This window comes from Rhizobium bangladeshense, from assembly GCF_017357245.1.
GTDB lineage: Bacteria > Pseudomonadota > Alphaproteobacteria > Rhizobiales > Rhizobiaceae > Rhizobium > Rhizobium bangladeshense.
Genome location: NZ_CP071612.1, coordinates 3,905,431 through 3,952,500, shown reverse-complemented (window position 1 = coordinate 3,952,500; position 47,070 = coordinate 3,905,431). Strand labels below are relative to the sequence as shown.

Here is a 47,070-nt window from a genome sequence, read left to right as displayed (position 1 = left end):
GGTGGTCAGGTAGAGTATACCAAGGCGCTTGAGAGAACTATGTTGAAGGAACTCGGCAAATTGCACGCGTAACTTCGGAAGAAGCGTGACCCCAATTTACGCAAGTATTTTGGGGTGGCACAGACCAGGGGGTAGCGACTGTTTATCAAAAACACAGGGCTCTGCGAAGTCGCAAGACGACGTATAGGGTCTGACGCCTGCCCGGTGCTGGAAGGTTAAGAGGAGAGGTGCAAGCTTTGAATCGAAGCCCCAGTAAACGGCGGCCGTAACTATAACGGTCCTAAGGTAGCGAAATTCCTTGTCGGGTAAGTTCCGACCTGCACGAATGGCGTAACGACTTCCCCGCTGTCTCCAACATAGACTCAGTGAAATTGAATTCCCCGTGAAGATGCGGGGTTCCTGCGGTCAGACGGAAAGACCCCGTGCACCTTTACTATAGCTTTACACTGGCATTCGTGTCGGCATGTGTAGGATAGGTGGTAGGCTTTGAAGCGGGGACGCCAGTTTCCGTGGAGCCATCCTTGAAATACCACCCTTATCGTCATGGATGTCTAACCGCGGCCCGTCATCCGGGTCCGGGACAGTGTATGGTGGGTAGTTTGACTGGGGCGGTCGCCTCCGAAAGAGTAACGGAGGCGCGCGATGGTGGGCTCAGACCGGTCGGAAATCGGTCGTCGAGTGCAATGGCATAAGCCCGCCTGACTGCGAGACTGACAAGTCGAGCAGAGACGAAAGTCGGTCATAGTGATCCGGTGGTCCCGCGTGGAAGGGCCATCGCTCAACGGATAAAAGGTACGCCGGGGATAACAGGCTGATGACCCCCAAGAGTCCATATCGACGGGGTTGTTTGGCACCTCGATGTCGGCTCATCGCATCCTGGGGCTGGAGCAGGTCCCAAGGGTTTGGCTGTTCGCCAATTAAAGCGGTACGTGAGCTGGGTTCAGAACGTCGTGAGACAGTTCGGTCCCTATCTGCCGTGGGTGTAGGAATATTGACAGGATCTGTCCCTAGTACGAGAGGACCGGGATGGACATATCTCTGGTGGACCTGTTGTCCTGCCAAGGGCATAGCAGGGTAGCTATATATGGACGGGATAACCGCTGAAGGCATCTAAGCGGGAAACCCACCTGAAAACGAGTGTTCCCTATCAGAGCCGTGGAAGACGACCACGTTGATAGGCCGGGTGTGGAAGTGCGGCAACGCATGAAGCTTACCGGTACTAATAGCTCGATCGGCTTGATCGTTCTCATTGACCATGCTCATCTCCCGGCGACCGCAAAGCGGTCGTCCGGTTCGATGTGCCTGACCTTTGTCCTGACGCGCCATTGGCGCTGCGGATGGCCACGCCAAACGATTGGCGACGGCCTCTGGCCTGTATGGGTGCCACAAGCACCCGCAGCCGGAAAGATTAAAGACGTGTTCAAAAGAAACAGGCTAACGCCTGCCAGCTTCTCATCAAAAGTTGCGCTTTGCCGACCTGGTGGTTATGGCGGGGTGGCTGCACCCGTTCCCTTTCCGAACACGGCCGTGAAACGCCCCTGCGCCCATGGTACTTCGTCTCAAGACGCGGGAGAGTAGGTCGCTGCCAGGTCTGCAAATCGCAACTAAATCTTCTCATCACATTCAAACGGCCAACGCCGTCGCAAAGGGCCGCTCACAAAGCGGCCTTTCGTGTTATAATACTTCTCGCGGGGTGGAGCAGCCCGTTCGGCCTAAGATCGATCCACCGGATCGATCTCTTAACGGCCTCACATCGTCAGGCTACGCCTGACATCGCTCCCGGGCCCAAAGTCCGGAATGGTATATCGCGGGGTGGAGCAGCCCGGTAGCTCGTCAGGCTCATAACCTGAAGGCCGCAGGTTCAAATCCTGCCCCCGCAACCAAACAAAATGCCCGCCTCGAGCGGGCTTTTTGCGTTTCCGGGGAAACATCAAGACATCCGTTCAGCGAGCGGCGTGATGCATCTCACAGCATCCGGGAAAGCAGAGCATGGACGAGCCCGAATTCCTCTCACAGGTGGCGCGGATTCGGACGTCGGCCGCGAAGGTGAAACAGTGCGGCGTGGAGGACTTCCGTGGTCTCGCGCCGTTCTCGATCTGCTGCGGCATGTCGAGCGCCAGTATTTAATTGATCCCGGCGTGCGCTGAGAACATGCAACAAACTTGCTTCAGCGGCCCTAAATGTGCGCATCGGCGTTTCGAGGCGTAAGCCGCCGGGACTTTTCTCGCTCGGCAGTCGGCACGCGGGCATGTGGCGGCAGTCGACACGCAGGGCATTTAATGTCCGCTCTCGCGCAGGCCATCATTGCTGGAAAATCAGCAGGACGTAGGCCAGAAAAAGTACCAGATGAACCGCCCCCTGCATCAGATGCGTGCGGCCGCTGGCAAATGTTATAATGCTGACCGCAAGAGTGAGCACCAGCATCACAAGATCTCCGTGCTCCAGGCCGAGGGTTACCGGATGTCCGTAAAGACGGCTGATGACGAGCATTGCCGGTACGGTCAGCCCGATGGTCGATAAAACCGACCCGAGAAAAATATTGACGGACCGCTGAAGATTGTTGGCGATAGATGCGCGCACGGCGCTGATGGCCTCGGGGGTGGCGACAAGAACGGCCATGACGACACCGCCAAATGCGGTTGGAGCATGCAGGGTTTCGATGATGTAATCGATCGGCCGCGCGAGCTGTTCGACCAGGAATACCACAGGACCCATGTAGGCGAACAGCAATAGGGCATGAGGCCACACCGCCGCGGCGTGAGGCGCTGCTTCATCACGAGGTTCGTGGCGATTGCTGCCGTCGGTGAAATAGTCCTGATGGCGACCGGCTTGAAGAAACAGAAATGTGGCGTAAAGGCCTACCGAGATTATGCCGAGTATCAATTGCCGTGGCGCCGACGGATGTTGTCCGTCCGGGCCGGGAAGAAAAGTCGGCATCACAAGGCTGAGCGTCGCCAAAGGCACGATGACGCCGAGATAGGCGTTAGCGCCCTGCATGTTATGCTGTTGCTCGGGCCGCCGCCAGGCACCCAGCAACAAGGATAGACCGACCATGCCGTTCAGGATGATCATGACGACCGCGAACAAGGTGTCGCGCGCCAACGTCGGGTTGTTCTCGCCATGAATCATCACGGCGGATATAGCCATCACTTCGATCGACGTGATGGCGAGCGTGAGAATGAGAGTCCCGAAAGGCTCCTTAATGCGCTCCGCCAGATGATCCGCATGCCGCACGACGGAGAGGGCGGAACCGAGCACGACGGCAAATAGCCACCCGAAAAGGACCGTGAACCAGAACGGATCGGAAAGTCGGCTGAAGAGCTGCTCCTGAAACGCGAGGAATATCCAGCTCGTCGCGAGGCTGACGCCGAGAAACCGTTCCTCGCGCATCAGGGCGGCTGCGCCGGTGCGCGATACCGGCCGGTCACTCATCGCAAGCACCGCCATCGGCCAAATGCAGTCGCGATCCGATCATCAACTCCATCGCATGCTTGACCCCGAGATAAAGGCGATCGTCTGTCATTGGTTCAGAATATCAAAAGGACCGTGCTGCCGGCCAGATCCCGGGGACCTGCAAACCTCGCCTATTCGCGGCCGGTGGCTGGAATCGCTGCCCCGGTAACGACGCCTGATGCGGGTGAAATGAGGAAAGCGATGAGCCTCGCGATCGACTGCGGCGATACCCAGGCATCCGTTTTTGCATTGCGCATGGCCGCGCGATTCTCGGGGGTATTGATCGTGCCGGGCAGAATACAGTTGGCAGTAATGCGGTCGTCGCGGCATTCAGCAGCAAGCGCTTCCGTCAGCCGGATGACAGCGGCTTTCGAGGCTGCATAGGCGGCCTGGTTGGCACCGGCCTTCAGACCAGGCGCCGCAGCGACATGTACAATGCGTCCGTAGCCGGCGGCCTTCATCGTCGGGAGAACCGCCGCGCTGATCGTTAGCGCGGTGCGTGCGTTTGCCGTCATCATGGTATCCCATTGCGCGGGGGCTTCCGGCCCGACCGGCCCCATCTGAAACCCGCCAACGGTGTTGACCAGTGCGCCTACGCCGCCGAAGCGCTTGACGGATCGGGCGACGGCGGCAACGCAGGAGGCGTAATCGGTGAGATCTGTTCCGGCGATCGATAGAAACTCGGTGGACGCAGGAAGCTCGCCGGCCAACGTTTCCAGCTCCTGACTCGAACGATTCATGCAGACGAGTTTTACGCCGGCGCCGGCAAGCTCCCGGACAACGGCGCTGCCGAGGTTGCCGCCGGCTCCAGTGACGATCACGGCTTTCTGGTCGTACATGGCAAGTGATCTCCTGACGGCGCCGGTGCTCGATGATGCCGCGCATTGTTGGTCCAGGCTGCGCCGCAACGCAACCCCTTCCGCCGCCGCGTCGGTCAGGTATCTTGAGAATGCGGACGGAGCAGAGAGCTCCGCCCATCGGCATCCGGGTTTCGTCCGACTGTCAGTGATATTTTTCCCGTTCGCGGCCGAGGATGATCGGCGCATCCAACTCAGCGATCGGGCGGGTGACATCTGCCGGGATGTCACCGGTGACCTGCAGGTCGAGGTAGCGAGCGCAGCAGACGCGCAGGAATGATGTGAAGTTCCCGAGATCATGGCCGGCATCGATCGATTCATGGTGCAGCCTGGTAATCAGTTGCACGACGTTCATGCCGTCGCGCCGGGAAATTTCCTCAAGCTTCGACCAGAAGAAGTTCTCCAGCCTGACGCTGGTGACCATTCCATCGATGCGCAGCGACCGGGTGGTGCTCTCCCATAGCCGCGCATCCGCCTTGATGAAGAGTTCACACATGTCGTCCTCCTGGCCCCGCCTTCTCAGGCCGCGTTGGTTTCAGGTATTGACGAGGCATCGAGCACTGCCATGAACTGCCGCAGCCAGGAGGGATGCGCCGGCCATGCCGGCGCCGTGACGAGGTTGCCGTCCGAGACCGCATCGGAGATGGAAATGTCGGCGTAAATGCCCCCGGCAAGTTCGACTTCCGGCCGGCAGGCCGGATAGGCCGAGCAGGTGCGGCCCTTCAGCACGCCGGCGGCGGCAAGCAGCTGCGCGCCGTGGCAGATGGCGGCAACGGGTTTTCCGGCATCGAAGAAATGCAGGACCGTTTTGATGACGTCGGCATTGAGGCGAAGATATTCCGGCGCGCGGCCCCCGGGGATCACCAGGGCATCGTAATCCTCCGCCCGCACGCTGTCGAAAGTGGCGTTCAGCGCGAAATTATGGCCTCGTTTCTCCGAGTAGGTCTGATCGCCCTCGAAATCGTGAATGGCGGTGGCGACGGTCTCACCCGCCTTCTTGCCTGGGCAGACGGCGTCGACCGTATAGCCGCAGGCGAGCAGCGTCTGAAACGGCACCATCGTTTCATAATCTTCTGTGAAGTCACCGGTGATCATCAGGATCTTAGAAGCTGGCATCGCATCCTCCTTTGAAACCAACAGACCAAGATTAACAAAGAGCGCCCGGCAGCAGGTACTATGGGAATACTACAGGCTAAATTCTCGGCCGGCCGCAGGGAGCATCACGACAAGAGCGCTTTCAAATCCTTTTTGGGACGCAACATCAGGCGGCAGCTTCAGGCCGTCTTAATCGTCGCATCCGCTACGGCACAGGCCTCGCCGCCGCCGAAGAGACGGGAACGGGTAAGGAAACGTTTCTCGCGGCCGTTGTCGAGCGAGAACATGCCACCGCGGCCCGGCACGACATCAATGATCAGCTGCGTGTGTTTCCATGCCTCGAACTGGCTGGCGCTGATATAGACCGGCACGCCGCCGATCTCGCCGAGTTTGACGTCGCTGTCTCCGACCATGAATTCATTGGCGGGATAACACATCGGTGAAGAGCCGTCGCAGCAGCCGCCGGACTGGTGGAAGAGGATATCGGGATGATCGCGCTTGATTTCCGAGATGAGATCGAGGGCCGCGTCGGTTGCGAGAACACGCGGTTCGCCGTTGACGGTCGTTTCCATCGTTCTTCCTTCAGAGTTCGGGACGAGGGTACCCCTGTCAACCCCTCCCCACAAGGGGAGGGGTCCCATATGAGAGCATCTCAGAAGAAGCCGAGCGCTTTCGGGCTGTAGCTGACCAGCATGTTCTTGGTCTGCTGGTAGTGATCGAGCATCATCTTATGGGTTTCACGGCCGATGCCCGACTGCTTGTAGCCTCCGAAGGCCGCATGGGCCGGGTAGGCGTGATAGCAATTGGTCCAGACGCGGCCGGCCTGGATCTCGCGGCCGAAACGATAGCAGCGATTGGCATCGCGACTCCAGACCCCGGCACCAAGACCGTAAAGCGTGTCATTGGCGATTTCGAGCGCTTCCTTCTCATCCTTGAAGGTCGCCACTGAAACCACAGGGCCGAAGATCTCTTCCTGGAACACCCGCATCTTGTTATGTCCCTTGAAGATCGTCGGCTTGACGTAATAGCCGTTCGCCAGCTCGCCGCCGAGATCGTTGCGCGAGCCGCCGGCCAGAACCTGGGCGCCTTCCTGCTTGCCGATGTCGAGATAGGCGAGGATCTTCTCAAGCTGCTCCGTCGATGCCTGGGCGCCGATCATCGTTTCCGGATCAAGCGGGTTGCCTTGTTTGATCGCCTCGACGCGTTTGACGGCCTTTTCCATGAAGCGATCGTAGATGGACTCCTGGACGAGGGCGCGGCTCGGGCAGGTGCAGACTTCGCCCTGGTTGAGGGCGAACATCGCGAAGCCCTCGAGCGCCTTGTCAAGAAAGTCGTCATCCTCGGCCATCACATCGGCGAAAAAGATATTCGGGGATTTGCCGCCGAGCTCCAGCGTCACAGGAATAAGGTTCTGGCTGGCATATTGCATGATGAGGCGGCCGGTCGTCGTCTCACCGGTGAAGGCGATCTTGGCGATGCGCTGGCTCGTCGCCAGCGGCTTGCCGGCCTCGATGCCGAAGCCGTTGACGATATTGAGCACGCCGGGCGGCAGCAGATCGCCGACAAGCTCGGCCCAGATCAGGATCGAAGCGGGGGTCTGCTCGGCCGGCTTCAGCACCACGCAGTTACCGGCGGCAAGCGCGGGTGCGAGCTTCCAGGCGGCCATCAGGATGGGGAAGTTCCAGGGAATGATCTGGCCGACGACGCCGAGCGGCTCATGGAAATGATAGGCGACGGTGTCATGATCGATCTCGCCGATCGAGCCTTCCTGAGCACGGATGCAGGCTGCAAAGTAGCGAAAGTGATCGATCGCCAGCGGAATGTCGGCCGCCATGGTTTCGCGGATGGGCTTGCCGTTGTCCCAGGTCTCGGCCTGGGCGAGCAATTCCAGCTTGTCTTCCATGCGCTGGGCGATTTTCATCAGGATGTTGGAGCGCTCGGCAGCGGAGGTGCGGCCCCATTTTTCCTTGGCCGCGTGGGCCGCATCTAGCGCGAGATTGATGTCCTTTTCATCGGAGCGCGGAATGTCGCAGAGCTTGCCGCCCGTGACTGGCGTCACGTTTTCGAAGTATTTGCCTTCGACCGGCTCGCGCCATTCGCCACCGATATAGTTGCCGTACTTCAGCTTGAACGGCGACTCGACGATTTTCTGATGAAGCATGTCATCCTCCCTTGATGGTCCAGGTTCAAATCGAACCAGTGGGAGGAAAATGTGCGCGTTTTGCCGAAGGGAACAGGGAGCAGGATCAATACCGCAGCGCACACTGTCGCAGGTATGCGACAGGGTTGGATCAGGATTACTGTGTCTGGTGGAATCATAGGGCGCCCGCCTAATGCAGGCCGAACCTCTTCATCTTCCGGTGGAGCGTGGCTCGGCTGATCCCGAGGGCGATGGCCGCCTGCGAGACGTTGCCACTGGTGCGCGTCAGCGCGCGCAGCAAGGCGGCCTTTTCCGCTTCGATTATCTCTTCCTGTTGCGAGACGCGGGCCTCATGGAGGGCGTCGGCGGCCGGGATGCCGGCCGCAATCCGCTTGTCGTCCAGTTGCAGCGCGATGCGGGCGGCTCGGGTAGCGCCAAGCACGAGGTCGTGCCTGTCGACGGCAAGCAGGGCGGCCGCGGGATTGGTGCCGCTCGGGACCATCAGGAACCTGGCGCCGGCAAAAGCCGAACGGAAGAGGTTGAGCTCGATGCGCATTGCCGCGTCGCGTACGCTCTGCGTCAGGATCGCAAGCGTCATTTCGCTGACGTCTTCGCGACAGGTGGAAATGTCGAGGGCGGCTGCCAGTTCGCCGCGATGATCGCGGATTGGCGCCGTCGTGCAGCTCAGCCGGATGTTCGAGCAGAAGAAATGCTGATCCCGGAAAATGGCGACGGCCCGCTCGTCGGCCAGCGCCGTTCCGATGCCGTTGGTGCCGATGCTCGCCTCGGTCCACACAGAACCGGTCCATAGGCCGAGATCGTAGAAGTCCTTGTCGTCGCCGGCGGAGCCCCGACGCTCCAAGGCGATGCCGTTCCTGTCCGTCAGCAGGATGCAGCAGCCGGCCTTGCCGACGGTGGTGAAGAGGCGGTCGAGCTCCTCGGTTGCGCCGGCGATCAATTGTCCGGACCGTTCGCGTGCCTGGTGAAATTCCTGGTCGGTGAGGCGCAGCGGCGCACGCTCGTCCTCGGGGGCAAGGCGATGCATGGTCATGCATCGCCGCCAGGATGCGACGATCGGAGAACTCGCGGCGGCGGAATTCCGTTGCGCAGAGGTGTAGACATGCTCCGCATGTGCTGACTGTTCGTGCATCTGCTCCTCCCCAGGAACTTCAGCATAATCTGATGGAAAAGCGGTGGGTTTGCAATTGCACGCTTCGACCCCCATCCTTCCCCTTGCCCTTTGCGATCAGGGCACGATTCTGAAAAGTGTCAGCGAGCTTGGCACGACATCATGGGCCATTCATTGATGTAGATCCGGTTTAGGAGCATCGGCATCTACCGCGCCAGCCAGGCCTCGATGCCGCGCGCCGCAGCCCGGCCGGTCGCAAGGCAGGCGGTGAGGAGATAACCGCCGGTCGGCGCCTCCCAATCGATCATCTCGCCGGCGACGAAGGTGCCCGGCAGCGCCTTTAACATGAAACCCTCGTCGATGCTGGTCCAACGGATCCCGCCTGCAGAGGAGATCGCCTCGGCGATCGGCCTCGCGTCGAGAACCGGTATCGGCAGAGCCTTGATCATGCTGGCGAGACGTTCGGGATCGGTCCGGTCGCGGTCGGGCGTGAGTTCGCGCAGCAATGCCGCCTTGACGCGGTCAAGCCCGGCGCCCTTGCGCAGGCGGTTTGAAAAGCTCGACTTTGAATCCTGCCGTCTCAGGTCGCGAGCCAGCCTTTCGATCGTCCGGCCTGGGGCGAGATCGAGTGTCAGGGCAGCGCTGCCATGGTGCAGAAGCCGGTCGCGGAGGCTGGCCGCGTGGGCATAGACGAGGCTGCCCTCGATGCCGCTACCGGTGACGACGAACTCGCCGGGAAAGGTGCCGGCTTCGGATGTGGCGGTGACCGATTTGACGGGCTCGCCGGCGAAACGCGCACTGAAGCCTGCGCTCCAGCCGACGACGAATCCGCAATTGGCGGGCCGGAAGGCCTCGATCTCGATGCCCCTTTCCGCCAGCCAGGGCAGCCAGGCCGCATCCGAGCCAAGGCGCGGCCAACTTGCGCCGCCGAGCGCCAGCAGGGCGGCGTCGCAATGGACGATGCCACGCCCTTCCGGCATTTCGAAAACATAACCGTCTTCGACAAGACCGGTCCAGCGGTGGCGGGTGCGCAGCGCGACACCCCGCTCTTCCAGCCGCTTGAGCCAGCCACGCAGCAAAGGAGAAGCCTTCATCACCGTCGGGAACACCCGGCCGGAGGAGCCGACGAAGGTTTCGGTACCGAGCCCCGCAGTCCATTCCCTGATATCGCCAGGGGTAAAGGCATCGAGAGCGGGACGCAGCCGGGCTGAGGCCGCGCCGAAGCGCGTAGCAAAGCGGGCATAGTCCTCGGAATGGGTAATATTGAGGCCCGACTTGCCGGCCAGCAGGAACTTGCGGGCGAAGGTCGGCATGGCGTCATAGACCGTCACTGCATGGCCGGAGAGCGAAAGCAGCTCGGCAGCCGCAAGACCTGCGGGGCCGCCGCCGATGATCGCAATCCGTTTCTGGCTCATGATGTCTTCGCCCGATTCTTTCCGGCGCAGTTTTGGCGCGGGCGCCGATCACCTGCAAGGGTGCAGGTTCGTCAATGGTGAGAATGCGTGCACTGACCGTGGTCGGCGAGAACCTCGATGACGCGGCATTGGTCGACCCGGCCGTGGCCGCAGCCCTCTACCATCATTTCCAGCTCGGCCTTCAAAGCCATCAGACTCCGGATGCGCTGCTCGATCTCAGCGAGGCGAGCCTTGGCGATGGCGTCGGCCGAGGCGCAGGACTGGTTCGGATCGTCCTGCAGGGTAAGCAGCGTGCGGATCGCCTCGATCTCGAAACCCAGCTCGCGGGCATGGCGGATGAAAGCGAGACGGCTGACATCGGTGGGCTCGAAGGCGCGCTGATTGCCTTCGCTGCGGCTCGGCGCCGCGAGCAGGCCGATGCTTTCGTAATAGCGCACCGTCGGCACTTTGACGCCGCTCCGGCGAGCAGCTTCGCCAATCGTGATCTTTTTCATGATTTTTCTCTTGCATCTCTAGTCGCTAGAGGATGTAGGAGGGGTGCTTCCATTTGACAAGGAAGCAGATCATGACCGAGACGAGCGAGACACGATACCGGGTCGGCGGCATGGATTGCGCCGCCTGCGCCAGCAAGATCGATACCGCCGTCAGGCGCGTGGCGGGTGTCGCCGATGTTACCGTCTCGGTGGCGACAGGCACCATGACCATCCGGCATGACGCCAGCAGCGATCTCAAGGCGGTCCAGAAGAAGGTGACCGGTCTTGGCTATTCCGTCTCGCCATTTGCCGGAAACGCGGTGCCCTCAGACGAACATGGCTTGCACGATCACGCGGACCACGACCACGATCATGATCATGCTGGTCATGATTATGCCCGTCATGATCGAGACCACCGCCATGGCGAGAGGGAAATCGAAAAACTTCATGGACAAGACCATGCGACGATGACCGGTTCCTGGTGGCAGAGCAGGAAGGGCCGGTTGACCATTTTTTCGGGTGCGGCACTCGTTGCCGCTTATGCTATCGGCCATCTCGTGCCGGCGATCGCATCCTATGCCTTCATCGTCGCCATGCTGGTCGGTCTGCTGCCGATTGCGCGGCGAGCCGTCATGGCGGCATTCTCAGGCACGCCATTTTCGATCGAGATGCTGATGACGATCGCAGCCGTCGGCGCCGTCATCATCAATGCGGGCGAGGAAGCGGCAACGGTCGTATTCCTGTTCCTCGTCGGCGAATTGCTCGAAGGAGTGGCGGCGGGCAAGGCGCGTGAAAGCATACAGTCACTGACGGCCCTGGTGCCGAAGACTGCGCTGCTCGAACACAATGGCCAGATGCGGGAGGTGCCGGCGGAAAGCCTTGCGGTCGGCACGGTCATCATGGTTCGTCCCGGCGACCGCATCCCTGCCGACGGCGTCATCGTATCAGGTGATAGTGCGATTGACGAGGCTCCGGTGACAGGCGAAAGCACGCCGCTGCGCAAGGGCGTCGATGCCGTCGTCTATGCCGGTACGGTCAATGGCGATGCCGTGCTCAGGGTTCGCGTCACGGCAGCCGCTGCCGACAATACCATCGCCCGCGTCGTCAAGCTGGTGGAAGAAGCGCAGGAATCGAAGGCGCCTACGGAGCGCTTCATCGATCGGTTCTCGCGCTATTACACGCCGAGCGTAGTCGTCGTCGCCGCACTTGTCGCGGTCATTCCGCCGCTGTTTCTCGGCGGCGCTTGGGGTGAGTGGATCTATAAGGGCCTCGCCATCCTGCTGATCGGCTGCCCCTGCGCCCTCGTTATCTCGACGCCGGCGGCGATCGCCGCCTCCTTGTCGGCCGGCGCCCGGCGCGGGTTGCTGATGAAGGGCGGCGCTGTTCTGGAAACGCTCGGCAAGGTGACAATAGTCGCCTTCGACAAGACGGGCACGCTGACGGAAGGCAAGCCTCGGGTGACGGATATCGTTTCCTTCGGATTGGGCGAGGCGCAGCTCTTGTCGCGTGCGGCGGTGCTGGAGCAGGGCTCCAGCCATCCCTTAGCGCTTGCCATCCTCAACCGCGCCAGGATGGATGGCGTTCCCGTGCCGCCGGCCTTCGAATTGGAAGCGTTGCCGGGCAGGGGTGTTACCGGCAAAGTCGGCGGCGAGACAGTGGATCTCTTGTCGCCGCCCGCCGCCCGCGAGCGTGGGGCGCTCAACGCGGGACAGGAGGCGCGTATTGCCGGGCTCAACGATGAGGGCAAGAGCGTGTCGGTGCTGCTCGTCAATGGCCTTGCGGCCGGGTTGATCGCCATGCGCGACGAGCCGCGCGAGGATGCTGAAGCCGGGCTCTCGGCGCTCAAATCGGCGGGTGTCAAGGCGATGATGCTGACCGGCGACAATAAGCGCACGGCGGCAGCCGTCGCCGACATGCTCGGCATCGACTGGCGCGGCGAGATGATGCCCGAGGACAAGCAGCGGGTCGTCGGCGAACTGAAGCGCAAGGGCTTCGTCGTCGCCAAGGTCGGCGACGGCATCAACGACGCGCCGGCGCTCGCCGCCGCCGACATCGGGATCGCCATGGGCGGCGGCACCGATGTGGCACTGGAGACCGCGGATGCCGCCGTGCTGCACGGACGCGTAGGCGACGTGGCGCGGATGATCGCGCTTTCCAAGCGGACGATGCGCAATATCCTTGAGAATATCACCATCGCGCTCGGACTGAAGGCTGTCTTCCTGGTTACCACGATCATCGGGATCACCGGGCTCTGGCCGGCGATCCTCGCCGATACCGGCGCCACGGTGCTGGTGACGATCAATGCGCTCAGGCTGCTTCGGATAAAGGCGTGACTATTCCGGGCTTCATCTTTTCTGCGATGTGCCGCATCGGCGATTGGAGCCCGAACAGCTTAGGATCTTAGTGCCGGCTATGGGCCTGCCCTGTTCATCAAAGGCTTCTCCACAGCCAGTTTACCTTAAGCTTTCGTTTTCCATGTTTTTCACAGGAACGCAGCGATTTCAAACCTGCCTTAATGCAATGCACAAACCATCCGTTGACGTGTATTTCGATTCGCGTACTATATCTAGTGTTCAAGGTTCCTCCGATTCGTAAGGATCGCGGGCTAAGATGGGAATACGGTGCATCTCGCCATGAGGGTGGGGCAAGGCCGGAGCTGCCCCCGCAACTGTAAGCGGCGAGCAACTGTCCGATTTCGGGTCACTGAGGCATGATGCCTCGGGAAGGCTGGGCAGGATGCTTCGACCCGCAAGCCAGGAGACCTGCCTTGAACGAAACGTCCACGGGCGGGGTGTCCGGAAGGTCGCGTATATGAGGGCGGAACGATCCGCGCCTGATGCGCTGCCCCGAACGTCCGCATGAGCACTTCGGGATGAAGTCATGTCGAGAACATCAAGGCCGCCGCCCGCGCAAACCCCGGAAGGGATAGCGTCAGGCGTCTGAAGCGCCAAGTTTGTCAGATCATTATCGAGCGTTACCCCGGACGCCGCACGGCGCCCGATCCCACACCCGCGTCCTGACTTCATTGACATTACGAGGAACATGATGAGCATTACCGTTTACAGCAAGCCGGCTTGCGTCCAATGCACCGCCACCTACCGCGCCCTCGACCGTCTGGGCGTGGATTATGAGATCGTCGATATTTCCGAGGATGCCGAAGCGCTCGATCGTGTGCGCGGCATGGGCTACATGCAGGTTCCGGTCGTGGTTGCCGGCAGCCAGCATTGGGCGGGGTTCCGCCCGGATATGATCAGCGCGCTCTCCTGAGCTGAGAAAGACGATGGGGCTGATCGTTTATTATTCCAGCCGATCTGGGAACACCCATCGTTTCGTCGAGAAATTGGGGCTGCGCGCGGCGCGCATTCCCGTCGGCGCTCAACACATTCACATTCGCGAGCCTTATGTGCTGATTTTGCCCACCTATTGCGGGGATGGCGGTAGAGGGGCCGTGCCCAAGGAGGTGATCCGCTTCCTCAACGACGCGGAAAACCGCTCCAACATCCGCGGCGTGATTGCTGCGGGCAACAGCAATTTCGGCGAGACCTATGGGCTCGCCGGCGACGTCATCTCGAAGAAGTGCCAGGTGCCGTACCTCTACCGGTTCGAGCTCCTGGGAACAGCCGAGGATGTCGCCAATGTCAAAGACGGGATGGGACGATTTTGGACACGGGAACAAATCTGACGTGGGATGCGGGCGCAAAACCGCTGAAGGCGGCCGAAACGCTCGACTATCATGCACTGAACGCGATGCTGAACCTCTATGACGATGAGGGAGTGATCCAGCTCGACAAGGACCGCATGGCGGCCAAGCAGTACTTTCTGCAGCATGTGAACCAGAACACGGTGTTCTTCCATAACCTCAGGGAGAAGCTCGATTACCTCGTGACCGAGGGTTATTACGAGCAGGAGGTGCTCGACCAGTATTCCTTCAATTTCGTGCGCGACCTGTTCGATCAGGCCTATGCCAGGAAATTCCGCTTCCCCACCTTCCTCGGTGCTTTCAAATATTACACCAGCTACACGCTGAAGACCTTCGATGGAAAGCGCTATCTCGAGCGCTATGAGGACCGCATCTGCATGGTGGCGCTGACCCTGGCGCGAGGCGACGAGGCTCTTGCCCGCGACATGGTCGACGAAATCATTTCCGGGCGCTTCCAGCCGGCAACGCCTACCTTTCTCAATGCCGGCAAGAAACAGCGTGGCGAACTCGTTTCCTGTTTCCTGCTGCGCGTCGAGGACAATATGGAATCGATCGGCCGGTCGATCAATTCGGCGCTGCAGCTCTCAAAGCGCGGCGGCGGCGTGGCCTTGTCTCTGACGAATATCCGCGAGGCAGGCGCGCCCATCAAGCAGATCGAGAACCAGTCCTCCGGCATCATCCCGGTCATGAAGCTCTTGGAAGACAGCTTCTCCTATGCCAATCAGCTCGGCGCGCGGCAGGGAGCGGGCGCGGTTTATCTGAACGCCCATCATCCCGATATCATGCGCTTCCTCGACACCAAGCGTGAAAACGCCGATGAGAAGATCCGCATCAAGACGCTATCGCTCGGCGTCGTCTTGCCCGACATCACCTTCGAGCTCGCTAGGAATAATGAGGATATGTACCTCTTCTCGCCCTACGACGTGGAGCGAGTCTACGGGATGCCGTTCACCGAGATCTCCGTGACGGAAAAGTACCGCGAGATGGTGGCGGATGCCCGCATCTCGAAGAAGAAGATCAAGGCGCGCGAGTTCTTCCAGGTGATCGCCGAAATCCAGTTCGAAAGCGGCTATCCCTACATCATGTTCGAGGACACGGTGAATCGGGCGAACCCGGTTGCCGGGCGCATCTCCATGAGCAATCTCTGCTCGGAGATCCTGCAGGTGAGCGAGGCAAGCGAATATAACGACGATCTCTCCTATAAGCACCTCGGCAAGGACATTTCCTGCAATCTCGGTTCGCTGAATATCGCAGCCGCCATGGATTCCGCTGATTTCGGCAAGACCATCGAGACGGCGATCCGGGCGCTGACGGCGGTTTCCGACATGAGCCATATCTCCTCGGTTCCGTCGATAGAGAAGGGCAATGACGAGAGCCATGCGATCGGCCTCGGCCAGATGAACCTGCACGGCTATCTTGCCCGCGAACGCATCTTCTACGGCTCGGAGGAGGGCGTCGATTTCACCAATATCTATTTCTATGCGGTGACGTACCACGCAATCCGCGCTTCGAATTTGTTGGCGATCGAACGCGGCCAGAGCTTCAAGGGCTTCGAAAAGTCCAAATATGCCTCCGGCGAATATTTTGACAAATATACGGAACAGCAATGGAAGCCGGCGACCGAGAAGGTGAGTGCGCTGTTCGATGATGCCGGTATCCATATCCCGACACGGGACGACTGGGTGGCGCTGAAGAAGGCTGTCATGACCTCCGGCCTCTATAATCAGAACCTGCAGGCGGTGCCGCCGACCGGATCGATCTCCTATATCAACCACTCGACCTCTTCGATCCATCCGATCGTCTCGAAGATCGAGATCCGCAAGGAGGGCAAGATCGGCCGCGTCTATTATCCGGCGCCGTTCATGACCAACGACAATCTCGACTATTATCAGGACGCCTACGAGATTGGTGCGCAGAAGATCATCGACACCTATGCGGCGGCGACCCAGCATGTCGACCAAGGTCTGTCGCTGACCCTGTTCTTCCGTGACACGGCTACGACGCGCGACATCAACAAGGCGCAGATTTACGCCTGGAGGAAGGGCATCAAGACGATCTACTACATTCGCCTTCGCCAGATGGCGCTGTCCGGCACCGAGGTGCAGGGCTGCGTTTCCTGCACGCTGTGAGTTGATTTCGGCCTTAGAGCCAGAGACCCCCTCACCCTAACCCTCTCCCCGCTGGAGATTTTGTGGGGATGACGCTACCGCAAGTCTCTTCTCCCCAGCGGGGAGAGGTGCCGGCAGGCGGATGAGGGGGCTGCGCCCACCTACTCCTGAGGAAGGACCACTTTATGAACATGCAAATCAAGCCAACCAGCCGCGTGCGCGCCATCAACTGGAACCGTATCGAGGACGACAGGGATCTCGAAGTCTGGAACAGGCTCACCGGCAATTTCTGGCTGCCGGAAAAGGTGCCATTGTCAAACGACATTCCCTCCTGGGCGACACTGACGCCGGCGGAACAGCAACTCACCATCCGCGTCTTCACGGGTCTGACGCTTCTCGACACAATCCAGAACGGCATCGGCTCCGTCAGGCTGATGGAGGATGCGGTAACCTCGCATGAGGAGGCGGTGCTTTCCAATATATCCTTCATGGAGGCCGTGCATGCCCGCTCATATTCCTCGATCTTCTCGACGTTATGCTCCACGCCTGACGTCGACGACGCTTATCGCTGGTCGGAGGAGAATGATTTCCTGCAGCGCAAGTCGGCGCTGATCATGGAGCAATATGCGTCGGCCAACCCTTTGAAGAAGAAGGTCGCCAGCGTCTTCCTCGAGAGTTTCCTGTTCTATTCCGGCTTCTATCTGCCGATGTACTGGTCAAGCCGCGCCAAGCTCACCAATACGGCCGATATGATCCGGCTGATCATCCGGGACGAGGCGGTGCACGGCTACTATATCGGCTACAAGTTCCAGCGCGGGCTGGAGTTGCTGTCCGAGCAACGCCGGCAGGAAATCAAGGATTTCGCCTTCGATCTGCTGCTCGAACTCTACGACAACGAGGCTCGGTATACCGAAGCGCTCTATGACGGCGTCGGCTTGAGCGAGGATGTGAAGAAGTTCCTGCACTATAACGCGAACAAGGCGCTGATGAACCTCGGCTATGAAGCGCTGTTCCCGGCCGATCTATGCAAGGTCAATCCGGCTATCCTGTCGGCGCTGTCGCCGAATGCCGACGAGAACCACGACTTCTTCTCCGGCTCCGGCTCCTCCTATGTCATCGGCAAGGCTGTCGCAACCGAGGATGAAGACTGGGATTTCTGAGACTTAATTGCAGTCTCCCCTTATCATTTGCTTCGCCATCGACCACATTCACGGAAACTCAATTCGGTATTCGTCGGTGATGCGGCGTAGTGGGGTTTCGATGTCCTCTTTTTTGAACAAGGCCGGGGCTGCTGTTGAAACGGACGAAGGCGCCTGGCCGATCCGCCGGAGGCGGATCCTCGACTGGCTGGTGAACGAGACGCGCGGCGAGCGCTTCATCGACAACATCCTTGTGGCAATGTGCGAGAAGCTGCTAGCCGCAGGGGTACCGGTGGCGCGCGCGACGCTGCATTTCAGGACGAATCATCCGCAATGGATCGGCGCCCGCATCCTCTGGAAGGAGGGCATGACGGAGGCGAAAATCAACACATTCGCCTATGGTGTCGAAACCACGCCGGAGTTCCTGAAGAGTCCGGTCAACGCGATCCACCAGGGGGCGGAGGAGGTGCGCCGGCAACTGGAAGGCACTGCCGACGCCGACGGGGATCCTTTCTTTCAGGAGCTGCGTGACGAGGGTCTTACGGAGTACATTGCCTGGCCGATCGAGCATACTTTCGGCAAGCGCCACGTCGCGACATTTTCCACATCCCGTCCGGGCGGCTTTACGAGCGAGCATACCGATTTCCTGCGCGATCTCCTGCCGGCGCTGACCCTCGTCAGCGAGATCAGGCTGAAGAACATCATGGCACGGACGCTGCTGCAAACCTATGTCGGACCGCATGCGAGCGAACATATTCTTTCGGGTGCGACGACTCGCGGCAGTGGCGCGACCGTCGGCGCCGCAATCATGATCTGCGACCTGCGCGACTTTACGGCGATCTCCGATCTCTGGCCGCGCGACGATGTCATCCATCTGCTGAATGATTATTTCGACGCTATGTCGGATCCGATCGAACGACACGGTGGGGAAATCCTGAAATTCATGGGAGACGGGCTGCTGGCGATCTTCCCATTGGCCAAGGAAACGGCCTGCCTCGATCTGCTGCAAGCGATCCGCGAGGGGCAGGCGTCGATGGCCGAGCTGAACGAGGAGCACCTGCGCATGGGACGCGAGCCGCTGCGCTACGGCGTCGGTGTGCATGTCGGCGACGTCATGTACGGCAATATCGGCTCGCGCCGACGGCTGGATTTCACCGTCATTGGCCCCGCGGTCAATGTCGCGTCGCGGCTGGAAAGCCTGACCAAAGAGGTCAAGCGTCCGGTGCTCTTGTCGCGGGCTTTCGTCGAGATGGCGGGCTGCGCGAAAGACATGGACAGTCTCGGCACCTTCCCGCTGCGCGGGCTCGGAGAGCCTGTCGATGTCTTCGCCTTTCCGGTACGATAGACGAGCTCAGACGCCTCGCTTGTTACCCCAAAGCAGTACGTGCAGCTGCGGCAGCACACGCGGTTCAAACCATCGGTCAGCCGTCACCTTCTTGACGAGCCAGTGCATCCGATCCATGACGCCGTCTATATCGATGCGCGCGTCATCGTCATCGGGCGGCGGCGGTGTATGGTTGCCCGGCTGAAGGTACAAGGGAATAGAGGGATAGCGCTGGCCCACCTCCCGCGCGAAAGCATAATCGGCATCGTCGAAGACGACGATTTTCAAAGCGATCTCCGGTCCGCCGGCCGAAAGCCGCAGACAACAGTCGATCTCACCCCAATCGGTCTGCATCCCGCTCGACGGTGGCTTGGGACTCAAGACCAGAGTGTCGAGATCGCGAAACCAGTTCCGGGACACACTTCCCTGCGTTTCCAGCGCGAAGCGATATCCCTGGGAATGGCCGAGTTCGATCAGCGGCCCCAGGGGCTGGATTGCAGGATTGCCTCCGGAAAGGGAAACCGTCAGCGGCCTGCTTCCGGAAAGCCTTGTGACCTCCTGCCAGATCGCTTCGACCGACATGGGGGCCCATTGATCCCGGAAGGCGCTGTCGACCGCGTGAAGGCTGTCGCACCAGGAGCAGCGGTAGTCGCAACCGCCAGTCCTGACGAACACTGTCGGCAGCCCGATCAATGCGCCTTCACCCTGTATGGTCGGGCCGAAGATCTCGCTGATCCGAATGGTTTCGGCGCTCATGGTCTGTACTCTGCCCAGGTCTTCGGCGTTTCGCTGACGCGGACGGACGAAGTCTCGGGGAAGCGCTGCTTGCACCAGTCGTAGAAGTGCCTGGCCAGGAACTCGGAGGTGACTTTGGAATGACCGAACACGTCGTTCAGATGGCGATGATCGAGAGCCTCGTCGATGTAGTGCTTGAGCGGCGAGAGGTCGTGGTAGTCGAGAACGAAGCCGTCATCATTCAGCGTTTCGGCAGACAGTTCGACGACGACGATATAGTTGTGGCCGTGGAGCCGGGCGCATTGATGATCGGCCGGCAGGTGATCCAGCTGATGCGAGGCGGAAAGATGGAACTCCTTAGTAATGCGGTACATCAACGCACCTCCGCGGCTGGATATCGCGATACGGCCGCTTTCCAGAAGTCTGGGTCTTCGTATTCCGTCGGATCGGCGACGCCGGCAAGGTGGAAGGCTTCGCGGCGTTCGACGCAGGTTCCGCAGCGCCCGCAATGGAGATTGCCGCCCTTGTAGCAGGACCAGGTTTCCGCGAAGGGCGTGCCGTGTTTCGCGCCGTCGGCGACGATCGCGGCCTTGGAAACATTGACATAAGGTGCAAGCAGTTCGACGCTCGCATAACCGTCAAGCGCCTCGTTCTGCATGCGCTGAAAGGCGTCGATGAAGCCCGGCCGACAGTCCGGATAAATGAAGTGATCGCCGCCATGGACGGCGACGGCAACCGCATCCGCCTTTTGCGCGGCCGCCAGACCGAAGGCGATCGCCAGCATGATGGCGTTGCGGTTCGGCACCACGGTGGCCTTCATGGTCTCCTCGGCGTAGTGGCCGTCCGGAACCTCGACATCGTCGGTCAGCGCCGATCCGCTGAGATGGCCGCCGATAGCGGCGATGTCGATGATATGATGGGGAACGGCAAGCCGCGCCGCACATTTGGAGGCGAAGTCGAGTTCCTTCCGATGTCGCTGGCCGTAGTCGAAGGAGACGAGGCCGATAAGCTGTTCTTCCGCTGTCATTCTGTAGGCAAGCGAAACGGAGTCGAGTCCGCCGGAGCAGACGACGATGGTTTTCATATTTTGGATTCCCTTGTTTTGACCGGGTGGGCTGCGACCGGATTACACGCGCGCTTCTAAGCCAAATCACGCGTCATGAAAACAGTTTTAATATGACCTTCCTTCGATCGGAGCGGCTAACCGATCGGAAAGTTGATCTGCGGCGGCAGCAGACGCTGCAGATCCTCGGCGTCGGGATTGTTGATGCGCTGCAGCAGCATGCGCCCGAGATCCTCTCCTGCCGCCGTCAGGTCCTCGTGGATCGTATCGACCTTCGGCTGCAACTGAGTGAGAAGGCGGGATGTCTCCTTGGCGACGATATCGTAGTCGGCCGCGAGTGTCTGGCCGGCATCGCTCATGCCGCTGATGACGGCAAGGGCCGAAACTTCGCCGGGGCAGATGAAACCATCGGGAGCCCCCGGCGCGGCTGCGCGGCTGCGGATGAAGTCGCGCAATACATCCGCCGGCGTGTCGAGATCGACGGTCTCGGGGATTTCATAGGCGACACCGGCCTGGCGCACCGCCGTCATGAAGCCGTGCAGGATATGTTGGCAGAAGGTCAGCCGTTTCGGCGGCAGGATCACCGCCACCTTGGTGCGGCCCTTGGCGATCAGCCGGCGCGTCGCTTCATAGGCAAAGGTAAAGTTGTCGTAGTCGACATAGGGATGCGGCGTCGAAAATTCGGTGCGGCCGTGACAGATGAAGGGAAAGCCGGTTTCGAGCAGTAGGCGGACGCGGGCATCGAGCGGTTCGGTTCGCGTGAAGATCAGCCCGTCGGCGAGGTGGTTCCGGATAATATATTCGGCGGCTTCGACATTGGTCGTTGACAGGAAGTTTGGGGCGACGACGAGATGGTAGGACGTCTCTTTCAGCGCCTTGGCAATGCCGTACATAATCGAGGTGCTGAAGCCGACCACCTCCTCGTGGGAATCAAGCAGGATGGCAACGACGTTGGTGCGGCCCGTCTTGAGACGTTGCGCTGCCCGATCCGGGAGGTAGCCGATTTCGCGGGCGATGCGGTGAACCCGTTGGCGGGTCTCGAGCGAAATCTGCGGTGCATCGGAAAGTGCCCGCGACACCGTCGTCACCGCCAGACCGGTAATGGTGGCGATCGTCCGCAAGGTCGGCTTGCCGCGCTTATGCGGGATATCGAGATTCTCGCCGCGATGCGGCCGGGACGGTTCGGTCACTCTGGCTTTCCATGCTGGAATTGCCGATACAATAAACACGAAGACATAGGTGCGCAATCTTGGAATGAAAACGTTTTAAATTTTATAACCTCATTATCCGTTTGGATGATCTGAATGTAATTCAATATGTTATGCCAATAGTCATATTTTTCTCGGGAGTCGAGAAAGCGCTTGACGACCAAAGAGTTATAACGTTTTAAATTGTTAGCCGCGCGGAGGAGCGTGGCTTCATGCCAACCGCTGCAATTGCGGGACGCATCTGGTGGCGGGGAGGGTCCTGCCGCCATTTTCAAACGGGAGGAAATTCATGCGCAAGTTCATGAGCTCGGCGGCGGTCGCTGTCGTGATGATGGCTGGTTTGGGTGCGGCTGAGGCTGCCGACGTTAAGGAAGTTCAGATGCTTCACTGGTGGACGTCAGGGGCGAGGCAGCGGCTTTGAATGTCTTGAAGGAGGATCTTTCGAAGGAAGGGTTTGCCTGGAAGGACGTTCCGGTTGCCGGCGGCGGCGGTGATGCGGCGATGACGGCGCTGAAGGCGATGGTTGCGGCCGGCACCTATCCGACGGCCTCGCAGATGCTCGGTTATACCGTGCTCGATTATGCCGAGGCCGGCGTCATGGGCGACCTCACCGAGACGGCCAAGAAGGAAGGCTGGGACAAGTCGGTGCCGGCCGCACTGCAGAAGTTCTCCGTTTATGACGGCAAGTGGGTTGCTGCCCCGGTCAACGTCCATTCGGTCAACTGGCTATGGATCAACAAGGCGGTGATGGACAAGATCGGCGGCAGTGAGCCGAAGACCTTCGACGATCTGATCGCCTTGCTCGACAAGGCCAAGGCCGCAGGTGTGATCCCGTTGGCGCTCGGCGGCCAGAACTGGCAGGAAGCGACGATGTTCGATTCCATCGTGCTGTCGACCGGCGGACCGGAGTTCTACAAGAAGGCCTTCAACGATCTCGACGAGGAGGCGCTGAAGTCGGACACGATGAAGAAGTCCTTCGACAACCTGGCGAAGATCGTCCAATATGTCGATCCGAACTTCTCCGGCCGCGACTGGAACCTGGCGACCGCCATGGTCATCAAGGGTGACGCGCTGGTGCAGGTGATGGGCGACTGGGCCAAGGGCGAATTCGTCGCCGCCAAGAAGACGCCGGATACCGACTTCCTCTGCTACCGCTTCCCCGGCACCGAAGGCAGCGTCGTCTACAACTCCGACATGTTCGGCATGTTCAATGTTCCCGACGACCGCAAGGCAGCGCAGGTGGCGCTGGCCACCGCAACGCTGTCGAAGAGCTTCCAGTCGGCCTTCAACGTCGTCAAGGGTTCGGTTCCGGCCCGCACCGACGTTCCCGACACCGACTTCGACGCCTGCGGCAAGAAGGGCATTGCCGACCTGAAGGCGGCCAATGAAGGCGGCACGCTGTTCGGTTCGCTGGCCCAGGGTTATGGCGCGCCGCCGGCAATCGCCAATGCCTATAAGGACGTCGTCTCGAAGTTCGTCCACGGCCAGATCAAGACCTCCGACGAGGCCGTGACCCAGCTCGTCCAGGCGATCGACGACGCCCGCTGAGGCGAGGCCGATGAACAAGTTTCCCCGCGGCTTCGCGGGGAAGCTTCGGGCGCCGCGCCGATCATGTGCGGACAATGATGCGCTGACGATCATGCGGGCCCGATGAAGCAGGGAGGAGATGCATTCGATGAGCACAGTTGCGACCACCGATCCGGTTCTGACGCCGGGGCAGGCGACGCGGATCTCGCTGCGGGGCCGGCTGCAGGATGCCCTGCCGAAGATCGTGCTGGCGCCGAGTTTCGTCATCACGCTGGTCTTCGTCTACGGCTTCATCGCCTGGACGGCCTATCTCTCCTTCACCAATTCCAAGACCTTCCCCTCCTATCAGCTGACCGGGGCGCGCGCCTATCAGCGGCTGTGGCGCTGGACCTTCGAGAGCGATCCGCCATCCTCCTGGTATACCTCGATCACCAACATGGCGATCTTCGGCTTCCTCTATGTCGGCATCTGCCTGGCGCTCGGCCTGCTGCTCGCCATCCTGCTCGACCAGAAGATCCGCGGCGAGGGGCTGCTGCGGCCGATCTTCCTCTATCCGATGGCGCTTTCCTTCATCGTCACCGGGGTGGCCTGGAAATGGTTCCTCGATCCCGGCCTCGGGCTGGAACAGACGCTGCACCACTTCGGCTGGACGAGCTTCCACTTCGACTGGATCAAGAACAAGGACTTCGTCATCTACACCGTCGTCATCGCCGGTGTCTGGCAGGCGTCCGGCTTCGTCATGGCGATGTTCCTGGCCGGCCTTCGCGGCATCGACGGCGAGATCATGAAGGCGGCTCAGATCGACGGCGCCTCGCCCTTCCAGCTCTACCGCCGCATCGTCATTCCGCTGTTGCGGCCGATCTTCCTGTCGGCCTTCATCGTGCTCGCCCATATGGCGATCAAGTCTTACGACCTGGTGGTGGCGCTGACCTCGGGCGGGCCGGGCGGCTCGGCCTGGCTGCCGTCCAACTTCATGTATGAATACACCTTCAAGCGCAACGAGATGGCCGTCGGCTCGGCCAGCGCCATCATCATGCTGATGACGATCTCGGCGATCATCGTGCCCTATCTCTATTCCGAACTGAAGGAGAAGGCCCGATGAGCAGCCTCACCTCTCCGATCGGCACCTCGTCATCGGCTGCGGCAGCCGCAGGAGTTGAGCGCGGCAACAGCGCCCGCCTGATCGGCCGCATCGTCATCTACGGCCTGCTGGTCCTCTTCGCCATCCTCTATCTGATGCCGCTCTTCGTCATGCTGACGACCTCGTTCAAGACGATGGACGAGATCCAGAGCGGCAACATGCTGGCGCTGCCGCAAGCCCCGACCTTCGAGCCCTGGATCAAGGCCTGGGGCGAGACCTGCGTCGGGCTCACCTGCGCCGGCATCAAGGGCTACTTCTGGAACTCGATCAAGATGGTGGTGCCGGCGGTGGCGATCTCCACCATCCTCGGGGCGCTCAACGGCTATATCCTGACCAAATGGCGCTTTCCCGGCCATACGCTGGTGTTCGGGTTGATGCTGTTTGCCTGCTTCATCCCGTTCCAGTCGGTGCTGTTGCCGATGGCGACCATCCTCGGCTCGCTCGGCCGCTTCGGCGTGACCCTGCAGAACGCCACCGGCTTGACCTTCGGCTTCGGCAATCCGACCGTCAACCTGGTCTTCGTCCATGTCGTCTATGGCCTCGGCTTCACCACGCTGTTCTTCCGCAATTTCTACGAGGCTTTCCCGAGCGAGCTGGTGCGCGCCGCCCAGGTCGATGGCGCGAGCTTCTTCCAGATCTTCCGCCGCATCATGCTGCCGAACTCGCTGCCGATCATCGTCGTCACCGTCATCTACCAGTTCACCAACATCTGGAACGACTTCCTGTTCGCCTCGGCTTACGCCGGCACCGGGGATTCCATGCCGATGACGGTGGCGCTCAACAATGTCGTCAACACCTCGACCGGGGTGGTCGAATACAATGTCAACATGGCGGCGGCGATGATCGCGGCCGTTCCCACGCTCATCGTCTATATCCTCGCCGGCCGCTACTTCGTGCGTGGCCTGATGGCGGGCGCAGTCAAAGGGTAAGCCATGGCCTTCCTGGAAATCTCCGGCCTCAGAAAGCGCTTCGGCGCCATCGACATCCTCAAGGGGATCGATCTCGAACTCGAAAAGGGCGGCTTCCTCGTGCTGGTCGGCCCATCCGGCTGCGGCAAGTCGACCCTGCTCAACACCATCGCCGGGCTGGAGACGGTCACATCAGGCGAGATCAGGATCGACGGGCGCGCCATCAACGGCCTGCACCCTTCCAAGCGCGACATCGCCATGGTGTTCCAGTCCTATGCGCTCTATCCGAACATGACGGTGGCGGGCAACATCGCCTTCGGCATGGAAATCCGCGGCGTGCCGAAGGAGGAGCGGGCCAAGGCGATCAAGCAGGTCTCCGACATGCTGCAGATCGGCCATCTGCTCGACCGCAAGCCGTCGCAGTTGTCCGGCGGCCAGCGTCAGCGCGTCGCCATGGGCCGGGCGCTGGTGCGCAATCCGCAGGTCTTCCTGTTCGACGAGCCGCTCTCCAATCTCGACGCCAAGCTGCGCGTCGACATGCGCACCGAGATCAAGCGGCTGCATCAGCGCATGGGCACCACCTTCGTCTATGTCACCCACGACCAGATCGAGGCGATGACGCTGGCGACCAAGATCGCCGTGCTGAAGGACGGGGTGCTGCAGCAGTTCGGCACGCCGGCCGAGATCTATAACAGCCCGGCCAATCTCTTCGTCGCCGACTTCATGGGATCGCCGGCGATGAACCTGCTCAACGCCACCGTCGAGGCCGGTGCCGCCGGGCTTGCCGTCTCGCTCGAACGGCCGAATGGGGCACCGCTCAGACTGCCTGTCGTCTCCGGCAATCACGGCCTGTCTGCCTATGCCGGCAGGCCAGTGATCTTCGGCATCCGCCCCGAAGCCCTGACCGATCCTGACGGCGCCGACCGCAAGGCGCGCTCGCTGACCGAGGACGATTGCCTGATCGAAGTGGTCGAACCGGCCGGCTCCGACACCTTCGCCGTCACCAAGCTCGGCGGCAAATCCGTCGTCGCCCGCCTGCGCGCCGATGCCGGCATCGCACCAGGCCAGAATACACGCCTCGCATTCAACCTCGACAAGGCGGTGTTCTTCGATCCGGACAGCCAGGCGCGCATCGCGTGACGCCACCCGCGGAACCTCTGAAAAGACGCGTCAGGACGCCTGCGCGTCAGGCGGTGGCAGTCACGGCGAGGGTCACCGGCGCGAAGCGGGAAGAAACCGCTTCCACGGTGATCTCGCCGATCAGGCCCGTCGCCTCCAGCCAGAAGCCTGCAGTGCCGCCCTGCAGCGGCACATTGGCCGGACCGACGATCCTTGCAGGCCCATGCACCCTCAGCGAAATGCTGTCATTCATGAAAGGCAGGCGCTGACCGCACTGATCGAGGGCACGAATGATGACGCGGGTGCTGTCGCGTTCACGCGCCTTCAACGTCGAACTGTCGGCAATCATTTCCAACGTCGTTGGCAAGGGATCGGCTGCCAGCTTCAGGCTGACCACCGGTTCGCCGACGATATAGCCGGTGAAGGTGCCGTCGATCCATTCGAGACCCCAGGTGCCGAGCTCGTCGGCGGTGAAGTGACGATGGTCGAGCACAACAGGTGGATGCGGAAGATGCGGGTAATTCTCGCGATCGGGGCCGATGCGTTTGCTGAGCGCGCCATATTGCAGCTCCACCTCGTCGCAATTGGTCAGGATGATCAGCGGCAGCACGCCGCCGATATTGCGCTCGCCGCGCGCCCAGAAGGTCACCGGCTTCATGACGATCTCCTCGGAAGGATCGCACTGGCTGATATAGGCATAGGCTGCAAATTTCGGCTCGCGGAACATGTCCATGACGCCGTGATAACAGATGCGGTCGCCGGAGCCGAAATCCTTGTGGGTGTTGTAATCGAACATGCACCAGCCAATGGCGCCCGAGATATCCGGATCGCCATAGGCGGCATTCAGCACTTCCAGATGACGGCGCACATGTTCGGCCTGGCGCTGTTCCTGGTCATAAATCTTCGTCGGATGCATGTGACCGTTGAACTCGGTGATGAGGTACGGCACCTTATGCGACAGGCCGGTATTTTCCTGCTGGCCACGTAACACGGTGCGCGGCCGGTTGGCCCCCGGCAGTTCCTCGTTGCCGAGGATGAAGTCGTTCATCGTATAGACGTCCTCGAGCAGCTCGCTCTCGGTGAGATAACGCACGCCGCCGGTCTGGCGGGTGCTGTCGAGCTCACGGGCGAGCCGGTTGGTCTCGACATAAAAATCATGATTATCCTGCGACTCGTTGATCCGCACGCCCCAGATGACAATCGAGGGATGGTTCCAGTCGCGCTCGATCATGCGGCGGACATTTTCAATCGATTCCTTTTGCCAGTCGGCATCGCCGATATGCTGCCAGCCGGGAATTTCTTCGAAGACGAGCAGGCCGATCGCGTCGCAGCGGTCGAGGAACCACTTCGACTGCGGATAGTGCGAGGTGCGGACGATATTGCACTTCAGGACGTTCTTCATGATGTCGGCGTCCCGCTCCTGGGCGGACCGGCCGGCGGCATAACCGACATAGGGGAAGGCCTGGTGGCGGTTAAGGCCGCGCAGCTTCAGCGGCTTGCCGTTCAAGAGGAAGCCTTCCGGGGTGAATTCGGCAGTGCGGAAGCCGAAGCGGGTGGAGAGACGGTCGGAGCCGTGCTCCGTCCTGAGTTCGACGGTGACTTCGTAGAGAGTGGGATCGGTGATGTCCCAGAGCGCGATGCCGGCAAGACCGCCGAAGGAAAGCGTCGTGCGGTCGCCGATCGTTTCGGTGGCCGCGGTGGCGATCACCGTGCCGTCCGCCTGTTTCAGCGCAGCAGTAACCGTCGCCGAGAAGCTGCGACGCTCGGGGTTGGCGATATCGACGCGGATCGTTGCCGATTTCTCCGAAGCGAGAACGTCTGTGGTTTCGATCTTCAGATTGCGGATCGAAACCGGGTCAGTGACTTTCAGCCAGACGTCGCGGTAGATGCCGGCATAAGTCAAATAATCGATGCGGCCGCCGAAAGGCGGAATGTCAGGGTTCTCGCTGCCATCGATCTTGACGGTGACGAGGTTTTCGCCCCTGAGGAGCTTGCCGGTGAGGCGAGCTTCAAAGGGCGTGTAGCCATCCTTGTGGGCGACGATCTCCTCGCCATTCAGATAGACGACGCTGTCGGCCATGGCGGCGTCGAAGACCAGCGAGACCTCGCGGCCCTCGAATTCCGGCAGCCAGCGCAGTACCTTCTGATAGGTGAAGGCGCGCTGATAGCTCTTCTCGTCAAAATAGTTGAAGGGCAGCTCGACGGCGGTGTGAGGCAGGCTGATCGACTTGGCGCCATCGAAGCTTTCGAGCAGGCGTTGACCGAAGCCCTCGTGGAAACTCCAGCCTTCATTGAAGGAAACGACGGAACGCATATCAGGCTCTCCCGGTCGTGGCATCAGGAGCTGTGCAGCACCCTTCCGCGCGTGAGAATCGGGTCATCGGATATTCCTCCTTGATGCAATAAGGCGAGAGCCGTTCAGGCGCTTCACGTCGAATCTATTCATGCGATGCGCTTTAGCTTTTTTCGGTGATGCCGTCATCCGGAACCGCCTCACACGTCCTGATGGCATGCATCAGGCAGTCGAGCCCCAGCGGGGGGTGCAGGTGAGCGTGATACTGTGCGGGCCGTCGATCCCGGCGTCGTGGCGTTCGATCAGTTCGACGACCGCGTCGATGAAGGCCACATGGTCGAGGCTCAGCGTCGTGAGGTCGTTGCAATCCCAGGCGGCCATGGCGATGCCATCCTGGCCAACGATGGCGATATCATCAGGCGTGCTTTTGCCAAGCACGCGGCGCGCGGCATCGCGCGCGCCGATCGCCATGACGTCGTTGCCGCAGATGATGGCGCCGACCTTGTCTCGGTGCATCAGGAGCACGGCTTCCTTGAAGCCGGAATCATAGGAATAATCGCCGACGGCCTGCGCTTCGAAGGTAAGGCCGCGTTTGGCGAGCGCCTCGGCGAACCATCCGCGCCTCAGCTTGTCGATCCAGCTCGAATTGGTGCCGGAGAGATAGGCGAAGCGCTTCTTGCCGTCCCGGACGATCTTGTCGATGATTTCGTCGGCGGCCTTGGAGCCGTCGATGCGTATGCTGGAGACGTTTTCGTTTTCGAGCGGCTCGAAGGAGACGATGATCGGTTTCGTCGTGTGGAAAATATCGACGGCATCCTGCATCGACACCATGTCGGAGAAGATGACGACGTGATCGACCTGATAGGTAGAGGCAAGCCGCATCAGCTGCAGCCGGTCGGAATGGTCGGCGCAGCAGAGGATGATAGGCAGCAGCTGCCGCGCCTGTAAGCGGTGGACAAGAAGCTGCTGCTCCTCGGCCTCGCAGGGGTTGCCGATGGCGTTGACGACAAGGGCGACGAGACGCGATCGCTGATTGTTCAGCGAACGGGCGATGGCGTTGGGCTGATAGCCATATTCACGGGCGACGGCGAGAATGCGGTCGCGCGTCGCGCGGCCGATGCGCGAATCCGGCGAGAAGGCACGGGAGATGGTGGCGGAGGAGACGCCGGCGAGTTTCGCCAGCTCTTTCGAGGTAATCCGCCGTTTGTTCGTTCCGCTCATCTTCGCCTGTCAGGCGGTGATCCTGACGGACGCGCCGCCGGCCGCCGCCGATTCCTTGATTGCATCCCACAGCCTAGCGAATCTGAGGCCCATTTCAACGGAGCCAGAGTTTTCGATTTTCCCCTCGCGAATGGCGAGGAAATTTTTCATGGGATTGCCGAGAATCTCAGCCTCCTCGCGCGTGCCCGCGCCGCGCCCATCGATGATCTCGCGCCAGCCGCCCCAGGCGTCGATGCGTACGATCGCCTTCGAATAGAAGAAGGTGATGTAGGAGGCGCAGCCGGGTGGTCCTTCGCCGGCTGCCGTCAGCGTCGCCAGCGCGCCGTTCTTCAGCCGCGCGGAGACGGCGGTGGCGATGTCGACCTTTTTGCCGTGGTTGTTCATGTAGGCGGAAATGCTGTCGAAATCGGAGTTGGCGAGCAGGCAGACCGTGTTCATCATGTGGGCCCCGGTATCGAACATGAAGCCGCCGCCTGATATCTCCGGCTGCTGTTTCCAGTGGCCGTCGTAATTCGACGACCAGCTTTCCCAGATCATGCCCGAAATGGCAATCAGCTCGCCGAATTCGCCGGAAAGCGCCCGCCGGCGGGTGTCGAGCACCAGCGGCGACAGGCCGCCCTGGAAGGCGGTGACGATGGTGACGCCGCTCTTCTTCTGCTCGGCGATCAGCCGCTCCGCCTCGGCGACCGTCGTGACCATCGGTTTTTCCAGGAAGAGGTCGAGGCCGGCCTCGGCGACGGCGATCGCCTGCTCGGCGTGGAAGGCGTGCGGCGTGGAGACATAGACGATATCGAGCGTGCCCTTCATTTCGGCGAGCATCTTTCGATAGTCCTCGAAGCTTTTCGGTTCGGACGCACCGGCAGCGAGGCAGACATCAATCAGGCGTTGGCGCGAGGCGGCCATGGTGTCTGCCAGTGCTGCGAATTCGATCTCCGGCATCGCAGTCCAGCTCGCGGCATATTCCGCTGCCTTCAAGCCGGCGCCGATGACGCCGAGGCGCAATTTTCCAGGCATGAAAATCCTCCTCTGGTGAATTGTGCACACGATTACACAGAGGAGCTGGAGCTGGCAAGTTATAAATACAGTAGGCAAAATCAATAGGTTAATTCTCGGATGACAATCCCTTTAGAAAAGGTTCTTGTCAGACGATGGAATACGTGTACATTTTTGCGGCGGTGCTGGAGGGCGCCGTGGCTCTAAAAGAGGGAGGATTTCGTTGAAGAAGACGGTTCTTGGTGGCCTGTGGGCCATCCTGCTGAGCGCGGTTTCGACGCTGGCGCAGGCTGAAACAATCCGAATTGCAAATCACGGCCAGGCCGGCATCGACGCGATGAAGTCGACGGTGGAACGGATCGAAAAGAAATACGGCGTTACAATCGAGGTCGTCGAATATCCGGCGCCCGACAAGGACTACTTGACCAAACTCCTGACGGAGCTCGGCGCCGGCAACGCGCCAGACCTGTTCTCCATTCCGACGACGGCTGCCGTCGCCGACATGGTGGAAGCCGGCTACCTCGCGCCTGTCAGCAAGGAGTTCAAGGCCTGGGACGGCTACGCCAACCTCTATGACGTCGCCAAGGAGCTTGCCGTTAGCCCCGATGGCGAAACCTATGTAATGCCGTTCATGCTCGGTATCCAGGAAATCTACTACCGCAAGGACGTTCTCGAAAAGGCCGGCATCTCCACTGAGCAGCCGAAGACCTGGCGGGAGCTTCTCGACCGGGCGGCCGAAATCAAGCAGAAGACAGGGGCCTACGGGCTGCTCTTCCCGGCCGGCGTCTCCTGGGGAAGCGGTGCCTTCGACGAAGGCTTCCAGCACCTGCTTGTCGGCTCCAAAACGCCGCAGCTCGTCGATGCCGAAGGCAAGCTCGACCTCAACGGCGAGGGCATCAAGGATGTCTTCGGCGTCTACAAGGAACTGATCGACAAGGATCTGATGCCGACGCAGCCGCTGCTCGGGCCAGAGCCCTGGGTTGTGCCGAAATATCAGATGTTCCCGGCCGGCAAGCTTGCTGCGACTACCTGCGGCTCGTGGTGCTATATTTTCGACTGGGGCCGCGAGAGCAAGAATCCGATTCCTGACGTGACGAAGGTGGTGGGCACCTGGACGGTTCCGGGTCAGAGCGGCGGCCAGTATGTTCTCGCCAACCTTGCCGCGCCGTGGGCGGTCAATTCGAAATCGGCCAATACGGAGCTCGCGATCAAGGCGCTGATGGAGATCGGGTCCATCGAGACGCAGGTCTCCTATGCGGCGCGCATCGGCAATATCCCGGCCAGCAAGGATGCGGCTGACAATGCCGACTTCCAGAAGTTGACGGAACTGGTTCCGATCCATGCTGCGGCGGAAAATGGCGTGTTCCTGAAGCAGGCCTCCGGCTTTGGCACGGTCTCGGAAGGTGTCGCTCGGGCCACCGAAGCGCTGCTGCGCAAGGAAACCGATGCCGCCGGCGCACAGAAGATCCTCGTCGACTACGTCAAGGAGACGCTCGGCGACGACGTGGTCAAGTAAAGCGTCTGCCTTCTTCCTCAGGACGGGACGCGGCGCCGTCGCCGCGTCTTCCCGTGTTTACTCGAAAAGCCGGTTCATTCGACAGGTGTGAGCTTCCATGGTCCGAAACTCTCATGAAAAGCGGGCCGAGCGGCAATGGCTGCTGATCCTGCTGCCCTCGCTCGTTCTGCTTTTTGCCTTCGTTATCTACCCGGCGGTCTATTCCATATATCTGAGCTTTACCAACGAGGCGTTGACGGGGGCGGCGGCGCTTCGACCCCGCTTCGTCGGGCTGCGGAATTATACGCGGCTGTTCAACGACGCGAAGTTCTGGAACGCCCTGTTCGTCACCTTCGTCTTCGTCCTCGGTTCCGCAGTGGTCGGCCAGTTCGTGCTTGGGCTCATCTCGGCAATCGCGCTGCGCCGGCCGATCCGCTTCCGGCGGATCTTCTCGTCAATCATCCTGCTGCCGAATGCCGCCCCGGAAGTCGTGGCTGGTTTCATGTGGATCTCGATGCTGGCGGGCGGCGACAATGCCACGCTCAGCCGCATCGTCAGCTTCTTTGGTGTTACACCGGCCGACTGGCTGCAGGTCTTTCCGCTGTCGATGATCGTCATCGTCAACACCTGGCGCGGCATCGCCACCGCGATGATCCTGCTGACGGCCGGCCTCAGCACCATTCCCGCGGAGATCTATGAGGCGGCGCGGATGGATGGGGCGACGCCTTCGCAGATGTTTCGCCGCATCACGCTGCCGCTGATGATGCCGACGATCCTGCTCTACATGCTGATTTCGGCCGTCTCGACCATCGCAGTCTTCGGGCTCGTTTATGCGCTGACGCGCGGCGGACCTGGCGGGGCGACGGAGGTCATCAGCATCTATATCTACAATCAGTCCTTCACGGCGTTTCAGCTGGGATATGGCGCCGCCGTCGCAGTCGTCGCGCTCGTTATCTCACTTCTATTGGGCATCGCCTATGTCCGGGCCATGAAGGTGGAGGTCTGACATGGCCGTCGTTACCCCGAGCGAGACCGCAAACAAGCGCCGTTCCGACCTCATCGCCTATGCGACGTTGTCGCTGATCTCGATCTTCTGTGCCGTGCCCTTCTTCTGGGTGCTGCTCGCTTCTCTCGACGGCAACGCGCAGCTCTTCTTGCATTGGCCGGAGCAGTGGACCTTGGCTAACTATATAAGGGTCTTCACCAAGGAGGACGGAGCGAAGTGGCTGTTCAACTCGCTCTTGGTGGTCGGCAGCGCCACGCTGCTCGTCATGGTGCTTGCCGGCCTCGGCGGTTATGCCCTTTCGCGCACCAAGGCCTGGTGGAAGCTGCCCTTCCTTTACGCGATCCTGCTCATCCGTGTTCTGCCGCCGACGGCGCTCGTCGTGCCGCTCTACAAGTTTCTGCTGACGCTGAACAATGCTGAAGCAGCGGTGCTGAGACCGATTTTCGGCAGTTACGCGCGCGACATCATGCGCTGGACCGGCTTCATCGACGGTTATCTCGGGCTGATCCTGGTGCTCGCGACGATGCAATTGCCGCTGGCGCTGTGGATCATGAAGACCTTCTTTGACGGGCTGCCGCGGGATTACGAGGAGGCGGCGCTGATGGACGGAGCCACGCTGATCCAGCGCATCCGTCGGGTCCTCATCCCGCTGGCCTTGCCGGGGCTTGCGGCCGCCGGGCTGTTCGCCTTCATGTCGGCCTGGGGCGATTTTCTCTTACCGCTGATCTTTCTGTCATCGCCCGAGTTGCAGACGCTGCCGCTCGGTCTGTTCCGCGCCTTCCTGCGGATCAACGAGATCGACTACGGCCTGCTGACGGCGCTCGCCTTCATCTACCTGCTGCCCGCCGTCATAGCCTTCGGCTTTGCGCGCCGCTTCCTCGTCCAGACGTTCTCGGGCGGCGTTAAGGGCTGAGATTCAGAAAGAGAAACGGATGATCACTCTTAGAAACGTTCGCAAGTTTTATGGCGCGCTGGAGGTCATCAAGGGCGTCGACATCACCGTGGAAGACGGGGAATTCGCCGTTTTCGTCGGCCCGTCCGGATGCGGCAAGTCGACGCTTCTGCGCATGATAGCCGGCCTCGAAGGCATCGATGAAGGCGATCTTGTCCTCAACGGGAAGCGCATCAACGACGTGCCGCCTGACAAGCGCGGCATCGCCATGGTGTTCCAGTCCTATGCGCTCTATCCGCATATGACGGTCGCCGAAAATATCGGTTTCTCGCTCAGCTTGAAGAAGGTGCCTGAATCAGAAATCCGCAGGCAGGTGGACGCTGTCGCCGAGATCCTGCAGCTGACCTACTACCTCAATCGCAAGCCCGCGGCCCTTTCCGGCGGCCAGCGCCAGCGCGTGGCGATCGGCCGCGCCATCATCAAGAAGCCGTCGCTGGTCCTGTTCGACGAGCCGCTGTCGAACCTCGATTCGGCGCTCCGGGTGCAGATGCGAGCCGAGCTGCAGCGCCTGCACCGCGAGCTGAAGGCGACCGTCGTCTATGTCACCCATGACCAGGTGGAGGCGATGACGATGGCCGACCGTATCGTCGTGCTGAACAAGGGTGTCGTTGCCCAGCAGGGCGCACCGATGGAGCTCTATCATCACCCGGACAACGAGTTCGTGGCGACCTTCATCGGTTCGCCGAAGATGAATGTGCTGCCGATGACGGCGACACGCCGGGATGCCGGCAAGGTGCATCTGGAAAGCCCTCTCGGCCTCGCGATCGATCTCTTGGATGCGAACGGTTCTGTGCCGCAGGGTGACGCCAAGCTCGGCATCCGCCCCGAACACCTGAAACTCGCGTCAAATGGGCAGGGCGATTTCTCTGCCGAGGTCGTCATCGTCGAGCGCCTGGGCGTCGAGACGTACATGACCGTCGGCTCGCAGCAGCAGCCGATCGTCGTGCGCGCCGAGGGCGACATCGCGGTGCGGCCGGGAGATCGCGTGTCGCTGACGGCCGATCCCGCCGCCTGCCATCTGTTCGATTCCGCCGGCCGGGTGATCCGTCCGGCAACCGCCTGACATCAAAGATTGAGGAATTCCATGACGATCAAGGTCACCATCTGGAACGAGGGACGCCACGAGCAGCTCCACAAGGAGGTCCAGGAGATTTATCCCGACCGTATCGACGGCGCGATCGCCGCCGGCATTGCCCATCCGGATTTCCAAATCCGCCGTGGCACGCTTGACGATCCCGACGAGGGCTTGCCGGACAGCGTGCTCAACAATACCGACGTGCTGCTGTGGTGGGGCCATATGGCGCATGAGGAGGTCAGCGACGGGCTGATCGATCGGGTGCAGCAGCGCGTGCTGAAGGGCATGGGCCTGCTGGTGCTGCATTCCGGCCACCACTCCAAGCTCTTCCGCCGGCTGATGGGCACCAACGCCAACCTCTCCTGGCGTGAGACGCCGGATGGCGACCTGGAGCGTGTGTGGGTGGTCAATCCCTCACATCCGATCGCCGAGGGCCTGCCGCCCTATTTCGAGGTCAATGCCTCGGAAATGTACGGCGAACCCTTCGACATCCCCCAGCCGGACGAACTCGTATTCATCTCCTGGTATTCCGGCGGCGAAGTGTTCCGCAGCGGCTGCACCTTTCAGCGGGGACGGGGGCGCATCTTCTTCTTCAGCCCCGGCCATGAGACCTATCCGATCTATCACGACAAGACCGTGCACAAGGTGATCTCTAACGGGATTCGCTGGGCGCGGCAGAAGCATACGGATGGCCGCACCCTGGAGAACTGGCACCGCGCCGAGCCGCTGCACGGCAGGCCAGCCGCCGTGAAGGCCTAAAGCCACACGGGCATTTTTGGCGGCGCGCCGATCCTTACGGATATTGCGCGCCGTTCGTCTTGGTATAAATCGAATAGACCGAACGGGTTGCGGTGATGAAGAGCCGGTTCTTCTTAGGGCCGCCGAAGGTGAGATTGGACACCGTCTGTGGCACTCTGATCTTGCCGAGCAGCGTGCAATCGGGTGAGAAGCAGTGCACACCATCACCGGCGCTCGTCCAGAGGTTCCCGCTGACATCGATACGGAAGCCGTCTGGATGGCCGGCATCGAGGCTGCAGAAATAGCGGCTGTTGGCGAGCTTCCTGCCGTCGACGACATCGAAAACTCTTACATGGCATGGCACTTCATGTTTGCCCGAACCGGAATCGGCAATGTAGAGTTTCGTCTCATCGGGCGAAAAGGCGAGACCGTTCGGCTGGATGAAATCCTCGACGACGGCATCGACCGCGCCGCTTGCAGGGTCGATCCGATAGACGTTGCGGGTCGGCTGCTCCGGCTCGGCCTTGTGGCCCTCGTAGTCCGAGAGGATGCCGTAGGTCGGATCGGTAAACCAGATCCCGCCGTCCGAATGGACGACGACGTCGTTCGGCGAGTTTAATCTCTTGCCCTTGTAGCTGTCGGCGAGGACGGTGATGCTGCCGTCCGGATCGGTGCGGGTGACACGGCGGCCGCCATGTTCGCAGGAGATCAGCCGGCCCTGCTTGTCGCGGGTATTGCCGTTCACATAGTTTGACGGCGAGCGGAAGACCGAGACGGTTCCGTCCGGCGTCCAGCGCATCATGCGTTCGTTCGGGATATCGCTCCAGAGAAGGCAGTTCAGATCGGAAAACCAGACCGGGCCTTCCGCCCAGCGGCAGCCGGAATAGAGCTCCTCGAGGGCGGCGCTGCCGATTACCAGAGCGCCGAAACGTTCATCGCGGATGTCGTAAAGCGGATTGTCGGCCACGCCAAGTTTCCTCCCTGAATGCTGTCGTCCTTTTCCTATCGACAAATTTCGGGAGGTACCAGAGCCCGACAATCGGAAATGCTGGGCTCCAGTTTTTTCAGAGGGCGGCGACCGGATGCGGCGAGCCGTCGTAAGCACCCCAGATCGACTGGTCGAAGCAGATGACCGAGCCGGTCATCAGGCCGGATTCGGCCGATGACAGGTAGGCGCAGGCGCGCGCTACCTCATGCGGGTCGACGAGCCGGCCGAAAGGCTGGCTCGCCGCCGCCTTCTCCAGCCAGTCGGCGGGTGCATTGTGATATTCGCGCTGAATGCGGTCCTCGCCTTCGGAAGCCATCCAGCCGATATTCAGGCCGTTAACGCGGATACGGTTGCGCAGCAGCGCATAGGCGGTGTTCTTCGTCAACGTTTCGAGCGCACCCTTGGAGGCACAATAGGCGGCAATGAAGGGTTGGCCCGCCTTGGCCGACATCGAGCCGATGTTGACGATCGTTCCCTCGATCTTTTCGCGGCGCATGACCTTCACCGTTTCCTGCATCAAGAAAAACGGTGCGCGCACATTGACGGCGAACATGGCGTCGAAGAGCTCGGGGCTGGTGTCGAGAATGGTGCCGCGATCGGTGATGGCGGCGGCATTGACCAGTGCGTCGACGCGGCCGAAGGCTTCGTCGCAGGCCCGTACGACATTCCTGGCGTCGTCGACCGTGCCGAGGTCGGCCTTGATATAGACGACCCTGGCGCCGGTCGCGGCCGAAATCTCCGCCGCCTTCGCCTTGCCTTTGGCTTCATTGCGGCCGCAGATGACGATGCCTGCCGCGCCGCGTTCAGCGAAGAGATGGGCGATGGTTGCGCCCAAACCCTGCGTACCACCGGTGACGATGGCGATCTTGCCGTCGAGGCGGCCTTGATCCGTGCTCATGTGGTCCTCCTTCTTGATGATGTGCGAACGCCCTTCCGCGGGGGTGCGGAAGGCTCGGATGAGGGGCTCCGGAATTCGAAGTCAGCTCAATTTCTTCTGCGCCTGCTCGGCAAGCGCTGCCTTAAAGGTCTCGTCGCTCCAGCCTTCTCTGAGCGCCTCGTGCATCAGCTGCGCCTGCGTTTTCGGCGCCAGACCTCCGAGTGGCGGATCGCGGTCAAGATTGGTGGGGAAGGAATAACCTTCGGCGCAGGCGGCGACGGCGTTGGCGATTTCGTCGGGCGAGAGCCTATCTTGCAACGCCTTCAGGGCGGGAAAGAGTCTGGCGCTCATTCTCTCCCGATTGACGGTCTCCATGGCCCGTCCGAAGGCGGACGAGACTTGCAGGAGGTTGGCGACACGCTTGATGTCGGCCGAACGGTTGGTGCCGGCGGCGTGGAAGAGGGCGGGATTGAAAAAAACGACATCGCCCTTTTCGAACGGCAGCTGGACATGGTTGGCCTCGAAATAATCCCGGAACTCCTGGCGCTTCAGTGCCAGATAACCCGGCACATACCTCTGGCTGTGCGGCAGGAAGAGTGTCGGACCGCTTTCCAGCGGCATGTCGCAATGAGCAACCGCACCCTGCAGCGTCAGAACAGGGGAGAGACGGTGCACGTGCGCCGGAAATTGCTCGATGACTGCAGAGGACTGGAAGCCGAGATGGTAGTCGCGATGGGCCGACTGCGCCGCACCGCCCGGATTGACGCGGTTGACCTGAGCCGTCATCTGATAGCTCGGACCGAGCCAGGCTTCGCTTGCGAGCGCGATAATGGCGTTGCCGTAATATTCGGCGAAATTTTCCGGATCGGCGAGGCAGTGTTTTTCCAGCGAATTCCAGATGCGATCGTTGGCGCCGGGCTTGGCAAAGTGATCGCCGCCGCCAGTCGAGGTGCGGTGCTGCTCCTCGATGATGGCGTCGAAGATCGCGCTGGCGCGGTCGATGATGCCGCCATCGTGGTAGGCATGCTTGAAAACGACGACGCCCGGGCCTTCGCCAAAGGCCTCGCAGATCTCGGCCAACACGGCGCGCCGGCCTTCCGGCGTAGCGGCCGCTGCCGTCACCTTGCGGCTGTCATAGATCAAGATGTTTTTTTCCACCGCCGAAGCTGTGGGGTATTCGGCAAGGACGGTCGGCTTTTCCGCAAACCGGCGAAAATCCTCGAGATCGCAGGCGTCTTCGCTAAGCCAGACGCGGTCGGCATGCAGTTTCTGCAGGTTATCGGTTTTCATCGCGGCTCCTCCCTGTTTCCAGTGGAGGCACTATACGCCGGGCCGCGAGGTGATATAGATCAGCAATCCATCAAAAAACCATCAGACGGAGCCATGGCGCATCCCTTTCTCGTCAAGGACATCGCCTTCCAGGCGGGGCTGAGCACCGCCACCGTCGACCGGGTGCTGAACGGCAGGCCCGGTGTGCGCCGGCAGACGGAAATGCGGGTGAGGGCGGCGATTGCGGAGCTCGAGAAGCAGCAGGCCGGTGCAATGGGCAGCGGGCGCACGCTAGCGATCGATATCGTCATGGAGACGCCACAGCGGTTCAGCGATACAGTGCGTGCCGCCTTCGAGGCAGAGATGGCGGCCTTCCTGCCCGGTGTCTTCCGCTGCCGTTTTCATTTCGCCGAGGTGATGAGACCGGCCGAGTTGGTTCAGCTTCTCGATCGCATCCGGCTGCGCGGCACGCACGGCATCGTGCTCAAGGCGCCTGACGTCGCCGAGGTGGTGGCTGCCGTCGCACGGGCGGATTCGGCCGGCATTCCAGTTGTAACGCTGGTGACGGATCTGCCGAATTCGGCCCGCATAGCCTATGCCGGCGCCGACAACCGGACGGCGGGGGAGACGGCAGCCTATCTCATCGGCGAGTTCTTCGGGTCTGGCGGTGGTCAAGTGCTGGTGACGCTGTCGAGCGGACGGTTCCGCGGCGAGGAAGAGCGCGAAAACGGTTTTCGCCGCGTCATCCGCGCCTATTATCCCGGGATCGGCATCACCGAACTCAGCGAGGGACACGGCACGGATGCCGCGACAGGAACGCTTGCGGCGGCAGCGCTTGCGGCCGATCCTGCCATCAACGCCGTCTATTCGATCGGCGGCGGCAATCGCGCGGTGCTGGCGGCTTTCGATGCGGCCGACCGTTCCATCCGCGTCTTCGTCGCCCATGACCTCGATGCCGACAACAGAGCGCTGCTTGCGGCGGGCCGCATCGGCTTTGTGCTGCATCACGATCTCAGAACCGATGCGCGTTCGGCCTTCAGGGCGATCATGAGCCGCGCTACTGCGCCCCGGCGGGCCGTTCCGGCCTCGCTTTCTTCCGTCGAAATCGTCACGCCTTATAATATGCCTGCGGGCGGCTGAGGCAATTTCCTTTCCCTCCATCCCGAATTCGGGCTACAGCTTAGGTTGAAGCGAAGGTGAGCGGCATGGATTACAGCGACGTCGGCACGATTGCGGCCTGGGTTACGGAGCAGGGACTGAAAGGTGTTTCGGAAGCCGAGCTCATGACCGGTTTCTGCGCGGCCTGTCGGGATGCCGGGCTGCCGCTCGACCGCGGCATGGCGCTGATGGATACGCTGCACCCCGTGCATGAGGGCCGGGCCTTCCGCTGGGACAGCGTCGAGGAAATCGAAACCGAATTCGAATATGGTCCGACGAGCTCGGGCGAAGCGGCGTCGAGCTGGCAGCGATCGGCCTTTTACCATCTTTGGTCGGGTAACGAGCGGGAAGTACGCCGACGGCTGGGCTTCGGCGATCCGGCCGATTTCACAATGCTCGACAAGATCGCCGATGCCGGCCACACGGATTTCGTGGCGATGATGCATCGTTTCAGCGAAGCCGGCACGATCGGTGAGATGGATTGCTTCTTTTCCCATTTCGCAACCAAGCATCCCGAGGGTTTCTCGGAGCACGATCTCGCCATTCTGCGCAAGCTCGTGCCGGTCCTCGGCCTGGCGATCAAGTGCATCGCGCTCGGGCGCATCGCCCGCACCATCGCGGAAGTCTATCTCGGCGAGGATGCGGCGCGCCAGGTGATGGAAGGCAAGATCAGCCGCGGTAAATCGGAGCGCATCTCGGCGGCGCTGTGGTTTTCCGATCTGTTGAACTACACCAAGATTTCCGATCGCGTGCCGCCGGAGGAAATCATTCCGCTGCTCAACGATTACAGCGAGGTAGCCATCTCGGCGATCCATGAGGCCGGTGGCAACGTGCTGAAGCTGATCGGCGATGGTGTGCTCGCCATCTTCAAGGGCGAAGTGCCGGCCGAGACCTGCCGTGCGGCGCTCAGGGCCGAATCGCTGCTGCGGGAAAAGCTCGTCACGCTGAATGCGGCGCGCGCGGCTGATGGCAGGCCGACGACGGATGTTTATATCGGCCTGCATATCGGCGATGTGTTCTACGGCAATATCGGCAGCCAGGATCGGCTGGACTTCACGGTCATCGGCCCCGCCGTCAACGAGGTCAGCCGAATCGCCTCCATGTGTCGTTCGGTCGACCTCAACCTGCTGATCTCCTCCGATTTCGCCGCGGCGATACCGGCGGAAGAGCGCGCCGCGCTGGCATGCGTCGGACGTTATGCTTTGCGCGGGGTACAGCGTGCCCAGGAACTCTATACGCTTGACAGCGCGCGGCTGAACAGCTGACTTTCCGCGAACGTTCGAGGATTACCGCAACAGGCCCTGGCCGCCGTCGATCCAGATCGGTGTGCCAGTGATGTGCCGGGCACGATCGGAGGCAAGGAAGAGGATGGTTTCGGCAACATCTTCGCTTTTGCCCGCCTTTCCGCCGGCAATAGGGATATCGCCTTCCGGCCAGATGACCGGTACCTCTGTTTCCTCGCGGCGGCGGCTGTCGGTATTGGCGCTGATATTGGTCTCGATCTCGCCGGGGCAGACGGCATTGACGCGGATGCCATGGCGGCCGAGTTCAAGGGCAAGCTGCTGCACTATGGCGACCTGGCCAGCCTTGGTTGTGGTGTAGGCGGTGGCGCCCGGCGTCGTGAAGGTGCGGGTGCCATTAATCGAGGAGACGACGACGATCGAACCGCCGCGGTGCTTCAGATGCGGAACCGTCAGATGCAGGGTCAGATAGGTGCCGCGCAGATTGACGGCGATGGTCTTGTCCCATTCGTCCGGCTTCAGATCGTCGATCGGAGCCCAGACGCCGTTGATCCCGGCATTGGCGACGACGATGTCGAGGCCGCCGAAGCTGTCCGTGAGCTTCTTCACCGCGGTTCGCATTTGCGCTTCGTCGCTCGTATCGGCCGTCAAGGCGATCGACTGACCGCCGGCGGCGGTGATCTCGGCGCAGGTCCTTTCCACCTCGTCGGCGGTGCGGCTCAGGACTGCGACCCTTGCTCCCTCGGCGGCGAGCCTTAACGCGGCCGCTTTGCCGATACCGGAACCGGCACCCGTCACCAATGCGATCTTTCCCTCGAGCTCCATGGGCTGGCTCCTTGATCTTCTGTCGATAGGCAATGTTCAGCGCGACAGTTGGTTCCGGAGGCAGCAGTGGATTGGCTATCTGAGGAGCGCTTGCCGCAAGGCCCATTTTTCTGGCCCGTGGACGGCGGCGAAGAGCAGGCCGGCCAGGAAGGTGAAGTGATCGATGAAGAAGCCGAATTCAGCCTGGTTCTGTGGCCAATGGGACGGTCCGTGGAAGGCGAAGGCAAGGAAGATCACGTAGATGCCTGCCAGCAGGCTCGCCTCGGTGAAGAAGGCGCCTGATATGAAGGCAAGGGCCAAGGCGATCTCGAAAAAGGCTGCGACCCAGGTGAGCAAGGTCCCCATCGGGAAGCCGGCGGCAGCGATATAGCCCGCCGTGGCGCCGATATCAGCGAACTTGAAGCCGGCTGCCATGAAGAAAATGAAGCTGAAGATGATGCGGGCGACGATGACTGCAATTGCTCTGGCCATTCCGAAATCTCCTCTTTGAGTTTCCATTATGACGGGTGAAGCGCCCAATCTCCGACAGGGCGATTAAAAAAGGGCCGCTTGGGCGACCCTTCCACTTTCACCACTCGGCGAAGCTGCCATCGGCATGGCGCCAGATCGGATTGCGCCAGCGATGGCCTTCCTTGGCGCGTTCGATGACGTAGGCCTCGTCGACCTCGATGCCGAGACCTGGCCCCTGCGGGATAGAGACGAAACCATCGGCATATTGGAACACCTCCTTGTTGGAGATGTAATCGAGGATGTCGTTGCCGGTATTGTAATGGATGCCGAGGCTCTGCTCCTGGATGAAGGCATTGTAGCTGACGGCATCGACCTGCAGGCAGGCCGCGAGTGCGATCGGACCGAGCGGGCAATGCGGCGCGAGCGCTATGTCGTAGGCTTCGGCCATGGCCGCAATCTTGCGGCATTCGGTGATGCCGCCGGCGTGGGAAAGATCCGGCTGGATGATGTCGACATAGCCGTCCGAAAGCACCTGTTTGAAGTCCCATCGCGAATAGAGCCGTTCGCCGAGCGCAATCGGCGTCGAGGTATGGTTGACGATATCGCGCAGCGCTTCCTTATTTTCCGAAAGGACCGGTTCCTCTATGAACATCAGCTTGTAGGGCTCGAGCTCCTTGGCGAGAACCTTGGCCATCGGCTTATGGACGCGGCCGTGGAAATCGACACCGATGCCGATATGCGGGCCGATCGCCTCGCGTATGATGGCGATGGTCTCGACCGCCCTCTCCACCTTCTCGTTGGTATCGACGATCTGCATCTCCTCGCAGCCATTGAGCTTGATCGCCTTGAAGCCGCGGGCGATTACGTCTTTGGCATTGTTGGCGACATCAGACGGACGATCGCCGCCGATCCAGGAATAGACCTTGATGCGGTCGCGCAGCTTGCCACCGAGCAGGGAATGGATCGGCTGGCCGAGAGCCTTGCCCTTGATATCCCACAGCGCCTGGTCGATGCCTGAAATTGCGCTCATGTGGGCAGCGCCGCCGCGATAGAAGCCGCCGCGATACATCACCGTCCAGTGGTCCTCGATCAGGAAAGGATCCCTGCCGATCAGGTAGTCTTCCAGTTCGTGGACGGCGGCCTCGACGGTCAGCGCGCGGCCTTCGACAACCGGCTCGCCCCAGCCGACGATCCCCTCGTCGGTCTCGACCTTCAGAAACAGCCAGCGCGGCGGAACGATATAGGTGGTGAGTTTGGTGATCTTCATCGTGGGTCCTAATCTCTTCTCGGATTTGCGACAGGACAGCGCGTCCGCGGCTTCTCGTGATCGATCATTTCGATCTGCCGATCGCCTTCTCGGCGGCGGCAAGGTCGCGCACTGCAAGGTCGAGCATGCGATTGGCGCATTCCCTGGCGCCGGCCTTGTCGCGCATGCGCAGGGCCTCGACCAGCTCGCCGTGAACGAGCACCGCATCCTCCCGGTTTTCGACCGCGATGTTGGAGGCATGCAACGCATATGTCAGAGCGGCGTGGATGGCGCTCGACAGACGGCGGAACACTTGGTTGTGGCTGGCGGTGAGCAGCACCGTATGGAACATGACGTCGGCGTCGGTGAAGCTTTCCGGTTCGCCTGAGCTGTCGCGCATCTGGCGCCAGGCCTTGTCGAGATCGGCGATTTCCTGGGCGCTGGCACGTTCGGCGGCATATTCGGCGGCCGCCGGCTCAATGGTGCGGCGCGCTTCGAGGATGCAGCCGAGCAGGTCGAAGTCCCTGATGTAAGGTCCCATCCAGTCGAGCACCTCGGCGTCCAGGATGTTCCATTCATCCCGATCGCAAACGGTTGTCCCGACCCGCGGCTTGCCGCGGACGAGCCCCTTGGATTCCAGGACTTTCAACGATTCGCGGATCACAGTGCGGCTGACGCCGTACAGTTCGCAGAGGTCGTTCTCGCGCGGCAACGGCGAGCCCGAGGGATAGCGGTCCGCGCAGATGTCCTGAGCGATCGCTGCCGTGACGTTGCGGCGTACGCGCGGTCGGCGTTCGCTGCTGGAGCTTTCCGTTCGGCCCTGTTCCTCAGTCGATTCCAACTTCACCTCTCCGCACTCTCTCCCGGGCAGCAACCGAACCTGATTATCCGAATTCGGTCCGTTTTGCGACGGGTCCATCCGGCTCGCTGAGTACACTATTATTCCAATCATCATACATTGGCAATTGACTGGTATGATGATTTAACATAATTCATTGCATGCTGCCGGGGAGGCAGTTGCTCGATTTCAGAGTTTAGGGAGAGAGACATGCGCTTGCTCAAAGCAGCTATTCTGGCTGGCACTTTCGCCGTTCTGGCAGCCGGCTCGGCATTTTCCGCGGACGTCAAGATCGGTTTCATCGTGAAGCAGCCGGAAGAGCCCTGGTTCCAGGACGAATGGAAGTTCGCCGATCAGGCCGCCAAGGAAAGAGGCTTCACCGTCGTCAAGATCGGCGCGGAGGACGGCGAGAAGGTCCAGTCGGCGATCGACAATCTCGGCGCACAGGGTGCGCAGGGCTTCATCATCTGCACCCCCGACGTCAAGCTCGGGCCGGGCATCGTCGCCAAGGCTGAAGCCAACCAGCTGAAGCTGATGACGGTTGACGACCGTCTCGTCAGTGCCGACGGCAAGCCGCTGGAAGATGTGCCGCATATGGGTATCTCGGCCACGAAGATCGGCGAGACCGTTGGTCAGGCGATCGTCGACGAAATCGAGAAGCGCGGCTGGGACATGAAGAATGTCGGCGCGATCCGGGTCTCCTACGATCAGCTGCCGACCGCCGTCGACCGCGTCGAGGGTGCGATCTCGGTCCTGAAGTCCGCCGGTTTTCCGGCCGAGAACATCTATGATGCGCCGCAGGCGAAGACGGATACGGAGGCAGCGCTCAACGCGGCGACCACCGTACTCAACAAGCACGCCGACGTGAAATACTGGGTCGCCTTCGGCCTTAACGACGAAGCCGTCCTCGGCGCCGTCCGCGCTTCGGAGTCGGTCGGCATTCCTGCAGCCAACGTCATCGGAGTCGGTATCGGCGGCGCGGAATCTGCGATCAACGAATTCAAGAAGCCATCCGCCACGGGCTTCTTCGGCACGGTCATCATCTCACCGAAGCGTCACGGTTATGAAACGGCGCTGAACATGTATGACTGGATCGCCAACGGCAAAGAGCCTGAAAAGCTGACGCTGACTTCGGGTTCCCTGGCGCTGCGCGGCAATTATGAGCAGGTCCGGAAGGAACTTGGCATCGAGTGATCAATCGCCAAGATGATGCATTTCCGGCGGCCGCCTACGCGTGCCGCTGGAACCTTCGGCGGAGTGATAATGGCTTTCCTCGAATTCAAACATATCTCCAAGGGCTATCCCGGCGTGCAGGCGCTGTCGGGCGTCTCGTTCACGGTCGAAAAGGGCGCCGTGCACGGCCTGATGGGTGAGAACGGCGCTGGTAAATCGACACTGATCCGCGTGCTGTCGGGCGATCAGGCCGCCGACGCCGGCAGCATTCTCATCGCCGGCGAAGAACAGAAATATGCCTCGGTTCGTGACGCCTTCCATGCCGGGGTCATCGTCATTCATCAGGAGCTGCAGCTCGTTCCTGAGCTGACCGTCGCCGAAAACCTCTGGCTTGGCCGCTTTCCCGCCAGGGGCGGAGTAATCCTTAGCAAAACCCTGATCGAGACGGTGCGGACGAAGCTCGAGGAGATCGGCATCGATGTCGATCCGTCCGCCAAGGTCGCCTCGCTTTCAATCGGCGCCCGGCAGATGGTCGAGATCGCCAAGGCCGTCATGCTCGAAGCGCGGGTCATCGCGCTTGATGAGCCGACCTCCTCTCTTTCCTCGCGTGAAAGCGAAATCCTGTTTTCGCTTATCGACAGGCTGAAGGCGAGGGGAACGGTCATTCTCTATGTCTCGCACCGTCTCGACGAGATATT

42 protein-coding genes, 1 tRNA gene, 2 rRNA genes, 1 pseudogene and 1 riboswitch (2 of these 47 cut by a window edge) are annotated in these 47,070 nt (G+C 61.1%); of the genes and pseudogenes, 23 read left to right on the top strand and 23 right to left on the bottom strand.

From position 1 onward, the window contains the following. From J2J98_RS19040 to J2J98_RS19025, 4 genes are all read left to right on the top strand, one after another. Nucleotides 1–1,244, top strand: a 23S ribosomal RNA gene (locus tag J2J98_RS19040); it begins 1,557 nt to the left of the window's first position. Between the two features lie 232 nt (nucleotides 1,245–1,476). Beyond that, a 5S ribosomal RNA gene (rrf, locus tag J2J98_RS19035) occupies nucleotides 1,477–1,591 on the top strand. A 215-nt stretch (nucleotides 1,592–1,806) separates the two neighbouring features. After that, nucleotides 1,807–1,883, top strand: a tRNA-Met gene (locus J2J98_RS19030). Between the two features lie 106 nt (nucleotides 1,884–1,989). After that, on the top strand, nucleotides 1,990–2,127 hold the full coding sequence (locus tag J2J98_RS19025) for a hypothetical protein (protein WP_171049347.1): 138 nt from the start codon (nucleotides 1,990–1,992) through the stop codon (nucleotides 2,125–2,127). 174 nt (nucleotides 2,128–2,301) lie between these two features. On the opposite strand, the gene J2J98_RS19020 is transcribed toward J2J98_RS19025, so the two are convergent. The 9 genes from J2J98_RS19020 to J2J98_RS18980 form a co-directional block, all read right to left on the bottom strand. After that, a complete protein-coding gene (locus J2J98_RS19020) occupies nucleotides 2,302–3,432 on the bottom strand; it encodes a calcium:cation antiporter (protein WP_064710721.1) in 1,131 nt (376 codons plus the stop codon). A gap of 152 nt (nucleotides 3,433–3,584) precedes the next feature. After that, nucleotides 3,585–4,292, bottom strand: coding sequence for an SDR family NAD(P)-dependent oxidoreductase (locus tag J2J98_RS19015; protein ID WP_207601850.1), 708 nt, complete (start codon nucleotides 4,290–4,292; stop codon nucleotides 3,585–3,587). A gap of 163 nt (nucleotides 4,293–4,455) precedes the next feature. Then, a complete protein-coding gene (locus J2J98_RS19010; RefSeq protein ID WP_207601849.1) occupies nucleotides 4,456–4,806 on the bottom strand; it encodes a ribbon-helix-helix domain-containing protein in 351 nt (116 codons plus the stop codon). A 23-nt stretch (nucleotides 4,807–4,829) separates the two neighbouring features. Beyond that, nucleotides 4,830–5,426 carry a DJ-1/PfpI family protein gene (locus tag J2J98_RS19005; protein ID WP_064713805.1) on the bottom strand — a complete coding sequence of 199 codons (597 nt, stop codon included), beginning with the start codon at nucleotides 5,424–5,426 and terminating at the stop codon, nucleotides 4,830–4,832. Nucleotides 5,427–5,584: 158 nt separating this feature from the next. Next, entirely contained in the window at nucleotides 5,585–5,977 is a 393-nt protein-coding gene (locus J2J98_RS19000) for a DUF779 domain-containing protein (RefSeq protein WP_207601848.1), read from the bottom strand. Between the two features lie 80 nt (nucleotides 5,978–6,057). Continuing rightward, nucleotides 6,058–7,566 (bottom strand): aldehyde dehydrogenase, encoded by a 1,509-nt coding sequence (gene adh, locus J2J98_RS18995; protein WP_064710707.1) that lies wholly within the window; start codon nucleotides 7,564–7,566, stop codon nucleotides 6,058–6,060. 169 nt (nucleotides 7,567–7,735) lie between these two features. Continuing rightward, nucleotides 7,736–8,695 (bottom strand): helix-turn-helix domain-containing protein, encoded by a 960-nt coding sequence (locus J2J98_RS18990; protein WP_207601847.1) that lies wholly within the window; start codon nucleotides 8,693–8,695, stop codon nucleotides 7,736–7,738. A 185-nt stretch (nucleotides 8,696–8,880) separates the two neighbouring features. Next, entirely contained in the window at nucleotides 8,881–10,089 is a 1,209-nt protein-coding gene (locus tag J2J98_RS18985) for a TIGR03862 family flavoprotein (RefSeq protein WP_207601846.1), read from the bottom strand. A 71-nt stretch (nucleotides 10,090–10,160) separates the two neighbouring features. Then, the gene (locus J2J98_RS18980; RefSeq protein ID WP_207601845.1) at nucleotides 10,161–10,583 is read right to left on the bottom strand and encodes a MerR family transcriptional regulator; all 423 of its coding nucleotides are present in this window, start codon (nucleotides 10,581–10,583) and stop codon (nucleotides 10,161–10,163) included. A 71-nt stretch (nucleotides 10,584–10,654) separates the two neighbouring features. On the opposite strand from J2J98_RS18980, the gene J2J98_RS18975 reads away from it, so the two are divergent. The 6 genes from J2J98_RS18975 to J2J98_RS18950 all read left to right on the top strand — a co-directional run bounded on the left by J2J98_RS18975 (nucleotide 10,655) and on the right by J2J98_RS18950 (nucleotide 18,854). After that, nucleotides 10,655–12,895 (top strand): heavy metal translocating P-type ATPase, encoded by a 2,241-nt coding sequence (locus tag J2J98_RS18975; RefSeq protein WP_207601844.1) that lies wholly within the window; start codon nucleotides 10,655–10,657, stop codon nucleotides 12,893–12,895. Between the two features lie 226 nt (nucleotides 12,896–13,121). Continuing rightward, nucleotides 13,122–13,346: riboswitch (cobalamin riboswitch) on the top strand. A gap of 261 nt (nucleotides 13,347–13,607) precedes the next feature. Then, complete coding sequence (nrdH, locus tag J2J98_RS18970) at nucleotides 13,608–13,829, top strand: glutaredoxin-like protein NrdH (RefSeq protein WP_064710712.1); 222 nt, start codon at nucleotides 13,608–13,610, stop codon at nucleotides 13,827–13,829. Nucleotides 13,830–13,842: 13 nt separating this feature from the next. Then, nucleotides 13,843–14,244: a class Ib ribonucleoside-diphosphate reductase assembly flavoprotein NrdI gene (gene nrdI / locus J2J98_RS18965; protein ID WP_138397117.1), complete on the top strand. Its 402-nt coding sequence runs from the start codon at nucleotides 13,843–13,845 to the stop codon at nucleotides 14,242–14,244. Next, complete coding sequence (nrdE, locus tag J2J98_RS18960; protein WP_207601843.1) at nucleotides 14,223–16,391, top strand: class 1b ribonucleoside-diphosphate reductase subunit alpha; 2,169 nt, start codon at nucleotides 14,223–14,225, stop codon at nucleotides 16,389–16,391. Before nrdI ends, nrdE begins: the two co-directional genes overlap by 22 nt. Nucleotides 16,392–16,555: 164 nt before the next feature. Next, nucleotides 16,556–17,530, top strand: a complete 975-nt coding sequence (gene nrdF / locus J2J98_RS18955; RefSeq protein ID WP_207601842.1) for a class 1b ribonucleoside-diphosphate reductase subunit beta — start codon at nucleotides 16,556–16,558, stop codon at nucleotides 17,528–17,530. Nucleotides 17,531–17,630: 100 nt separating this feature from the next. Further along, complete coding sequence (locus J2J98_RS18950; protein ID WP_207601841.1) at nucleotides 17,631–18,854, top strand: adenylate/guanylate cyclase domain-containing protein; 1,224 nt, start codon at nucleotides 17,631–17,633, stop codon at nucleotides 18,852–18,854. A gap of 6 nt (nucleotides 18,855–18,860) precedes the next feature. Here J2J98_RS18950 and queE read toward each other — a convergent pair whose 3' ends face one another. The 4 genes from queE to J2J98_RS18930 all read right to left on the bottom strand — a co-directional run bounded on the left by queE (nucleotide 18,861) and on the right by J2J98_RS18930 (nucleotide 21,821). Continuing rightward, nucleotides 18,861–19,589: a 7-carboxy-7-deazaguanine synthase QueE gene (gene queE, locus J2J98_RS18945; protein ID WP_138397121.1), complete on the bottom strand. Its 729-nt coding sequence runs from the start codon at nucleotides 19,587–19,589 to the stop codon at nucleotides 18,861–18,863. Then, nucleotides 19,586–19,942, bottom strand: a complete 357-nt coding sequence (queD, locus tag J2J98_RS18940) for a 6-carboxytetrahydropterin synthase QueD (protein WP_064710718.1) — start codon at nucleotides 19,940–19,942, stop codon at nucleotides 19,586–19,588. Before queD ends, queE begins: the two co-directional genes overlap by 4 nt. After that, on the bottom strand, nucleotides 19,942–20,652 hold the full coding sequence (queC, locus tag J2J98_RS18935) for a 7-cyano-7-deazaguanine synthase QueC (RefSeq protein WP_207601840.1): 711 nt from the start codon (nucleotides 20,650–20,652) through the stop codon (nucleotides 19,942–19,944). The genes queD and queC overlap by 1 nt, the downstream gene beginning before the upstream one ends. A gap of 116 nt (nucleotides 20,653–20,768) precedes the next feature. Continuing rightward, entirely contained in the window at nucleotides 20,769–21,821 is a 1,053-nt protein-coding gene (locus J2J98_RS18930) for a LacI family transcriptional regulator (protein ID WP_207601839.1), read from the bottom strand. A gap of 307 nt (nucleotides 21,822–22,128) precedes the next feature. Between J2J98_RS18930 and J2J98_RS18925 the strand changes: the two are divergent. The 4 genes and pseudogenes from J2J98_RS18925 (at nucleotide 22,129) to J2J98_RS18910 (ending at nucleotide 26,555) form a co-directional block, all read left to right on the top strand. Further along, a pseudogene (locus tag J2J98_RS18925) lies at nucleotides 22,129–23,387 on the top strand (ABC transporter substrate-binding protein). Nucleotides 23,388–23,514: 127 nt separating this feature from the next. Then, nucleotides 23,515–24,468 carry a carbohydrate ABC transporter permease gene (locus tag J2J98_RS18920; RefSeq protein ID WP_064710730.1) on the top strand — a complete coding sequence of 318 codons (954 nt, stop codon included), beginning with the start codon at nucleotides 23,515–23,517 and terminating at the stop codon, nucleotides 24,466–24,468. Then, nucleotides 24,465–25,436 carry a carbohydrate ABC transporter permease gene (locus tag J2J98_RS18915; protein ID WP_207601838.1) on the top strand — a complete coding sequence of 324 codons (972 nt, stop codon included), beginning with the start codon at nucleotides 24,465–24,467 and terminating at the stop codon, nucleotides 25,434–25,436. Before J2J98_RS18920 ends, J2J98_RS18915 begins: the two co-directional genes overlap by 4 nt. A gap of 3 nt (nucleotides 25,437–25,439) precedes the next feature. Next, nucleotides 25,440–26,555 (top strand): ABC transporter ATP-binding protein, encoded by a 1,116-nt coding sequence (locus tag J2J98_RS18910; RefSeq protein WP_138397192.1) that lies wholly within the window; start codon nucleotides 25,440–25,442, stop codon nucleotides 26,553–26,555. A gap of 46 nt (nucleotides 26,556–26,601) precedes the next feature. Here the strand turns inward: J2J98_RS18910 and J2J98_RS18905 are convergent, their stop codons facing one another. The 3 genes from J2J98_RS18905 to J2J98_RS18895 all read right to left on the bottom strand — a co-directional run bounded on the left by J2J98_RS18905 (nucleotide 26,602) and on the right by J2J98_RS18895 (nucleotide 31,062). Then, a complete protein-coding gene (locus J2J98_RS18905; protein ID WP_207601837.1) occupies nucleotides 26,602–28,848 on the bottom strand; it encodes a glycoside hydrolase family 2 protein in 2,247 nt (748 codons plus the stop codon). A gap of 201 nt (nucleotides 28,849–29,049) precedes the next feature. Beyond that, nucleotides 29,050–30,048 carry a LacI family DNA-binding transcriptional regulator gene (locus J2J98_RS18900; protein WP_064708592.1) on the bottom strand — a complete coding sequence of 333 codons (999 nt, stop codon included), beginning with the start codon at nucleotides 30,046–30,048 and terminating at the stop codon, nucleotides 29,050–29,052. A gap of 9 nt (nucleotides 30,049–30,057) precedes the next feature. Then, the gene (locus tag J2J98_RS18895) at nucleotides 30,058–31,062 is read right to left on the bottom strand and encodes a Gfo/Idh/MocA family protein (protein WP_207601836.1); all 1,005 of its coding nucleotides are present in this window, start codon (nucleotides 31,060–31,062) and stop codon (nucleotides 30,058–30,060) included. 202 nt (nucleotides 31,063–31,264) lie between these two features. On the opposite strand from J2J98_RS18895, the gene J2J98_RS18890 reads away from it, so the two are divergent. The 5 genes from J2J98_RS18890 to J2J98_RS18870 all read left to right on the top strand — a co-directional run bounded on the left by J2J98_RS18890 (nucleotide 31,265) and on the right by J2J98_RS18870 (nucleotide 36,328). After that, nucleotides 31,265–32,557 carry an ABC transporter substrate-binding protein gene (locus J2J98_RS18890; protein WP_064708594.1) on the top strand — a complete coding sequence of 431 codons (1,293 nt, stop codon included), beginning with the start codon at nucleotides 31,265–31,267 and terminating at the stop codon, nucleotides 32,555–32,557. A 97-nt stretch (nucleotides 32,558–32,654) separates the two neighbouring features. Further along, entirely contained in the window at nucleotides 32,655–33,542 is an 888-nt protein-coding gene (locus J2J98_RS18885; protein WP_064708595.1) for a carbohydrate ABC transporter permease, read from the top strand. 1 nt (nucleotide 33,543) lies between these two features. Beyond that, the gene (locus tag J2J98_RS18880) at nucleotides 33,544–34,455 is read left to right on the top strand and encodes a carbohydrate ABC transporter permease (RefSeq protein ID WP_207601835.1); all 912 of its coding nucleotides are present in this window, start codon (nucleotides 33,544–33,546) and stop codon (nucleotides 34,453–34,455) included. A gap of 19 nt (nucleotides 34,456–34,474) precedes the next feature. Beyond that, complete coding sequence (locus J2J98_RS18875; protein WP_207601834.1) at nucleotides 34,475–35,557, top strand: ABC transporter ATP-binding protein; 1,083 nt, start codon at nucleotides 34,475–34,477, stop codon at nucleotides 35,555–35,557. Between the two features lie 21 nt (nucleotides 35,558–35,578). After that, the gene (locus tag J2J98_RS18870) at nucleotides 35,579–36,328 is read left to right on the top strand and encodes a ThuA domain-containing protein (RefSeq protein WP_207601833.1); all 750 of its coding nucleotides are present in this window, start codon (nucleotides 35,579–35,581) and stop codon (nucleotides 36,326–36,328) included. Between the two features lie 34 nt (nucleotides 36,329–36,362). Here J2J98_RS18870 and J2J98_RS18865 read toward each other — a convergent pair whose 3' ends face one another. From J2J98_RS18865 to J2J98_RS18855, 3 genes are all read right to left on the bottom strand, one after another. Next, complete coding sequence (locus J2J98_RS18865) at nucleotides 36,363–37,274, bottom strand: SMP-30/gluconolactonase/LRE family protein (protein ID WP_207601832.1); 912 nt, start codon at nucleotides 37,272–37,274, stop codon at nucleotides 36,363–36,365. A gap of 97 nt (nucleotides 37,275–37,371) precedes the next feature. Further along, nucleotides 37,372–38,193 carry an SDR family oxidoreductase gene (locus J2J98_RS18860; protein ID WP_207601831.1) on the bottom strand — a complete coding sequence of 274 codons (822 nt, stop codon included), beginning with the start codon at nucleotides 38,191–38,193 and terminating at the stop codon, nucleotides 37,372–37,374. An 81-nt stretch (nucleotides 38,194–38,274) separates the two neighbouring features. Next, nucleotides 38,275–39,462: a phytanoyl-CoA dioxygenase family protein gene (locus tag J2J98_RS18855; protein WP_064708601.1), complete on the bottom strand. Its 1,188-nt coding sequence runs from the start codon at nucleotides 39,460–39,462 to the stop codon at nucleotides 38,275–38,277. Nucleotides 39,463–39,555: 93 nt separating this feature from the next. On the opposite strand from J2J98_RS18855, the gene J2J98_RS18850 reads away from it, so the two are divergent. Both J2J98_RS18850 and J2J98_RS18845 read left to right on the top strand, forming a co-directional pair. After that, nucleotides 39,556–40,581, top strand: coding sequence for a LacI family DNA-binding transcriptional regulator (locus J2J98_RS18850; protein ID WP_207601830.1), 1,026 nt, complete (start codon nucleotides 39,556–39,558; stop codon nucleotides 40,579–40,581). Nucleotides 40,582–40,646: 65 nt separating this feature from the next. Then, the gene (locus J2J98_RS18845) at nucleotides 40,647–41,864 is read left to right on the top strand and encodes an adenylate/guanylate cyclase domain-containing protein (RefSeq protein WP_207601829.1); all 1,218 of its coding nucleotides are present in this window, start codon (nucleotides 40,647–40,649) and stop codon (nucleotides 41,862–41,864) included. Between the two features lie 21 nt (nucleotides 41,865–41,885). On the opposite strand, the gene J2J98_RS18840 is transcribed toward J2J98_RS18845, so the two are convergent. The 4 genes from J2J98_RS18840 to J2J98_RS18825 form a co-directional block, all read right to left on the bottom strand. Next, nucleotides 41,886–42,665, bottom strand: coding sequence for an SDR family oxidoreductase (locus J2J98_RS18840; protein WP_207601828.1), 780 nt, complete (start codon nucleotides 42,663–42,665; stop codon nucleotides 41,886–41,888). Between the two features lie 75 nt (nucleotides 42,666–42,740). After that, nucleotides 42,741–43,136 (bottom strand): DoxX family protein, encoded by a 396-nt coding sequence (locus tag J2J98_RS18835; RefSeq protein ID WP_207601827.1) that lies wholly within the window; start codon nucleotides 43,134–43,136, stop codon nucleotides 42,741–42,743. Between the two features lie 97 nt (nucleotides 43,137–43,233). Then, nucleotides 43,234–44,382: a galactonate dehydratase gene (gene dgoD, locus J2J98_RS18830; protein WP_207601826.1), complete on the bottom strand. Its 1,149-nt coding sequence runs from the start codon at nucleotides 44,380–44,382 to the stop codon at nucleotides 43,234–43,236. Nucleotides 44,383–44,446: 64 nt separating this feature from the next. Beyond that, on the bottom strand, nucleotides 44,447–45,202 hold the full coding sequence (locus J2J98_RS18825; protein WP_064708607.1) for a FadR/GntR family transcriptional regulator: 756 nt from the start codon (nucleotides 45,200–45,202) through the stop codon (nucleotides 44,447–44,449). Between the two features lie 207 nt (nucleotides 45,203–45,409). Between J2J98_RS18825 and J2J98_RS18820 the strand changes: the two genes are divergently transcribed. Next, nucleotides 45,410–46,393 (top strand): arabinose ABC transporter substrate-binding protein, encoded by a 984-nt coding sequence (locus J2J98_RS18820; RefSeq protein WP_064708608.1) that lies wholly within the window; start codon nucleotides 45,410–45,412, stop codon nucleotides 46,391–46,393. A gap of 69 nt (nucleotides 46,394–46,462) precedes the next feature. Then, nucleotides 46,463–47,070: the start of an L-arabinose ABC transporter ATP-binding protein AraG gene (gene araG / locus J2J98_RS18815; protein WP_207601825.1), read on the top strand. Its footprint extends 898 nt past the window's final position; only the first 608 of its 1,506 coding nucleotides appear in the window; its start codon is at nucleotides 46,463–46,465; its stop codon lies off the right edge, out of view.

Bases quoted from the DNA above. Each gene is read 5' to 3' on its own strand.
- J2J98_RS19025 (WP_171049347.1), top strand. From the start codon at position 1,990: ATGGACGAGCCCGAATTCCTCTCACAGGTGGCGCGGATTCGGACGTCG.
- J2J98_RS19020 (WP_064710721.1), bottom strand. From the start codon at position 3,432: ATGAGTGACCGGCCGGTATCGCGCACCGGCGCAGCCGCCCTGATGCGC.
- J2J98_RS19015 (WP_207601850.1), bottom strand. From the start codon at position 4,292: ATGTACGACCAGAAAGCCGTGATCGTCACTGGAGCCGGCGGCAACCTC.
- J2J98_RS19010 (WP_207601849.1), bottom strand. From the start codon at position 4,806: ATGTGTGAACTCTTCATCAAGGCGGATGCGCGGCTATGGGAGAGCACC.
- J2J98_RS19005 (WP_064713805.1), bottom strand. From the start codon at position 5,426: ATGCCAGCTTCTAAGATCCTGATGATCACCGGTGACTTCACAGAAGAT.
- J2J98_RS19000 (WP_207601848.1), bottom strand. From the start codon at position 5,977: ATGGAAACGACCGTCAACGGCGAACCGCGTGTTCTCGCAACCGACGCG.
- adh (WP_064710707.1), bottom strand. From the start codon at position 7,566: ATGCTTCATCAGAAAATCGTCGAGTCGCCGTTCAAGCTGAAGTACGGC.
- J2J98_RS18990 (WP_207601847.1), bottom strand. From the start codon at position 8,695: ATGCACGAACAGTCAGCACATGCGGAGCATGTCTACACCTCTGCGCAA.
- J2J98_RS18985 (WP_207601846.1), bottom strand. From the start codon at position 10,089: ATGAGCCAGAAACGGATTGCGATCATCGGCGGCGGCCCCGCAGGTCTT.
- J2J98_RS18980 (WP_207601845.1), bottom strand. From the start codon at position 10,583: ATGAAAAAGATCACGATTGGCGAAGCTGCTCGCCGGAGCGGCGTCAAA.
- J2J98_RS18975 (WP_207601844.1), top strand. From the start codon at position 10,655: ATGACCGAGACGAGCGAGACACGATACCGGGTCGGCGGCATGGATTGC.
- nrdH (WP_064710712.1), top strand. From the start codon at position 13,608: ATGAGCATTACCGTTTACAGCAAGCCGGCTTGCGTCCAATGCACCGCC.
- nrdI (WP_138397117.1), top strand. From the start codon at position 13,843: ATGGGGCTGATCGTTTATTATTCCAGCCGATCTGGGAACACCCATCGT.
- nrdF (WP_207601842.1), top strand. From the start codon at position 16,556: ATGAACATGCAAATCAAGCCAACCAGCCGCGTGCGCGCCATCAACTGG.
- J2J98_RS18950 (WP_207601841.1), top strand. From the start codon at position 17,631: ATGTCCTCTTTTTTGAACAAGGCCGGGGCTGCTGTTGAAACGGACGAA.
- queE (WP_138397121.1), bottom strand. From the start codon at position 19,589: ATGAGCGCCGAAACCATTCGGATCAGCGAGATCTTCGGCCCGACCATA.
- queD (WP_064710718.1), bottom strand. From the start codon at position 19,942: ATGTACCGCATTACTAAGGAGTTCCATCTTTCCGCCTCGCATCAGCTG.
- queC (WP_207601840.1), bottom strand. From the start codon at position 20,652: ATGAAAACCATCGTCGTCTGCTCCGGCGGACTCGACTCCGTTTCGCTT.
- J2J98_RS18920 (WP_064710730.1), top strand. From the start codon at position 23,515: ATGAGCACAGTTGCGACCACCGATCCGGTTCTGACGCCGGGGCAGGCG.
- J2J98_RS18915 (WP_207601838.1), top strand. From the start codon at position 24,465: ATGAGCAGCCTCACCTCTCCGATCGGCACCTCGTCATCGGCTGCGGCA.
- J2J98_RS18910 (WP_138397192.1), top strand. From the start codon at position 25,440: ATGGCCTTCCTGGAAATCTCCGGCCTCAGAAAGCGCTTCGGCGCCATC.
- J2J98_RS18905 (WP_207601837.1), bottom strand. From the start codon at position 28,848: ATGCGTTCCGTCGTTTCCTTCAATGAAGGCTGGAGTTTCCACGAGGGC.
- J2J98_RS18900 (WP_064708592.1), bottom strand. From the start codon at position 30,048: ATGAGCGGAACGAACAAACGGCGGATTACCTCGAAAGAGCTGGCGAAA.
- J2J98_RS18895 (WP_207601836.1), bottom strand. From the start codon at position 31,062: ATGCCTGGAAAATTGCGCCTCGGCGTCATCGGCGCCGGCTTGAAGGCA.
- J2J98_RS18885 (WP_064708595.1), top strand. From the start codon at position 32,655: ATGGTCCGAAACTCTCATGAAAAGCGGGCCGAGCGGCAATGGCTGCTG.
- J2J98_RS18880 (WP_207601835.1), top strand. From the start codon at position 33,544: ATGGCCGTCGTTACCCCGAGCGAGACCGCAAACAAGCGCCGTTCCGAC.
- J2J98_RS18875 (WP_207601834.1), top strand. From the start codon at position 34,475: ATGATCACTCTTAGAAACGTTCGCAAGTTTTATGGCGCGCTGGAGGTC.
- J2J98_RS18870 (WP_207601833.1), top strand. From the start codon at position 35,579: ATGACGATCAAGGTCACCATCTGGAACGAGGGACGCCACGAGCAGCTC.
- J2J98_RS18860 (WP_207601831.1), bottom strand. From the start codon at position 38,193: ATGAGCACGGATCAAGGCCGCCTCGACGGCAAGATCGCCATCGTCACC.
- J2J98_RS18855 (WP_064708601.1), bottom strand. From the start codon at position 39,462: ATGAAAACCGATAACCTGCAGAAACTGCATGCCGACCGCGTCTGGCTT.
- J2J98_RS18850 (WP_207601830.1), top strand. From the start codon at position 39,556: ATGGCGCATCCCTTTCTCGTCAAGGACATCGCCTTCCAGGCGGGGCTG.
- J2J98_RS18845 (WP_207601829.1), top strand. From the start codon at position 40,647: ATGGATTACAGCGACGTCGGCACGATTGCGGCCTGGGTTACGGAGCAG.
- J2J98_RS18840 (WP_207601828.1), bottom strand. From the start codon at position 42,665: ATGGAGCTCGAGGGAAAGATCGCATTGGTGACGGGTGCCGGTTCCGGT.
- J2J98_RS18835 (WP_207601827.1), bottom strand. From the start codon at position 43,136: ATGGCCAGAGCAATTGCAGTCATCGTCGCCCGCATCATCTTCAGCTTC.
- dgoD (WP_207601826.1), bottom strand. From the start codon at position 44,382: ATGAAGATCACCAAACTCACCACCTATATCGTTCCGCCGCGCTGGCTG.
- J2J98_RS18820 (WP_064708608.1), top strand. From the start codon at position 45,410: ATGCGCTTGCTCAAAGCAGCTATTCTGGCTGGCACTTTCGCCGTTCTG.